We start from the raw sequence: 54732 nt of genomic DNA, 5'->3' as shown, positions 1-54732 counted from the left end.
GCCGGCGTCGAAGCCGCGCGCGCCGGTGATGCCGGCCGCGGTTTTGCCGTCGTCGCCCAGGAAGTCCGCGAACTCGCCCAGCGCTCCGCCAATGCCGCCAAGGAGATCAAGGCGCTGATCAGCGCATCCGCCTCCGAGGTCGAGGGCGGGGTCTCGCTGGTGCGCGCAACCGGCGATGCGCTGGTTGAAATCGAACGGCTGGTGCTGCGCGTCAACGACCACGTCGAAAGCATCGCCACCGCCGCCCGCGAACAATCAACGGCGCTCGCCGAAATCAACACCTCGGTCAACCACATGGACCAGATGACCCAGAAGAACGCCGCCATGGTCGAGGAAACCACGGCCGCAAGCGAAACCCTGGCCGACGAAAGCCGCCAGCTGCAAACCCTGCTCGCCCGCTTCAAACTGGAAGAAACCAGCCGTCCGCAGCCGGCCCAGCACCGCACCCGCTACGCCGCCTGAGACGGCACGGACGGTCAGGTAAGATGCGAAGGGGAGGGCGGCAACGTCCTCCCCTTTTGTTTGGATGGTCGCCCTCGATCGCGAGACTATCGCCTCTGGAATGTGGCCCTTGCCTCGATCTCCCCCTTCTCCCCAGCGGGGAGAAGTGCCGAGCGGATGCGAGGCGATGAGGGGGTGGTTCGGCGCATTCTGAGCACTTGGCCCCCTCATCCGCCCTTCGGGCACCTTCTCCCCGGCGGGGAGAAGAGGGAGGACGCCGACGGCCCGTTTGCGATTTTTCTGCCCGGTGGAGGAGGAGGTGCCTGAGTGATCAACAGACGGGCTAAATCCCATCAGTTCCTCACCTGTCAAAGGCGAGGCAGCATGGCCACACCATTCTCGCGGCCGCTCCCCGATCCGCGAGACTATCGCCTCTGGAACGCGGCCCTTGCCCCGATCTCCCCCTTCTCCCCAGCGGGGAGAAGTGCCGAGCGGATGCGAGGCGATGAGGGGGCGGTTCGGCGCATTCTGAGCGCTTGGCCCCCTCATCCGCCCTTCGGGCACCTTCTCCCCGCCGGGGAGAAGAGGGAGGACGCTGATGGCCCGTGTGCGATTTTTCTGCCCGGTGGGGGAGGAGATGCCTGAGTGATCAACAGACGGGCTAAACCCCATCAGTTCTTGATCTGCAAAGGCGAGGCGGTATGGCCACCCCCATCTCTCGGTCGCTCCCCGATCCGCGAGACTATCGCCTCTGGAACGCGGCCCTTGCCCCGATCTCCCCCTTCTCCCCAGCGGGGAGAAGTGCCGAGCGTATGCGAGGCGATGACGGGGCGGTTCGGCAGGTTTGGAGCGTGTGGCCCCCTCATCCGGCCCTGCGGGCCCCCTTCTCCCCGCCGGGGAGAAGGGAGAGGACGCCCCTGCCGTTTTCCGGCTGGACAATCCGAACGTAACTTTATAACAAACATGACGTAACGTTATTACATAAACATTTGCAGGAGAATCCCATGCCGATCCAATTTGGAAAACCGATGCGGGCTGCCGCTGTGATGGCGCTCACGGCGCTGTCGCCGCTTGCGGCGCTGGCCGATGATCAGGCTGATCAGAAGGAGACGTGGCGGCTGTTTGTTGCGGATCATACGGAGCCTTTGGTGCGCGTGCTGGATGCGGCAAACGGCAGCGAGCTGGGGCGGTTTGATCTCAGCGGCCACGCGGCCCTGTCGCTGAGTGACAGCGGCAGGAGCGTTTTTGCCGTTCAGGGCGATAAGGACCTGGTGCAGATCATCTCGTCCGGCATTGCACTGTCGGATCATGGCGAACATCGCGATATCGAGATATCCGCTCCCCGGCTTTTGCCCGGCAGCATCAGCGGCCAGAAGCCGGGCCATGTGGTCACCCATGGCAATGATGTCGCGGTGTTTTATGATCGGGGCGGCAAGATGGATCTGTTCGGCGAAAGCGCGCTGCTCGACGGCAAGGGCGATGCCGTCAGCCTCGATACGACGGCTGCCCATCACGGCGTCGCCGTACCGATGGGACGGCATATCCTCGTTTCCGTGCCCAATATGGCGGTCGAGGTGAAGCCGGACGAACAGCCGCCACGGTTGGGTTTGCGTGTTGTCGACCGGGAGGGCAAGCAGCTGGGTGATGTCGCCACCTGCACCGGGCTGCATGGCGAGGCGTCTTCGGCGCGGCTGGTCGCCTTCGGTTGCGCCGAAGGGGTTCTGGTTGCCCGGCCGGATGGGCTGAACGGCCCGAAGCTTGAGATGGTCGCCTATGGCGGCGAACTGCCGGAGGGCAAGGTCTCCACCCTGCTCGGTGGCCGCTCGATGCAGTTCTTCCTCGGCAATTACGGTGAGGACAAGGTCGTGCTGATCGATCCGGATGCAAGCGCGCCCTATCGCCTCGTCGAACTGCCGACCCGCCGTGTCGATTTCATCCTGGATCCCGCCAAGGTCCGCAATGCCTATATTCTCACGGAAGACGGCAAGCTGCATGTGCTGGATGTGGTCAGCGGTCAGATCGTCCGCTCCGCCGGCGTCACCGAGCCCTATAGCAAGGACGGCCATTGGCGCGATCCGCGCCCGCGGCTGGCCGTTGCCGGCAATCGCATCGCCGTCACCGATCCCCGCCACAGCCTGGTGCGGATGATCGACAGCGAAACCTTGACGGAAACGGCAACCATCCCGGTCGAGGGCATGCCCTTCGCCATCGTCGCGGCCGGCGGCTCCGGCGCTGTGCACTGAAACCGTGAAAGCCACCGTGCGCACCTGGATAAGGTGCGCACGGCATTCTTGGGTGAGGTCAGCCGCCGCAACGGCTTCCAAAATTCGTCTGGTCGAGCACGCCGCCGTTGAGGGTCAGCACCGAGCCCGGCCCTTGCGTCAGCGAACCGCCAAGGCTGCCGTCCCAGGAGGGATCGACCTTGCAATCGCGCGGCGATCCGGTGACGGTGACGCCGCCCTTCAGATCCAGGGATGGTCCCATGAAGTAGAGCCCGGCGGTCCCTGCCTTGTCGATCGTGACATTGTCGAAGGAAATGTCGCTGATCGGCCCGCCAAGGAAGTCCCATTCGCTCCCGTAGATGAAGGCACCGTAGGTTCCGGCATTGGTGATCGCCACGTTCTTGAAGGCGATGCCGGAAACCGGGTTGAGGAAGATGCCGGCATTGCGCGTGCCGTCGATCGTCAGGCCGTCGACATCGACATTGGTGGTGACCGCCCCCTCCGGCATGCTGCTGGAGGTCACCAGCATCAGGCCATTGATGCCGCCCTTCAGGACCATATCGGTGATCACGACGTCGCGTGTACCCTGCAGCACGACGAGATCCATGTCGCGGTCCTGCATCGAATTGTCGATCGTCACCGTGTCGAGATTGACGTGATCGGCCGCCACGAACAGCAGGCCTTCGCGTCGGGACCGCGAGATCGTCACATGGTCCAGCGTGATGTTGCTGGCGGCATCGGTGATCACAGGCGGCCAGTCGCTTTCGTCGATGGCGCTGCCGGCAAACAGGCCATAGGTGACGTTGTCGATTGCGGTATCGCGGATCGTCAGGTTGTTGGTGCCATGGGCGCTGATGGCGGCATAGGGCGCCCGGTTCGGATCAAACACCGAAAATTCGCAGAGCGTGCTGCTTTCGCAGATGGTGAGGTCGTGAATGCGCGAATTCTGGATGACGGCGCCATCCACGCCGGTCAACCGGATGCCGTCATGGCTGGTGGCGGTAATATCGACATTGTCCACCAGGAGGTTGGATGCGCCGGTAGAACCGATGCCGGCCAGTCCGCCAGTGATCGAGAGCGTGGAGATGGCGCTGTTGGACGCCATGGTCACCACATCCTCAGCCGGATTGTAGCCGGTCAGCGTTGTGGCGGCGCCGCGATTGGCAAACCAGCCTTCGCCGCCGCTGTCAGCGCCGCGCAGGCTGAGAAGCCCGCCGCCACCCAAAAGGAGCTGGCCGTTGTTCAAGCTCAGCGATTGATCAAGCCCGATATTGCCATCGGCAAGGATCAGCGCGTTGTCGCCAGCCGCATCGATCAGGGCGTTGATCGCGGCCGCATCGCCGCTGGCGGCGGAAATGGCGGCGACATTGCCGGCGGTCTGGCCGGTAAGTTCGATCACCGCATTTTCAAGATCGCCCGTCGCGCCCCGATGGGTCTCAATGGCCCGGTTGCGCTCGACGCGCTGCGTCAGCGGATCGAACGGATCGCTCACGGCTGACGAAGAGCCGGTGGCGGATGTGCTGCCGAGCGGTATGCGCAGCCGGGCCATCGCCGCAGCCTTGAAATGGTCCTCGTTGTCATAGGAGCCGGACGCGCCGATCGTCACCGTCGATCCGCCGGGAAGGCCGGGCAGGTTGGCAAAGGACAGTTCGGCGCGCAGCTTGGCACCCAGCTTGTCGTCGAGATTGTCGCCGCCGTAGAAATAGCTGCCGCCAAACACCTTCAGCTGTATCGCATCGCCTGCAGCCGTCAGCGGCACGCGGACACCGGCCTCGATATCGCCGCCGCGGCGGGCACGTTCCATGCCCTGGCGGAACATCAGCCTGCCACCGGCGATCTCGCCGCGGCCCATGCCATCAAGTGCGTGATCGCTGCCGAGCGGCAGATAGATGTTGGCACGCGTTTCAAAGACGGGCCCGAGCGCCTCCACCCCGAAGGACAGCTGGTGGAACGCGTTGTCATAGGCGCTGTTCAGATAGTCGTAATAGCCGTAGACGCCGACGATCCACTGGTCATTGGCGCGCATGCGGTATCCGGCCCCCACCGAACCACGCTGAACGCCACCCTCGATAAAGGCGCCCTGCGTATCGATGAACAGCGCATTGCCGGAATCAAGCAGGATCGGCAGGAAGAAGCCGCCGCTGGTGCTGGATGAACCGCTGCGCCAGGTGCCGTCGATTTCCACTAAAGGACGCCAATCGGCCGCGCGCAAGGGAAGTGGCGCGATACTCGCCGTGGCGAGCGCGTATACAAGAATTCTCTTATTTTTCAAAATAATAACCCCTAGACAGAAATCCGCAAAAGCGGACGTCCGGGCGGCGTATTATACATGACAATAAGAGTCAACTTTAAGAATCAAAACGGTACAATCCGCCGCAGCCGCCCTGTTGAAAAGCGCAGCCAGGCGGCCCGCCTTGCCGTCATCCAACCAGTTTCAGGCCGATCCCCCAGGGGTCGGTAAGCGAAACGGTATCGCCATTGCGCGTCACCGGAATTTCCAGTTCGTCGAGCTTGACGACGGCATTCTTAAGCTTGGCCGGATCGTTGAAATGCACGGTATAGTCCGACAGGCCGGTCATGTTGGCTTGGCGTTTTGGTGCGCCGCGCGAGTTCCAGATATTGGCGCCGACATGGTGATGGTATTTTCCCGAGGCGAAGAAGCTGGCGCCGGGATAGGTGGCCATCAGGTCGAGGCCGAGCACATCGCGGAAGAAGGCGTTGGCCTGCGGAATATCCGAAACCTGCAGATGGATATGGCCGATCGCCGTGCCGCCGGCCATGCCGCCCCAGTTGTCCTTCGGCGCCTCGTCATACAGCGCCTGCAGGTCGAGCGGCAGCGTCGCCATCTTCACCATGCCGTCGTCAAGGTAGTTCCACTCGGCGCGCGGCCGGTCGCGATAGACCTCGATGCCGTTGCCTTCGGGATCGCCGAGATAGATGGCTTCCGACACCAGATGGTCGGATGCCCCCTGAAGCGGCACGTTATTTTCAGCGATATGGGCAAGCCAGCGGCCAAGCTCTTTGCGGTCAGGCACCAGGAAGGCGGTGTGGAACAGGCCGGGCGCATTTTGCGGGGCGGTTGCCGCATTGCCCTGCGTCGTCAGTGTCAAAAGCGGGCGGCCGCCGGCACCCAGCGTCTCGCCGCTTGCGGTCTTTTCGATCGGCTGCAGGCCCATGATGCTCTGGTACCAGGACGACACCATCGGCAGGTCGCGCACGACCAGATGCGAATGATCGACGAAGGCTGGCATGCGGATGGCGTGATCTTCGGTTTGAACGGTCATAGGCGTGCTTCCTGCCCTGGTTGTGGTGAGCGACCCTGCGGTGGCCAATGCGGTGGCCGAAACCGTCATGAACGTGCGCCTGTTGAAGCTGGTCATCGGTCGCGTCCTGTATCATGGCCTGTCTGATGGTCTTGACCGTCACTATGGCGCGCGCGCGGCGTTCACGGAAGAGGCCGGGTTGAGGATGTACTGTTCTCAACCTGTTGACAATCGCCTGCGACCGCATGGCCGATTGTGACTTTGGCCCCGCCACACCTATATTGAATCATCCGCGCGAAGCGGCGGGGATGCCGGCCTGCACGGCGGGCCGTCCTATCCTGCAGCCGGTGCGGCGAACCCGAGGAGACAGTCATGTATTCGAAAATTATCGTGCCGATTGCCATGGACCAGCTGGAGCACGGCGAGAAGGTTTTGACGCGCGCCCAGTCGCTGCTCGATGACGGCGGCGAGATCATCCTGCTCAACGTTGTCGAGGATCTGAATGCCTATGCCCAGGGCTATATGATCGTCGATTTCCCGCTGGAACTGATCGAGGCCTCGCGCGACCACGCGAAAAAGACGCTGACCGGCTTTCTGGAAAAGCATGGCGTCAAAGGCCATGTCGAAATCCGCATCGGCGGTGCCGCCGGCGTCATCAACAGCTTTGCCGAGGAGGCGAAAGCAGACCTGGTGATCATCGCGTCGCACCGGCCGGGACTGATCGATTATTTCATCGGCTCCACCGCCACCCGCGTCGCCAGTCATTGCAAATGCGCCGTGCTGATCGACCGCTGAAGCGCCTGCTGTTGACACATGATCCATCCACCGCGCCCGCAAAGACGCGGCGGATGGTGGTTTGATCCGGATCGCCCGATGTCGGCCTGTCGCAAATGTTGATTTCGTCTGCCGCCATTCGGTCTTTAACAGCCTGTCAAATTGTTATGCTTATCTGGCTTGCCGAAGGCGCCGCTTGACGGCAGACTGCGGTGAACGTCCGGGTTGACGCATCGGCTTCAAAAGCCGGTGGAATATGAATGAAGAAGCCCGGCCGGGATCGGCTGTTGAGAGGCGTGCATGGAAATCAAGGGCATCAAATGGAACTACGATCGCTCTGAGCTGATCGCCGATGGCGTCGTTCATGGCGTCGGGCTTGCCTGTGCCCTGATCGGCGTGACCGCGATGATCTTCTATGCCAGCGTCTGGAGCACATCGGGACAGCTGGTTGCCGCCTGGATCTATGGCGCCGGCCTGGTCGCGACATTGTCGATTTCGTTTCTCTACAATCTCTATCCGGTGTCGCAGACCAAGTGGTTCCTGCGCCGCTTCGATCACTCGTCGATCTACATCCTGATCGCCGCCACCTATACGCCTTTCCTGCAGCGCGGCTGGGACGATCCCTATCTGTTCGGCATGCTGATCGGCATCTGGTCGATCGCCATCGTCGGCGTTTTGATCAAATGCGTCTTTCCCGGCCGCTTCGACAAGCTGGCGATCCTGCTTTACCTCGCCATGGGCTGGAGCGGCGTCTTTGCCGCCGGTCCGCTTCTGTCGCAGCTGACCGAAACCACGCTGATCCTCATCCTGATCGGCGGCATCATCTACTCGCTCGGCGTGATCTTTCACGTCTGGGAAAAGCTGCGCTTCCAGAATGCGATCTGGCACGGCTTCGTCGTCACCGCCGCAGCCGTGCATTATTCCGCGGTTCTCACCTGTATCAGCAGTGCTGCCAGCTGAGCGGGGACAGGGGATGGTTCTGGTGTAGGACCGTCCTGCACACCGTCAGTTCGGCGCCTTCGGCGAAAATGCACCAAACTCAATGTCTTGGCGCCTTCGCTTGATTCAAAAGCTGCACCTTCGCTAGAGCCGCTCTCCCACGCCGGCGTGAAACCGGGCGGCACATCGGCGTGATAACCTCCCGGTTACGACGCTTCAAAGGACAGGGCAACGCCGTTCATGCAATAGCGCAGGCCGGTGGGTGGCGGGCCGTCGGGAAAGACGTGGCCGAGATGCGCATCGCAGTCGGCACAGCGGATTTCCGTCCGGTTCATGCCGTAGGACATGTCGGAATGTTCGGTCACGGCGTCGATGGCGACCGGCTCGAAGAAGCTCGGCCAGCCCGTGCCCGAATCGAATTTCGTCTGCGCGTGAAAGAGCGGCCGGTTGCAGCAGATGCAATGATAGATGCCCGTCCGGCCCGGCGCGAAATCCGGGCTGGAAAATGCCCGTTCGGTGCCGTGCTGCCGGGTGATGCGGTATTGATCCGGGGTCAGCTGTGCCCGCCATTCCGCATCGGTCCTCTCGACTTTCAAGGGTCTTGTCTCGCTCATCCATGCCTCCCGTGACTATAGGACGCAGAAGATAGGACGGACTTGTGCCGTGGCAATTGCCGGGAGGGCGTCGCGGTCAAATTGGTAATGCCGCTGCATGTGTTTTGGGCGCGCCGACGGACGATTGCCCCTGTATATCCACCCATAACCTTGAGTTTCACCATCGCTTGCCGTATTCCCAACCGGTAGAGATCCGTGGCATTTTCCGCTGCCAGTCCGGCTTTGGCCATCCGCTCATGAAAGGAGCCTGCCGACCCATGAATGTCACCAGCCTGACATTTCTGGCCCTCTGCCTGCCTTTTCTGGGTGCGCTTGCAGCGCCCATGCTCACCCGGATGTTCGGCCATGGTGCCGCCTGGGTGCTGGCCCTGATCCCGGCTGCGATCTTCGTGCATTTTTCAGGCTTTGCGGCTGAGGTTGCTCAGGGCAGGGCCGTCGCTGGCGGTTACAGCTGGGTGCCGTCCCTCGATGTCCGGTTGTCCTTTCTGGTCGATGGCCTGTCCCTGACGTTCCTTCTGCTGATCTCGGGCATCGGCGCGCTGATCGTGCTGTATGCGGGTGGTTACCTCAAGGGCCATGCGCATCAGGGCCGCTTCCTCTCGTTCCTCCTGATGTTCATGGGCGCGATGCTTGGCCTGGTCGCCTCCGACAGCTTCCTGATGCTGTTCGTCTTTTGGGAGCTGACCTCGATCACCTCCTTCCTTCTGATCGGTTTTGACCATCAGCGCGAGGAAGCGCGCCGTGCCGCATTCCAGGCGCTGGTCATCACCGGCGGCGGCGGCCTGTTCCTGCTGGCCGGCCTGCTCGTGCTGTGGAGCATCACCGGCGTCACCGAATTTTCGGCCCTGTCATCGCTGGGGCCAATGGTTCAGGCGAGCCCGCTCTATCTGGCAGTTCTTGTCCTGGTGCTGGGCGGCACCTTCACCAAATCGGCGCAGTTTCCGTTCCATTTCTGGCTGCCGAACGCGATGGAGGCCCCGACGCCGGTTTCGGCCTATCTGCATTCGGCCACCATGGTGAAGGCCGGCGTCTATCTGCTGATGCGGCTCAATCCCGTGCTCGGCGGGACGCCCGAATGGCAGCTGATCCTGCCGGTGTTCGGGGGCGTCACTCTCATCATCGGCGCGCTTCTGGCCGTGCGCCAGACCGACCTCAAGCTGATGCTTGCCTATACGACCATGTCGTCGCTCGGCCTTCTTGTCATGCTCACCGGCTTCGGATCGCCCTATGCCATCGAGGCGGCGGTGCTGTATCTGGTGGCCCATTCGCTGTTCAAGGGCGCTCTGTTCATGGTGGCGGGGATTATCGACCACGAGACCGGAACGCGCGACGTCACCCGTCTTGGCGGCCTGCGCACCGCCATGCCGTTGACCTTTGCCATTGCGCTTGCCGCCGCCATCTCGATGGGCGGGCTGCCGCCCTTCTTCGGCTTCCTCGCCAAGGAGGAGGTCTATGCCGCGCTGTCGTCGTCTGATCCGCGTTCGATCCTCTTTGCCATTCTGACTGTCACGGGAAATGGGCTGATGTTTGCCGTCGCCTTCGCCGTGGCGTTGAAGCCGTTTATGGGTAAGCCGGCCGCCACGCCGAAACATGCGCATGAGGCGCCGGTCCTGCTCTGGCTCGGGCCTGCTATTCTGGCGGTCGCGGGCCTCGCCGCCGCGCTGTTTTCAGGCACGGTCCACGCCCTCGTTTCCACGCCGATGGCCTCCGCCATTGCCGGCGGACCGCGCGTCGTCGCCATTTCGCTTGTTCCGCATATCGGCGTGCCGCTGGCCCTGTCGGGGCTGACGGTCGTCCTCGGCATTGCGCTCTATATCGGCCTTGCGCAGGTGCGGGCAGGTGTTGCGTCGGTCCTGGCTACAATCGGCTGGGGGCCGGATCGCGGCTTCGATCAGGCCATCCGCAGCCTGGTGCGCCTGTCCTTCGCCATCACCCGGCGCCTGCAAAACGGCAGGCTGGACAGCTATATGACCGCAACCTTCGTGATGATCGCGCTCGTCCTGCTCGTGCCGCCGTTCCTGTTTGGCGAACTGGCGCGGGCGCCGGTTTTTCCATCCATACCGCTGCACGAACTGGCGATCATGATCATCGCGGTGGCCGGCCTGTTCGCCGTCGTCCTGGCAAAAGACCGGCTGACGGCGATCGTTTCGCTCGGCATCCAGGGTTTTTCCGTCGCCGTCATCTTCCTGCTCTATGGCGCGCCGGATCTGGCCTTTACCCAGTTCATGATCGAAACGCTGGCGGTGGTCATCCTGGCGCTGGTCATGACGCGGCTCAAGCTCTCGGCCTCCGATCACCGGCCGTTCCGCGAGACCCTGCCGGACGCAGCGATCGCCATTGCCTGCGGCCTGGGCGGCGGGCTGCTGCTTCTCAAGGTCACGCAGGTGCCGTTCAACCCGGCGCTGTCGGATTTCTTCGCGCAATATTCCAAAACCATTGCCCATGGCGCCAATATCGTTAACGTCATCATCGTCGATTTCCGCGGCACCGATACGCTGGGCGAGATCGCCGTGGTGATGATCGCAGGCTTGGCGGTTCTGTCGCTGGTGCGGCTGCGGGCGGGGTCCTTGCGCCGTATGGCCGATAATGATCCCGATGCCGGGGAGGCCGGCCGGTGACATCGCTGATCTTTCGCACCATCACCCCCGTCATCGTCAGCGTGACCATGCTGTTTTCGATCTTCGTGCTGTTGCGCGGCCATAACGAGCCCGGCGGCGGCTTCATCGGCGGGCTGATCGCCGTGGCCGCCCTGTCGGTCTATGGCATCGCTTTCGGTGTCGAGACGGTGCGCCGCGCCATCGTCTTTCATCCGCTCTCGATCGCCGGTGCCGGCCTGCTGCTGGCAACCCTGTCCGGCCTTGTGTCGATGCTCTTTCATGTCCCCTTCATGACCGGGCTCTGGGTCTATCCCGTGGTGTTCGGTTACGAAATCCCGCTGTCGAGCGTCATGACGTTCGATATCGGCGTCTATCTGGTCGTGGTCGGCGCGGTAACGTCCATCGCGCTGTCGCTCGAGGAAAGGGGGGAAGACTGATGGAACCCGTTTTCGCCGTCCTGACCGGCATCTTCCTTGCCGTGGCAGTCTACCTGCTCCTGTCGAAATACATCATCCGCATGCTGCTCGGCGTTGCCATTCTCGGCAATGCGGTCAACCTGCTGATCTTTACCAGCGGCCGCATCCTGCGCGAAGTGCCGCCGGTGATCGGCGAGGGGCTCGATGTGCCGGCAGCCGCCACCGCCAATCCGCTGCCGCAGGCGCTGATCCTGACGGCGATCGTGATTTCCTTCTCGTTCTTCGCCTTCCTGCTGGTGCTGTCCTGGCGCGCCTATGTGAGCCTTGGAACGGACAATACCGATGCCATGCGCGTGGCCGAGCCGGATGGCGTTCAGCCGCCGCTGGGATACTGACAGACATGGCCGCTCCCGCATCTCCAGCCGATCTCGCCGCAGCCCTGGTTCTTCAGCCGGTGGCAGCACTCGACTGGCTGGTCGTCCTCCCCGTCGCCTGGTGTATCGCCGTCGGCGCCATCCTGATGATGATCCGCCACAGGAGTGCCGCCCAGCCGCTGATCGCAGTCTTCGGGCTGATCGTGCTGGTGGCGCTCGACGCGGCACTTTTGTGGCATGTCACAGAGAGCGGGCCGGTGACGATGGTGATGGGCCGCTGGCTGCCGCCATTCGGCATCGCCTTCACGGTGGATCTCACCGGCGCCCTGTTTGCACTGACCTCGGCTGTGGTGGCGCTGATGGGCGCCGTCGCCGCCATCGACGATGTCAATGAAAGCGGCAGGCGCTATGGTTTCTATCCGTTTTTGATGCTGTTGATGGCGGGGGTCAGCGGCGCGTTCCTCACCGGCGACGTCTTCAATCTCTATGTCTGGTTCGAGGTGCTGTTGATCTCGTCCTTCGGCCTGCTGGTCCTCGGCTCCGAGCGCGAGCAGATCGACGGAGCGGTCAAATACGGCTTCCTCAATCTCGTCGCCACCACGCTGTTCCTGATCACCACCGGCTATCTCTACGGCATCTTCGGCACGCTCAACATGGCCGATATCGCGGCCAGGGCGCCGGCGTTGCAGATGACGGCGCCGCTGGTGACGCTGACGGCACTCTACGTCCTCGCCTTCTCGATGAAGGCGGCGGCCTTCCCGGTGAATTTCTGGCTGCCCGCCTCCTATCACACGCCGCGCATCGTCGTGTCGGCGCTGTTTGCCGGCCTTTTGACCAAGGTCGGGATCTATGCGCTGATCAGAATCGGCGTCATGCTGTTTCCGGCCGAGCGCGAGCAGTTAAGCCTGGCGCTGGCGGTGGCCGCCGCGCTCACCATGCTGACGGGATCGCTCGGGGCCTTGGCGCAGAGCGACACCCGCCGCCTGCTCGGCTACCTCGTGATCTCCGGCATCGGCGCCATGCTGGCCGGCATCGCCATTGGCGGCGCAGACGCGATCGGCGGCGTGATCGTCTATGCCGTCCATTCAATGCTGGTGATGACGGCGCTCTACCTGGCGATCGGCCTGGCCGCACGCTTGAGCGGCGGCTTCTCGCTGCATGCGGCAGGCGGGCTCTATCACCAGTCGCCGCTGTTTGCGGCGCTGTCGCTGATGCTGTTCTTCTCGGTCTCCGGCCTGCCGCCATTTTCCGGGTTTTGGCCGAAGGTCATGCTGGTCAGGGCAGCGATCGATGGCGGTTTTTCCTGGCTGGCGGCGATCCTGCTCGTCTCTGGCTTCCTCACCATGATTGCCACGGGACGGGTCTTTCTGCTCGCCTATTGGCGTCCGCGCGAGGGCCAGGCCGCTGCCGTGCCTGCTACGCTTACCACCCTGTTGCCACTTATTGCCTTGACGGTGTCAAGCAGCCTCATCGGGCTCTTTCCGGAAACCCTGCTGCATCTGGCGCAACAGGCGGCATCGACGCTGATCGAGCCATCCGCCTATCTCAAGTCCGTCTTTCCGGCGGGAGGTGCGCCATGATCGTGCTTGCCGTCAATCTGGTGCTGACGCTCATCTGGGCTGCCGTCTCCGGCAGTTTCAGCCTGCCCAATCTCGTCTTGGGATTTGCCGCCGGGGCGCTGTCGCTGTGGCTGGTGCGCGAACAGGTGTCTGCCGTCCGTCACGCCGTGCGGCCGGTCAAGCTTCTGCTGCTGATAGGCCTGTTCTTCAAGGAATTGTCGCTGTCGGCGATCAAGGTGGCGATCCTGGTGATGCGGCCCAATATGCGGTTGCGGCCGGGCATCTTTGCGTTCCCGCTGTCCCTGACGCGCGATTTCGAAATCACGCTTCTGGCCAACCTGATCACGCTGACGCCGGGCACGCTGTCGGTCGATGTATCCGCTGACCGCAAGACGCTCTATGTCCATGCGCTGGATTGCCATGATCCGGCCGCCGAGAAACGGGCGATTTCCAGCGGCTTTGAACGCCGCATCCGGGAGGCGTTTCCGCTATGAGTGCTGCCGCCATCCTGTCCTATTCCACGTCATTCGCGCTCGTCGCCCTGTCGCTCGGGCTGTTGCTGACCGTGGTTCAGATCGTGCGCGGCCCGGCCTTGCCTGACCGGGTGCTGGGTCTCGACATGCTGGTGGCAATCGCCATCGGCCTCATCGCGGTCCTTGCCATCAAGAGCGGCTTCACGCTCTATATCGATATCGCCATTGCGCTCAGCCTCGTCGGCTTCCTCGCCACCGTCGCCTTTGCCCGTTTCATTTTGGCACGGGGACTGTCGTCAGAAAGAAACAATCGTGCCGCCGCAGTGCCGCCGGGAGCGCAGAAAAAGGCAAGGCGTGGCAAGCCGGCGCGGCGCAAACAGAAGGGAGCCCGGTAATGGCAGGCGAACTTGATATGGTGACGGCGCTTGCCGTCAGTGCGCTCCTCGTCATCGGGTCGCTGTTCAGCGTGCTGGCGGCGCTGGGCGTGCTGCGCTTTCCCGATCTCTATACCCGCATGCACGCCGCCTCCAAGGCCGGCACGATCGGCTCCGGCCTGCTGCTTCTGGCGGCAGGCATCCATGCGATGGATATCGCTATTTTGTTGCGCGCCCTGGCCGGATTTGCGTTTTTCGTGCTCACGGCGCCGCTCTCGGCCCATCTTCTGGCCAAGGCCGCCCATCAGGCGGGATATCGGCTCACCAATCTGTCCGTGACTGACCAGATGCCGCAATCGCCGCCCGCCGCCCGCAGGCAGTGATCCGTTTGTTTGATTGCCGCGTGCCTTTAATCGAACGCATTCTGCCGCGATGCATGCCTCCACATGATTCTTGATCATATGTCTGCGCGGGGTTTCAGCTACAAAATCTGGCGCGCAGGTCTTGGTATTGCTGGCGACAGTATGATGAATGCCAAGTAAAATTGCCATTACTTGCCAGTGCGCGTAGCCTCTTGCGCAAGATGTATCGTAATGTTTCCGGTTGTGCGGCGATATGCGCTGCCCCTAAAGATCAATAGGCTAAATCTCGCACAAATTATGATTGGACTTTTGCCCGGTTGATGTTAATCGAGTAAAGGCAAAGTGTCCATTTCCGTATTACTTCATTGTGAAATTCCAGCATGGGTTGTGACTATTGATCGTTGCTTTGAGGCGCAGGGTTGTCCCTGCGTTTTGGTAATGGATTCCAATCCCCGGAATTTAGGAGTATTATGCGGTTCCCGTGGTTTTCTGTGGCTGTCAGAAGCAAAAAGCATCTGGGCCGCCGGACATCCGTGTATTCGGACACTTTCTCAAATGGTTTAGCTGTGTTCGCGATAAACCCGTCGCGGGCACGTTTTGAAGTGATTCCGATAGGAGAAAGAAAAAATGACGGATTTACCGCTTGGCTCGGGCCACGACCTCTTGGTTGAACTGACCGCAGAGATTGTCGCTGCCTATGTCAGCAATCATGTCGTACCGGTCGCTGAACTGTCGACGCTGATCGGTGACGTGCATGCCGCGCTGAACAACACCAGCAGCCCGGTTCCTGTCGCCGTTGTCGTCGAAAAGCCGAAGCCTGCCGTTTCGGTCCGCAAGTCGGTCCAGGACGATCAGATCACCTGTTTGGAATGCGGCGGCACGTTCAAATCGCTGAAGCGCCACCTGATGACGCATCACAGCCTGGCACCGGAAGAATATCGCGAGAAGTGGGATCTGCCTGCCGACTACCCGATGGTCGCGCCGGCCTATGCGGAAGCCCGCTCAAGGCTCGCCAAGGAAATGGGCCTCGGCCAGCGCCGCAAGCGCCGCGCCAAGTAAGCGCCGCTCCGATATTGCCTATCAGGAAAGCCGGTCTGTCTCACACAGGCCGGTTTTTTTGCGTGATCGCCATCCTGAAGAAATGGCAACGAGGAAAATATACCTATAATTTTTGAGGAAAAGCCTTAAAACCGTTGGAAAATCAACGAGAGGTTGTGGCAAGGTGCTTTTCTTTATCCCCGCAATCACACTAGGGTGTATGAATTAATTCCTATTAAAGGAGTGAGCCATGCACATTATCAATATTCTCCATCGATCCCTGTCCCGTCAACAGTCCTTGCCCGCGCCACGCGCCCGGGTGGTCAATCCCGCCATTGTGCCTTGGGGCACCGGATCGCTGGAGGATCCGTGGGGGCCGGTTCTGTCGGTGGCCGCCCATCACCGGTGCCGCCTGGTGCGCCAGGTGACGGCGGAGATGGTGATGCTGGTCGGTGAGCGCGTGCCTCTGCGGCGCGACCGGCGCCGCACCAGCTGCCATGTCCGCCAGATTTCCATGTATGTCTGCCATGTCATCCTGCAGATTTCGCTGACCGATATCGGCTATTCCTTCGGGCGCGACCGCACCACCGTCAGCCACGCCTGCAATGTCGTCGAGGACCGGCGCGACGATCAGGCCTTCGATGACTTCATCGCCGCGCTGGAGCGCGTCGTCACCTGCTTCTTCGGTGCACCGGGAGGCCGCGACCATGCGTGAACCAGATGGAAAAGGTGGACCCCTGCTGCAAAAAGAGCTTCTCCGCTTCGTCCGCACGGTTGCCGCTGCCCGCTCACCGCTCCGGCTAAGACAGGCAGACGCTTCGGGGGCGCTCATGCTCGACGGCGATGGCGGGCCGGCCGGCAAGCCGGCGCGCGCGATGTTGCAGGCGACGCTCGATCAGGCCCGGTCGCTGGGGCTGGTGCTGCTCGAGGCGGATACGGTGCGGGCAACGCGTGAGGCGCTGCCGTTCCTGCGCCGCGCTCTTTTAGGTTCGCCGGAGGCATTCCAGGAGCAGCACCGTGCGATGAAAACGCAGACCGTTGCGGTGGAGGGTGTCCGCCAGGCGGTGCGGGTCAATGAGCTGGAATCGCCGCTCGGCGCCTGCGCCCGCCTGAAGGAGAAATCCGGCAAGGCCTTCCTGCCGCCCGAGGCGATCGCCGCCGGCGAAAGATTGCATGCGGATTTTACCCGCGCGCATCTGCAGCCACGGCTGACCATGGCCTACGAGCCGCTTCTGTCGTCAAAGACCAAGGGAGGGGCAGGCGGCGCGGCAGAGATCAGTGATAGCGCCATGTCCGCCCGCTTTCGCGTCGGCAAGGCCATGGAGGCGATCGGGCCGGAACTCTGCGGTGTGGCGCTCGATGTCTGCTGTTTTCAAAAAGGGCTTGAACTCGTCGAACGCGAGCGGCAATGGCCGGCACGCTCGGCCAAGCTGATGCTGCGCACGGCACTCATGGCGCTGTCGCGCCACTATGCGCCGCCCCGCAAGGATACAAGGCGCAGTCACGTCTGGGGCGATGAAGGTTTTCGGCCGCAGGCAGCGGATGCCGGGATCACGAAGCCAGCTGCTGGGCCGCCTCGTCCTTGATCCGCTTGATCATCGAGCGCAGCCCGTTGGCGCGCTGCGCCGTCAGGTACTCGATCAGCCCCATGCGGCCAAACAGGTCGATCGCATCGGTCTTGATGATATCGGAGGCGTGCTGCCCGGAAAAGATCGACAGCACGATGGCGACGAGGCCGCGCACGATATGCGCGTCCGATTCGCCCTCGAAGGTAAGGATCGGGTCGGCCGCCGCCGGGCTCGCATGGGTGACCAGCCAGACCTGGCTTGCGCAGCCCTGCACCTTGTTTTCCGCCGTGCGCTTGTCTTCCGGCATCTCCGGCAGCTTGCGCCCGAGCTCGATGACATAGCTCATCCGGTCCTGCCAATCATCCAGATAGGCGCAATTGTCGATGATTTCGGCAAGCGGGGTGATCGGCGATGTGTGCAACTGGTTCATGCCGTTCATATAGGGGATGGGCGGCAAAATGAGAACTGCAAAAAACAAGAGCCTTAAGGGACGGGCGTTCCTCGCGGCTGCGGTCAAATCGGCAGTTTGGACAGGTATTGAGAGCCGCAGCGGCAAGCCAGTGCGCGTTATTGAACCACGGAGGCCTTCGGGTCGATGCGCTTTTCCGGTACCGGGATCCGGTTGAAGAGTGGTTCGGGCTGGGCAGCGGCCTGTTCGGTGGCGGCGAGATCGGCAGGGGCGTCCGTTATAGGCTGGGCGGCGGCCGTCACCGTGCCGGTCGTGACGGCGTCGCTCGGTTCGGCAAATTGCTGGTCGAGGAACTGATAGGCGATCTTGGCGCCCTCGCGGGCCCGGTGGCCGAGCGCCACGAATGTCTCGGTGCCCTTGACGCAGACATCGGGTTTTTCCACGCAGATGGCGCTGATATAACCGAAGGCTTCGGTGGCAGCCGACACCGTGTCGCCGACATCGACTTTCGGTCCGCGTTCAAGTGTCGAGGTGCTGGCCGGATCGAGAAACGGCAGGAGCACCAGCACCAGCGAAAACCAGAATGTTCCTTTGATCAGAAACCACATTGTCTTGCCCATCCTTTGGTAAGGCACTCACCTTGCGTCCGGTCTCTGCCGGGTTCGCTCCCTTGGCGCCTTGTCATCACACCTTAGGCAGGGATTCGGAATATGCCTTTGCCAAAACCGCTGGCATTTGCACCGTCTTTTCTTAAAATTGGAATTATCGGCTTTTGAATGGCATTTATCACGCATTTTAACGGTCGCTGTTAAGGTTCAAGGCGAAGCTTGCCCTGTCAAGGCTTCAAACGCGGGATCCGGCGCCGCATCGCGCTGCCACACAGGTTAATGCAAAGCCGAAAACCAGCTAAAATCCGGCGCTTACACCCCATTAACCACAAAAGACAAAGCCCCGGCGATTTGTACCGGAATGGGACTTTGGGGGCCTTTCGCGGGATTTGTCGCTGTTTCATTTATCCTTTCATTAAGCCGCCAGTGCGAAATTCGGATGTGCAAAGCGATTATTCGAAAGGCCCGTTTCAGGTCGAATATGAAAAATTGCTTATAAAAGGACGGAACCATGACGGGATCCGGAAAAGAACGAGCGTACAGGGTTAGACGTTGAGAGTATTGCGTAACATGGCTGGCAGGATGGCGTCGCGCATTGACGACGCCGCGCGCCTTTGGCTGCCCCGCCAGCTGGCGGGAGAGCCGGAGGCAAGCCGCGAGTTCGCCGTGATCCGGGCGGTCGCCGCCACGGCCCTGGTTGCCTTTCCCACAGTTCCGCTCGCACTCTCCGTTGCCCTGCCGGTATCGCTGGCGCTGCCGGTCGGTGCCGCCCTGGTCGGCGCTGCAGCCCTTATCGCTGCCGTCGGCGGCATTGCCTATCAGCGCAACCGGACGCTGGTGCGTGCCGTGGCGGCAAGCCGGAATCTGCCGGTTGATGACGGCGCCCGCCATTATGATTGTTTTGCAGGCCTGGTGACGATCCACGATATCCGCGGCTCGGTCACATCGGTTCATGGCCGCGACGCCGAAACCTATCTTGCCTGGATGCGCAATCCCGGCGGCCGCGGTTTCATCGAGCAGATCCATGTGTCCGACCGCATCCTCTTCATGCAGGCCATCGATGCGCTGCGCCAGGGCAATCGCCAGGCGACCATCGATATCCGGCTGGAACATCCCAATGTCTTTACCGGCGGCGAGCAGTTCGTCCACATGCGCTGCGAAATGACGGCGCTGGGCGAGGTCGATGGCGAATTTGCCATTCTCGTGCAGTCGCGCGACGTCTCCGAAGAGGCCAGGCTGCGCGCCGAGGCCATCCACAAGACCGGGCTGGCCGAGACCGCCAATGATGCCAAGACGCGGTTTCTGGCCGCTGTCAGCCATGAATTGCGCACGCCGCTCAATGCCATTCTCGGCTTTTCCGACATTCTATCGGGCGAATATTTCGGCAAGCTCGAAAACGACCGGCAGCGCGAATATGTATCGCTGATCAACCAGTCGGGCGCCCATCTCCTGTCGGTGGTCAACACCATGCTCGACATGAGCAAGATCGAGGCCGGGCGCTACGAGCTGATCCCCGAACCGTTCCGGGTCGCCGATGTCGTCAATGCCTGCGAAGCCATGCTTGGCCTGCAGGCGCGTGAAAAGGGCGTCCAGCTCACCAGCCGGATCATGCGCAGCGTCGGCGAGGTCAATGCCGATCAGCGCGCCATCCAGCAGATCCTCATCAACCTGGTCGGCAATGCCATCAAGTTCACCGATCGCGGCGGGCTGGTGACGATCGACGCTGAAATCAACGGCGGCAATCTCAGCCTGATCGTCAGCGATACCGGCATCGGCATTGCCGAAAACAAGCTCTCGTCGCTCGGCCAGCCCTTCGTGCAGATCCAGAACGACTATACCCGCAAATATGAAGGTACCGGCCTTGGCCTGTCGCTGGTCAAGGGCCTGGTGGCGCTGCATGGCGGGCAGTTCGACATCCGCAGCCGTCCGGGCGAGGGCACGGTGATCACCGTGACGATCGCGCTCGATGGCTCGGGCATTGTCGGCATCGACGAGCAGGAACCTGTGGAACAGACAATGGTGGAGTTTCCGCCGCGCCTGAAGGAGCGTACGCGGATCAAGACGAACGGCCAGACCTATCCGGAAGCGAGCCGGTGGGATGCCGATGGAGTGAACGGGGGTGCAGGTCATGACGGCTCGCAAGCGAAAACAGCCTGAGAAGAAAAAGAAGGCGCAAAGCCGCCCGGGTCTTGCGACCCTTCGGCTGGCGATGCGCGGTCTCACCTTCGCCGGCCGCCTGGCATCGCGCAATCCGCGCGCCTTTGGCGGCTCGCTGGCATTTGCCATCGCTTTCAGCTTCGTTGCGGCCAACGCCATGTGGTACCAGCCCGGCGTCCATCCGTCGCCGCTCATGCGTACGCGCCTGCCGCCGGGCGATCCGCAATCGGCAAGGCTTGGGGCCGATGACGATAGCCTTGCACCGCGCAAGGTGACGACCTTCGTGATCCAGCGCGAGGACGAGGCCGGCGAAGAGACTGCCAGCATCGAACAGCGCAAACCGGAGACGCAGACGCAGACGGAAACTGTGTCTGAGGTTATCCGGTCCGCGCCGGAAGATGCCCATGGCACTGATGCAGCCCTCGTCTCCGGCATCCAGAAGGAACTGGCACGGCGCGGCCTCTATGACGGCCCGGCCGACGGCAAGACCGGCCCGAAAACCTCGGCTGCCATCCTGCGCTTTGAAAAACAGGCGGGCCGCGCCGAAACGGGCGCCGCGAGCGATAGCCTGCTCGCCGCCCTGCAGGCCCCCGCGCTGGCTTCTGGCGGCACGCAGCAGACACGCGCCAAAACGCTTGCTACGGCCAAGCCGGCGCAGCGGCCCTACGAGAATGTCAAGGCCGGCAAGGGTGACCTCGATCCTGTTGCGGCGGCGATCCGCAATGCAGAGATCGATCCGCAATATATCCCCAAGGCCGATATTCCCGCCTCCAGCGAGCTGGTGATGAACATTCAAAAGGGCCTGAGCAACCTGGCCTATACCGATGTCTCGATCGACGGCGTGGCCGGCGAGCAGACACGCTCGGCCATCCGCCATTTCGAAAAGCATTACCGCCTGCCCGAAACCGGCCAGCCGAGCGACAAGGTGCTGCGGAAGATGAAGGAAATCGGCGCGCTCTGATTTTTGTCGCGCCCGATAGCGTTCGCCGCACGATCACCGCGCAACGTTTGACGGAGACAGCGGTTTGCGCCGTCGCTCCGCCCGGTGTATCAGCCATGCATGCGCCTGAAATCCGAAATCTTCGTCTCCGCCCTCGTTCGCCGGGTTTTTGGCCTGGGCAGCTATGCGGCCGTCCTGCGCAAGGGAGCGGGCGAGGCGGGCGCGATCTTCATCCGGCAACGGTCCAGGCTTGGCACCGAAACGCTCTATGGGCCGGCACCGCAGAGTTTTTTCGACGAGCCGGCTCCCGGCCGGCTGTTCGAGATCCGGCTGGAGAATGCCGAAGCCGAAGCGGTCGATGCGGCCCTTGCCCGCGAAATCCGGTTCGATCCGGATTGCTGGGTGGTGGAGATCGAGGTGGATGCGCGCGGCGATCTGTTCGACGTGACGGCGTAAAAAACCGGACTGAACGGCGCAAAGCTCAGCGGCCGCGAAGACTTCGTTTCGACTGGGGATCGGCAACGGTGCGGGTTGCGTCGGGGCGCGATGCCGTCTGGCGCGGATCGTTGACCCGGTCCGGCGACAGGTAGGCCTGATGCCCGGCTGCGGTTCCATCCTTCTGGTCCGACTGCAGCCAGGCCTGGACGCGGATGCGGCAGGTTTCGGCCGTGAGCGACGCAAGCAGCGCTTCGCCGCGTGTCGCCCCGCCAAGACGCTCGCTCAAGTCAGGATAGAAGGCGCAAAGCACGAACAGGCTGTCATCGGCGTGCATGTCGAGCGCGATCAAGGTGGTGGCGAGCTGCTGGCCGGATATGTCGAGCACGATCCGCTCGCCGAGGTCCGGGCTCGAGCGCAGCGCTGCTGCAAGACTTGCGGCAAACAGATTGGCCTCGCCGGAGCGGGCGAACCGGACGAGCAGGGCCTCGTGCAGCACGTCCAAAGGCTCGATCACCGGCATCGCCGGTGCGGCCTTCTGGGGGATGCGGGCGAGCGATTTCAGGTCGCCGCGCAGTTTTTCCTCGCGCAGCAGCTTTGCCGTCGTCATGTCGTCAGCACGCGCCTGCGGCGGGCGCTCGAGCGGCACGTCACCGGAGCGTGCCATGGTGGATTGTGCCACAGGGGCTTTTTCTGCGGAAGCAGCGTTTGCCAGGTGCGACGGCGTGGGCGCGGCCGTCATTGCGGGTGCGGCGACGGCGGCTGCCGGGGCGTTGGACGTCACTGCCGGGGGCGTGACGGTCACAGCGGGGGCGGTGGCTGTCTGGCGGCGCTCGACAAGGGCATCGACCACATGAACGGAGAGATTGTCGCGGCGGGCAATGGCGGTGGCATGCGCCTGGCCCTGGGCGCGGATCACCTTGAGCAGCGTCGTATCGTCGATCGAGCTTGAACGGGTGAGGAAGATCGCGGCAATGGAAATCGGCGCATTGCCGATCTGCAGCGCCACCGACGGCGGCACATGCGGGCATTGGGAGAGGGCGGCTGCAGCCTGGCGGCGGGCCTCGTCGCTGGAGGCGGAAAACAGCGGATCGAACAATTCGGAAAATTGCTTGAGGTCGGTGCGGCGGGGATGACGCAGTCCTTCAAAACCCGTCACGGTCGCCATCAGGACCACGTCCTTCAGCCGCCCTGTCTGCGGTCTTTCCAACTCCCGAAACCGGTCCGCCACGGATACACCCACTCACACGCAAAATACACTGTCCCAATTGTGGACATGCACGCTGTGCAGATGTCCGCAAGGGTGGCGAAAGTTCAGACATGGACGGAAGAGGCGTCTTTAAACGCCGCTGACGTGACCCGTATGATCGACGCTAAGGCGCTGAAAACATGACTAGCGGCACAAGCGATGCCGACCCTGCCGATCATGGCTGAATGATGCTGTGAGAGTAGAACGACGTGGTTAATATTCCGTTTAACCAAGAAGAAACGCGCCGCTTGCGGGCATGCTCAGGCGCTTTTGCACAGGTTCATCCAGGATGTCGGTCATCGGATCGGCATGGCCGCCGACTGTCGTCATCGCCGTTCCGGTAAGATCGGCCAGCTGCTGATCGGCCGCATCGGCAATCGCAATCAACACCTCTTCGCGGCTCCATCCGGCCATCTGGGCTTTGTCCACAATGAGGGCAATGGCGGGGGAAAGACTGCGCACACATTGTTTGCGGCGGCCTTCGCTGGTGCTGTGCTGTTGAGGACTTTGAAACATGCTGTTCTCCCGTCTATGGAGAACAACCCCTGCGCGATGATTTTGTTCCGTGATGGCGACTATCGCGTGCTTTATCGCGCCGGAGCAGTGGCGAAGAGCATCGGGCTGTTTATCGGGTGCTGCCCCCGCCTCCCTCATGCCCGCCCGTGTTGTAAAGCCCGGAGACATCCCTGACAGGTGTTCGGAGACATGCTTTACACATTTGGCTGGGCATTGAGGTCGATGGTCGCGATCTGGGTGGCGCCGAAACAGACGCTGTAACGTCCGTCTCTTGCGCGCGGCCTGAGTGCGACGGTCTCGCCGAGGAAGGCCGAAGGCACGGGCCAGAGGCGGTCCTTGAAGGATATGTAAGCTTTCGTGGTGCCAACCCGGCGCAGGATTTCGCCCGCCGCATAGTCCGGCTGCGGCAGGGTTTTTGGAAAGCTGCGCGCCGAGGGCGTGTAGCGGCTGGCCGGGACCTTGAAGTCGAGGGCCTGATGGGGACGCTCGCGATTATAGACATGCCGCCAGCGATCCAGCGCCTGTTGTGCCTGGTCAAGGCCATGAAGGGTTGCCAGCGAGAACACTTCGGCCTTCAGCGTCCTGTGGAATCGCTCGTTCTTGCCGCGCGCCTGCGGATGATATGGGCGGGCGTGCAGGGTGTGGATGCCCAGCTTGAGCAGCCAGACGGTCAGGCATGTCCATCGCCCGGGGACGGCACAGCCCCAGGGCGAACCGTTGTCGACATAGATCGCGCAGGGCAAGCCATTGTGCCGGAATGCTTTTTCCAGCCGCGCCTGGACAGTGTCAGCGCGTTCGTCGCCACAGGCTTCCAGCGCCACGGCAAAGCGGGAATGATCGTCGATAACCGTCAGCGTGTGGCACCAGCGGCCGCAGGAAAGCTTCAGCCGGCCCTTGAAGTCCATCTGCCACAACAGGTTTGGCACCTCCTTCTCGAAGCGCTCATAGGCCTTGCCCGGACCGGCATCGGGGGCAATGCGCCCGTGCCGCTTGAGCACGGCATGCACGGTGGATGCCGCCGGTACGCCAGACATTCCGGCCTGGCGCAAGCAGGCCCAGATCTTGCGCGCGCCCCAGGCGGGATGCGCATCACGCACCGAAAGCACGGCCGTTTCGATCTCAAAGGGCGAACGGCGCGGACTTGTGAGAGGCCGCCGGGACCGGTCCGCCAGCGCCTCCAGACCGGAAAACCGCCTCAGCCAGAGGTAACCGGTCTGCCGGCTGATATCAAAGCGCCGGCAAAGCTCGGCCACATTGGCCCCCTCACAGGACGCAAGCATCACAAAGTCCTGCCGCTGATCCACAATCGACACATCCCGCCAAACCATCCGCCCGACCTCCTTTGCCAAACGGCAAAAGTGTCAGGGATGTCTCCGAACACATGTCAACTATGTCTCAAGGCCATACACGTGTGGCGAGGATCCAGTGACCCGACGTCCGTCGGGTCAAAAGACTCTTTTAGCTCAAGGACTTGAGCTGGCTGGATCCCCACCACAAGGGCGGGGATGAGGGGAATTTGGCAACCCGCTGAATTTCAAAAGCCGGCTGCGGAGTTGTTCGACAATAGCCTTGCCACCAGTCTGAGCGGGCGGCTTTTGCCGCCCGTTTCTTCTGTCGATCGAGTGCTGCAACTGCCTCAGTTGCAGTTGCTGCCGTCAGCCAGGCAACGGGGACGGATGTCACGGGCGCGGTCGTTGTTGCGGCCGGCGTCCTGGCGGTTGTTATCGCGTCTGTCGAACTGGCCGTCATTGCTGCGCTCGCGGTTGCGGGTACGGTCAAACTGCTGCCCGGTGCTGTCGTTGCGGCGTTCGATCCGCTCGCGGTCGCGGTCGCGGCGGTTGTTCTGGTCGTTATCGAATTGGCGGGCATTGTCGTCGCGGCGCCGCTCGATACGTTCCCTGTCGCGATCACGATCCCGGCCGGGGCGCTCGATGACGATGCCGTCATTGTTGTTGTAGCGCGGGCGCTCATAGGTGTTGTAATCACGCCGTGGGCGGTTCTGATTGTAGCGGTCCCGGTCGCGGTCTCTGTCGCGGCGGTAATAATCCCGTTCCCGGTAGAAGTCGCGGTTGCGATAGTTGCGGTCCCAATAGTTTCCAAGCTCAAAGGTGACCAGCGGAATTCCGAGCGAACCGTAATAGTCGGGTTCGACATAGACGCGGCGCTGCTGGTACTGGGCCTGGACATAACGGCCAGCCACCCAGCCACGGCCATTGTAGAACGACACGTCGCACCAGGGCGTATCGGCAAGGCAGCCGTGGATTTCCAGCGAGGTGCCGACGGGAATGACCGTCACGGCGGGGTAACGGGTGCTGGGGCCTGAGCGCATATTGACATTGGCTGTCGAGAAGCCTTGTGCGGCCTGAGCAACGGCCGGCAGCAGGACAGCAGCGACTGTTGCGCCGATTGCCATCAATGCGGATTTCCATGAGTAGTGTCGCGATGTCGTCATCGGTTTTCCATCCCTATCCAATCCGGCTCATCACATCGCGCAGGGCTTGGGCGGATGTCAGGCGCGGTTTCCTTCAAACACCGTTGTTTTTGTGTCTTTTTTGAGGTGCGGTTGTGCCGTTTTACCTGCGGTAACGCGAAGATGAGCGGCATCGTTCCACTGTCTCGCAGCATTATGAATGGCGGCGGAACAGGATGGGTGATTAACAGATTTAAATGATCCTGATGACCGGTAAAAAACCAGAAGGCCAGCGGGATCGACGTCGGTTTTTTAAGGAACCAAATTGGCATTGGGGCGTTGAGGCAGCATTCAAACAGGAGCCCTGACCATGGTCGAAAACAAATTCTCAGCTGTGCCGAGCGATGCCAACGTCGCCGAGATCGAAGCAAGCACTGCAAAGGCCGATCTCGAAAACCAGCTCGCGGAACTGCGCGCCGAGATTTCCCGCCTGACCGACTCCGTATCCGCAATCGGCAGCAGTGCCAAGGCGGTTGCGGCCTCCGAGGTCGAGGTGCTGACGGAGCGGCTGCGCGACCGCATTCGCGACGAACCGGTTTCGACATTGGTGGCGATTGCCGGTGTTTCCTTCGTGATCGGCCTGCTCGCACGGCGTTAAGCCATCGGGGAAGTTCCCTTCGTTACATCCGGGCGCTCGCGCTCTTCTATAGTGGTTCCTGCAAAGCCGGGAACAAATGTCTGGCGCTCTGCGCCGGACATGTTGTGTTTGGGGATTTACTTCTCATATCTCGGCCATTTTTGGGTTTTACTATTAAAATGACTGATTTTACGTAAGTTCACGCTTTGACCGTTAAGGAGCTGTTAACTATCGTATGGCTCAATCGGGCTGACTTGCATGGCAGCATGCAGCGTGACTGGCAGGACATCCGGAATTCCCGGAAGAAGGAGCAACGAGAACGGCGCAGATGCCAAGGCCGGATGGCCAGGGACGCGCCAGCCCGCTGAGCGGGCAGGGTGAAATCAGTACGGTAGTTCATCCGTCTCAAGCATTTTTGGAGACGAGCATGGCAGAAGTGATCAGACTGGAGGACCGCCTCGTGCGGGCGCCGCCGAAACCGTCGATGGGGCCGATTGCCCCCAGCAAGGCGGTCATCCTGTTGTTTACCGGCATCCGCTACGAGCGGCTGGACGGTCATCCGGGTGACGTGCCTGCGAAACCAGCTCCGGGCAGGGCAAAGAAGCATTGATATTTGTTCAGCGCCCGATTGCGGCGCTCGGCGCTTGAGTGGCCTGTCTTGACCAGACGGCACTTGAAGATATCGCGCGTTGAAATTTATTTTTTTTGAATTGGAAGCTTCCGCTATTCGGCAGCAACTGCCACCAGACTTCGCTAGGATGACAGCCTAGTATTCATTCGCTTGTATCGAGTAACGAATGTTCGGTATTGAGGATGAGTTAAAGCGGAAGCAGAGAGAAGTTGGCGAGCATATTGAACGCCTGATGGCAGAGGCAACACGAAACCGCTACCGCCGCTCTGGTTCAGAGATCAACGCGGTTTTTGACCGTTGATCTCCTCAATCAAATGCAAGCGTGGACGAGTGCGAGGCGTGAGCGTGTCATAAATTTCGGATATCGCGAGAGAAGCGCCGATCTCCGGCATGTCGATCGCGCTTTCAAGGTCATCGTACTTCTCGGATCCCCACGCTCCTTCGCTGTCGCGTCTGTAGAGCTTGACGAGGACACTGCTCGGCTCGACGAACATGATGAGCCGGACCGCCGGATGTTCCCGGTATTCGTCGAGCTTGTCGGTGGTGTCCACTGAACTCGTGCCTGGGGACGAAACTTCCACCACAAGTGTGGGGCTTTCGGCAACCATCGCGTCCGGGTCGGGAGGACCGCAGTCCACGACGATGTCGGGGTACCGAATGGTGCTCGCCAGCGTCTGGACGGCTGTGTCGCTTGAAGTCGTTCGGCAGCCGCCAGGCTTCGATTGCGGCCCCAGTGAGGAAACGATGTTCGAAACGACGACGTTGTGGCTCTGCTTTGCACCAGCCATCATCTCGATGACATAACCATCAACTAGCTCGTATCGGCCCGCTTGGCTGAGAACCCACTCGAGGAAATCCTCCGCCGAGACACGATCGTGTTCCATAGCTTGCATGTCGCGCTCCCTTCTTTATCTCATTATAGCATATCGTTGCCGTCATGTCGTGACTACGCCTCTCGGCTCAGTTGGTGGCACCTTCTACCTAATTCCGGAAACCTCTTACTCGCGGCCAATTTTGCTGGCCGCTACCGCCTGTCAAAACTATCGCCGAAATGGTTCGCAGCTGGATTCGGCCAGGAAGTTTCGCACGGTTTCCTCATAGCTATCGGTGGGTGCCAGCGCGCGAAGGACGGCGTAGCCTTCCTCGTCCGGCATCGATACCAGGATCGACTGGGCAAGGCTTGCGGGGGGTGTCTTTCGCAGATCGATAAGCTGGATCGGCGTCGCCATGACCAGATCGAGATTGCCGTTGACGGCCGTATGGTCGTTCATGGAGAAAATCTCGTTGGAATTGGCATCGTAGATGGCGACCGACCAGAAGGGCACGGAGCCTTTCGCGATAAAGCGGGCCGGCCCGCCATCGACCGAAAATCCGCAGACGGCAACCCGCAGGAACGGATCGTCATTGGCAAGCCCCGTCGCTCCCGGCTCGGTTGAGAGCGGAAAGAAGCTGTCCATCTCGTAGAGGCCAAGCACCCGGCTATAGGCATCCCTGCCGGTAAAATTCGGCAGAGCGAGAATGATGACGATATGCAGCAGGGCTGCCCCGACAAGGCCTACCAGGATGGCAAAAAGCGCACTACGCATCGGTGCACCCCGTCCTGACGATCTTCGGCATGGTCAGATCGATCAACCCGGACGAGCCGGCCGTCGGGGTATCGAGCAGCGTCAAAACCAGCTTGAAGGCGCCGACGCGGCGGATGGCCAGCCAGTTGCCGGGCTGGGCCACCGGCGAGACATGGATGACGAAGGAACTGTCGGGCTTGCGCAGCACCGTCCAGGCATTGGTTGCCGCCGGCAGTTCCGCCCCGGTCTTCATCGGCTGATCATTGGCATGGGTCGCGTAAAGCGTCCAGAAGCGGGCAGGCGGCGTGATGCCGTCAATATCATAGGTGCAATCGGAAGACAGTTTTTGCCCGTTGCTGTCGATGGCTGCGGTGAATTGCAGGCCTTCGGCGCCGCCATAAAGCAGCTTGCCGGCGCGCGCCCGGTGCGCCTTGGCGTAAGGGTCGGTATTTTCCGTCTGCGCCTCGGGAAAGGCAACCCAGGGCCCAAGCGCAATTGCCCCGAAGCCGACCGTGGCTTTCAAGGCGGAGACGCTCGACGCAATACCGGCGCCAAAGGCGACCGCAAGGGCAAGGGCGACGAGGAGGGGGATGCGGAACAAGGGCTTTACCGGGACTGCTGGGGGAATGAAGGGACGGGATGCGAAGGGTTCTGGGTTGAGTACCCCCCTCTGTCACTCCGTGACATCTCCCCCGCAAGGGGGGAGATTGCCATGCGCTTTGTTGCCCGCCTTACGGATGATGGGATGCGGAAGGTTCGGCTGATCTCCCCCCTTGAGGGGGAGATGTCCCGGAGGGACAGAGGGGGGCGACTGGGCAGGAGAGTGGCCATCGCCGTGGCAACGGAAGCATCACCGCCGTGCATCGCGGCCTCCCTTGACGATGTCGCCGGTGGGTTGCGGGTCGATTTCGGCGAGTTTGCCGGGGGCTTCCGGTGGAATTTTGAGGGCGGGGGCGGTGTCGAAGGTTTCGCCGATCGATTTCAACAGGCGGGTGACGTCCGAAGAGAGCGAACGCGGGCGCACCAGGGGCGGCAGCGTATTGTCGTCGGCGGTTTTTGCGGCGGCCGTTTCGGGTTGCTTCTTCTTTGTGTCGGGGCCCGGCAGCGGATTGTCGATGCCGGGGATGGCGCGGTGGTCGATGCCCTGTTCGGCATAGTCCATCAGGCGCTTGAACGTCATGGCGGGCAGCGAGCCGCCGGTCATGTTGTTGGTCGAGGTATAGTCGTCATTACCGAACCAGACGGCGGTGGTGTAATCGCCGGTGAAGCCGACGAACCAGGCATCGCGATAGGCCTGCGTCGTGCCGGTCTTGCCGCCGGCGACAATGCCGTTGTCGAGCGCTGCCTTGCGCGCCGTGCCGATGATCGGGATCTGGGTCAGCATGTAGTTCATCGAGGCATTGGCCTGTTCGCTGACGACGCGCTGGGCAGGCGGTTCGTCGCGATTGAAATCATAGAGAATATCGCCGTCATAATTGAGGATCTGGCTGATCCCGTGGCGGCGCGATTGCAGGCCGCCGGCCGGGAAGACGGCATAGGCGGTGGCCTGGTCCATGACCGTGACCTCGGATGTGCCCAGGGGCATGGTCTTGTCGGTGCGGATCGGGGTTTCGACGCCCATCTTTTTGGCTGTTTCGGCGATGAGTTCCGTGCCGAGCGTATCCTTGGCCAGGCGCACCGGCACGGTGTTGATCGACTTGGCAATCGCCGTCAAAAGGGTGACGCGGCCGGAATAGCTGCCCTTGGAATAGTTCTGCGGCGACCAGCCGCGCCAGGTGATCGGCGCATCGCTGATGGTCGATTGCGGCTTCAGGCCCTTCTCCATGGCCGCCGTATAGGTATAGACCTTGAAAGAGGAGCCCGGCTGGCGCAGCGCCTTGGTGGCGCGGTTGAACTGGCTTTCGCCATAATCGCGGCCGCCGACCATGGCGCGCACCGGACCGCCATTTTCGATCATCACCATGGCGCCCTGCTTGACCTTGTAGGTCTCGCCATATTGCCGCAGGCTCGATTCCACCGATTCTTCCGCTGCCTGCTGCAGGCCCATGTCGATGGTGGTGCGCACAATCAGCGAATGCTGGGCAAAGGGGGTGGCGATGCGCCGGGTTTCATCGAAGGCCCAGTCGAGGAAGAAATCGGGGGCGCTGACTTCGGCACGGTCGATGACCGTGGCCGGGTTGAGGCGCGCGGCGATCACCTGTCCCTCGGTCATCAGGCCGCTTTGAACGAGGTTGGTCAGGACCTCGTTGGCGCGGGCGCGCGCGGCGGGAAGATTGACATGCGGCGCATAGCGGGCCGGCGCCTTGAACAGGCCGGCGAGCATGGCGCTTTCCGCCAGGTTGATATCGGTGATGTTCTTGCCGAAATAGAATTGCGACGCCGCCGCCGCCCCGAAGGTGCCGCCGCCCATATAAGCGCGGTCGAGGTAAAGCCGCAGGATTTCTTTTTTCGACAGGTTGCATTCCAGCCAGACGGCAAGAAATGCTTCCTTGATCTTGCGCTCGATGGTGCGCTCGTTCGACAGGAACAGGTTTTTCGCCAGCTGCTGGGTGAGCGTCGAGCCGCCCTGGACGACGCCGCCGGCGCGCGCATTGATGGTCATGGCGCGGGTAAGGCCTAGGAAATCGATGCCGTAATGATCGAAGAAGCGGCGGTCTTCCGTTGCCAGTACCGCCTTGACCAGCGTATCCGGCAGCTCGTCGATCGGCACGGAATCCTCGTGAATGATGCCGCGATGGCCGATCTCGTTGCCGTAACGATCCAGGAACGTGACCGCGAAATCGCTCTGCGCCCGCCAGTTTCCCTTGGTGTCTTCAAAGGCGGGAAGGGCAAGCGCCAGCATCAGCACGGCACCGGCCGTGCCCCAGGTCATGCCTTCGCCGAGCACCTCGAAAACCGCCCCTTTCCACCCGCGTACGCGAAAGCGGCGGAAGAAGATGGTGATATCCTCCCACCAGACGCCGAGCCGGAAACCGGCATTCCAGACGGTGGAATCGATCCACGAATCGATGCGCAACAGGATATGGCGCTTTCTCGGACTGATGTCCGCAGGCGCGCCGTTTTCCGGGTTCGGGCTGTCGTTCTGGCTTGGATCCTGCAACGCGATCGCATCCTGGTGGCTTCAAGTTCTACAGCGCCATGCATCCTACGGCGCAGTGAGGTTCGCTGCAGCGTTTTATACCGGCTGCATGATTTTATCCTTAAGCCGGTTTCGGTTTCAGGATTTATGCAGGGCCGATATTTGCATGGGCCGGGTTTCTATTCTACGCCGATATCGATAATGAGCCTTAAAAAACCGGCAATGTTTTGTAAAATTGTCGCTGAAATCCAACAGATGGAAGAATAAAGCGCATGGGCGAACAGCCCTTCTGGAAGACAAAAACGCTGGCCGAGATGTCGGGCGCCGAGTGGGAAAGCCTCTGCGACGGTTGCGGGCTCTGTTGTCTCAACAAGCTGGAAGACTGGGACACGGGCGAAATCGCCTGGACCAATGTCGGCTGCACGCTGCTCGACGGCGAGAGCTGCCGCTGCCGGGACTATCCCAACCGGCAGGCGACGGTGCCGGACTGTATCCAGCTGACGCCGGACGAGGTGGCGACGCTCAGCTGGCTGCCGCCGACCTGCGGCTACCGGCTGGTGCGCGACGGGATCGACCTCTACTGGTGGCATCCGCTGGTCTCGGGCGATCCGGAGACCGTGCACCAGGCGGGGATTTCGGTGCGTGGACGCACGGTATCGGAAGACGATGTGGATGTGGAAGAGCTGGAGGATTATCTGGTGACCTGGCCGCTGACGGTGGGGATTGATTCATCGTTCAACTCAAAGTAGATAGTTGCGATCTTCCTTATGGCTCGAGTTGGATGATTGCATGCCTAGAACAGAAACCGTGCTCCGAATTTTTGTTGCTTCGCCCGGCGATGTTGCTGATGAAAGGCAAAAGCTTGAGGAGGTAGTTCTAGAGGTCAACCAAATTGTTGGGTCGATTTATTCTATTCGTCTGGAGCTTGTAAGGTGGGAAACAAGCACTTCACCAGCAATGGGAATAGAGCCGCAAGATGTAATCAATCGTCAGATCGATGATGACTATGATATTTTTGTGGGAATTATGTGGTCTAGATTTGGGACGGCTACCAATGGCTACGATTCAGGCACAGAAGAGGAGTTTTATAGAGCTAAGGAGCGCCATGATATTGATTCCTCTGTCGATATAATGTTCTACTTTAAAGACGAGCCGATTGCACCATCAAGAGTTGATCCAGATCAACTTAAAAAAATCAATAATTTTAAGGAAAAAACTGGAGGACTTGGGCTTTATTATTGGATTTTTAAAGATATTGACGATTTTGAGCGTACGTTTAGACGTCATATATCAGACAGAATCACCAAATTTGCGAAGTCTTCAGTACAAAAATCTCCAAACAATATTCATAAATTTGCTGAAAAAATAAAGAACGTTGAAGAAGATGTTGGTCTACTGGATTTATTGGCGAATTTAGAGGCAGAGTCGCCAAAATTTTTAACGCTGATGGAGAGGCTTTCAGAGAAGACTGATTGGATCAATGAGCGAGTGAACGCTCATACAGCATCTGTAGGTAAGTTGAACTCGGAAACTTTTGGAGCTGCACCTAGAGAGTTTTTAACAAAAATAATAAATAGTTCCGCTGATGATATGGAAGAATACGCAAGTTATATTGATTCTATCAAAAGTTTATTTAGTGAGTACACTAACAAATTCTTTAAGATGGTTGTTGAAGTTGGTTCTATTTACAAAGAAAGCTTCGATCGAGAATCAGATGAAATTAGGGAGTTCTTTACCAACGTTAAAAATATTGACGATAACGTTAACGCCGCAAAGATAGCGATGGAGGAATTTCGCACCGCCATTTCGAGTCTGCCGCGTATGACAAGCAAGATTACGAAAGCAAAACGACACCTACTAGCCTCAATGAACGATATAATCTCTGAAATGAATCAGATTAACTCTTTGCTTCACGACACCTTAAATTAGGATTGACTACAACTTTTCGGTGCGACATTGCGCCAGGCGGTATCCATCACATGGCAGACGATATCGTCATCGGCGTCCATGAAATAGACCGAGGTCCAGCCTTTTGCGCCCCAGCCGCCGGGGACGGCGGCACAGAGGCCAGGTTCGGTTTCCAGGAAGAGTTTCTGCTGGTCCGGCGTGAACTTGACGACGGCGCGGCCGGCTTCCGGAAGCGACATGAAGATGCGATTGCCGACGCGAAAATCGCGCTTGCCGAAATGGGCGCTCTCAACGGCGCCGGGCAGGCCCAAAGCCCGCTTTTCCAGGTCCTCGGTTCTCATTTCGAAAGTGTAACACGCATCCTGGATAGCGCAAATTCGGGAAAATAATCCTAGTAGGAAAATAATCCTTGACGGCGTGACGGTCGTTTGTTAGGGTTATGGCACAGTCGGAAAACTGGGTGAAGCGGGATGCTTCGGTGAGGTTTTCCGGGGGATTCTGGGCGTGTGGCCCCCTCATCCGCCCTTCGGGCACCTTCTCCCCGTGGGGGAGAAGAGGGAGGCAGGCTGTTGGTTTTGCTGCTTCAGCGGTGAGATTTGTTTTGTGGGGTCACCCCACCCCGGAGCGTTGCTCCGACCCTCCCCCTCAAGGGGAGGGTTCGTTTCAAGGACATGGTTATGGCGTTTGAGCTGGATTTCGATCCGGGGCTGTTTGGCCTGTGGCCGAAGGCGCCGGTTTATTGTGGGGGCGTTGAGGAGGATGCGGAGCTTGAGGATATTGCCCGGCGGGTGATCCTGGAGACCAAGGCGCAGGCCGTGTCGCCGCTCGATGCGCTGCAGGACATGCTGAACGCCATGACGCAGGAGCTGCGCGAGCAGATGCTGCAGTTTCAAAGGCTGCGGCAGATCTCCGAGGAGAGGGCGCAGGCTCCCGGCGAGGAGATCGACCGCAAGCTGATCCAGGCGGACGCCAAGGTGAGCATCGAGGCGATGTCGGTGATCGTGCGGACGCTGGAAAAGATCGACAGCCTGCAAAGGACGATTGCGCATGACCGGCAGACACTGGCAGAGACCACCTTCGACGAGGCCAGCTATAACGCGTTCGTTGCGGAAGTCGATCAGCGCGTTGAACGGCGGGCACGGGAGCTCTTCGCCAAATATATTGCCAGCGGCGGGCCCGGCGGCCCTGCTGCTTGTGGCGCAGGAGCCACGAGCGACGGTACAGCCCCGCGCGGATCGCCAAGCGGCGAAGGCTGTTCTGCGCCAGATGGAAAAGAGAACGCTCAAGCGCGATCTCTGTCTGGACCGCGTGAATGCGCTGCGAGCGAAGAACGCGAAGGCGACCAGCATCTTGATGGATGAAACGGGCAGTGCTGCGGATGCCGGGAAACAGGAGGCGCTGGAGGCCAGGGATTTTGCTCCACCAGCCCTAGCTGTGCAGGGATCTGTGGACGATGCGAACGCACCCGTTGGCGGAGCGGCGATACCAGATGGGGCTGGGCCGGCTGGAGCTGGGCCGGATGGGGCTGGAGAGACGTCCAGTGCGGATTTCCGGTCCGGCAGCGGCGGCGACGGTTTGGACGGGGAGCTTTCCGCTGCGGCCGGGGCGACCCGCAGCGCGCGGTTTTTCATGCTTGCGGCCTATATCCGCGACTGGAACACGACTGGCCGGGACGAACAAAGGCCACCAAATGGCGATTGGCGGGTCTGGCTTTTGATGGGCGGGCGCGGTTCCGGCAAGACGCGGGCGGGCTCGGAATGGGTGCAGGGCCTGGCGGCCGGCAAGGCGGCGCGGCCGGGATTGCGGATCGCGCTGGTGGCCGAGACGCTCGGGGATGCGCGCGAGGTGATGATCGACGGCGTGTCCGGCATCTGCCGGATTGCCCGCAGCAACCGGCCGGATTTCGAGGCTTCGCGGCGGCGGCTGGTCTGGCCGAACGGCACGGTGGCGCAGATCTTTTCCTCCGAAGACCCCGAAAGCTTGCGCGGGCCGCAATTCGACTATGCCTGGTGCGACGAGCTGGGCAAATGGAAACACGGGCAGGAAACCTTCGACATGCTGCAATTTGCGCTGCGGCTCGGACATCATCCGCGCGCGCTGGTGACGACGACGCCACGGCCGGTGCCGGTTCTCAAGGCGCTGATCGCCGATCCCGGCACAAGGACATGCCGGATCAGAACCAGCGACAATGCCGGCAACCTGGCGCCGGGATTTCTCGCCGCCATGGCCGGACGCTACGGCGGCACGCGGCTGGGGCGCCAGGAACTTGACGGCGAGATGATCGAGGACCGCGAGGACGCGCTCTGGTCGCGTGCCGCCATCGAGGCTTTGAAACTGCGCGATACCGGACCGCTTAACCGCATCGTCGTGGCGGTCGATCCGCCGGCCGGCATGGGGCAGGGCTCCTGTTGCGGCATCATCGTGGCGGGGCTGGACCGGAGCGGGCGCGGCGTCGTGCTTTCCGATTGCTCGGTCGAGGGCGCAAGTCCGGCGGGATGGGCGGGTGCTGTTGTTCGCGCCTATAGGCGGTTCGATGCAGACCGGATTGTCGCCGAGGTCAACCAGGGCGGCGACATGGTGTCGGCGGTGCTGCGCGGCATTGATGCGCAACTGCCGGTGACGCAGGTCAGGGCATCGCGGGGCAAATGGCTGCGGGCAGAACCGGTGGCCGCGCTCTACGAACAAGGCCGGGTGGTGCATGCCGGGTCGTTTCCGGCACTCGAGGACCAGATGTGTGATTTCGGGCCGGACGGATTGTCGTCGGGCCGTTCGCCGGACCGGCTGGATGCGCTGGTCTGGGCGCTGACGGCGCTGATGCTGGACGGTGGCGGCGAGCCGCGGGTGCGGGGGATATGAGGGAGATGCTGCGAGGTTTTTTTGGGGGGGGCATGTGGGCTTTTGGGCGGGGCCACGAGTGTTGGATGGAACCAAGAATTCTGGGCTGTCACCCCACCCCGGAGCTTTGCTCCGACCCTCCCCCTCAAGGGGAGGGTGTTGACCGAGCCGTGAGGTAACTATGGATCTCCCTCTTCTCCCCGGCGGGGAGAAGTGCCGAGCGGAAGCGAGGCGATGAGGGGGCTTTCCGCAGGCTCTGAGCGCGCCGCCCCCTCATCCGGCCCTTCGGGCCACCTTCTCCCCGCTGGGGAGAAGAGAGAGCGCCGATGGCGCTCTGCGATGGTTGCTGTGCCGGGCGACGTGGTCTCTTCCCTGTGCGATGGGGTCCGGCAGGGGCTGTCGAAATGGATTATTTGCCTGCGGTGGACGGGGACGGCTTTGGGGCGGTGGTTTCGCGGATCTGGCGCCATTAGTTTTCGAGGCGGTCGAACTGGGCCTGGGAGATTGGCTGGGCCGGCATGGGGGATCCTTTCACTGATGTGTGCACCTAGTATGTATGCAACGGGCGAAAACGCAGATGGGGCCGGAAGGTTCCACCCAGGGTTTGGGATGGCGGATAAAAAGTCCCGGATGTGATCAAAGGACCTGATCAGAGTTTATCGTCGTCGCCCGATGCGGATTTCGGCGCGGGGGACGCGTTGGCGCGCATCTGCTGCCAGGCATTTTCGAACCGGTCGAGGATGTGCTGCGGCACGGTCGAGCGGGTGGTGTCGGCCTGTATCTTGCTCTGAGCGTTCATAGGATCCTCCTCGATCACGGCACTATCATCGTGCTGGATTTCAGATTCCATATCTTAAAGACAAAGTAAATCACGGCATTAAACAGTTTAAACGATTTAAATTGGTTAAATCGATTTAGAAGCACGACATTTTTGCAGGTCTTGTGACCGGAAACGGAGAATGAATGCCGATTGCGCGAAAAAGCTTCTTCGATGCGGTGCGCGTTTCGCTGTTTGGTGGCGTGTTGGAACAGGACCAGGTAACGGGACTGACGGCGATCCTGGATCGCGGCACGATCGGTGATGCGATCGACGACCGGTGGCTCGCCTATATGCTGGCGACGGCGCATCACGAGACCGGACGAACAATGCAGCCGGTGCGCGAAACTTTTGCCGCAAGCGATGCAAAGGCCGTTGCCCTTCTCGACGACGCTTTCAGGCGGGGACGGCTTGGGTCGGTTTCCACGCCCTATTGGCGCCGCGATGCCGACGGCAAGAGCTGGCTGGGGCGCGGGCTGGTGCAGCTGACGCATAAGGTCAATTACGAAAAGATGTCGGTTATGACCGGGATCGATCTCGTCTCGCGGCCAGAGCGGGCGATGGAAATGGATGTGGCCGTCGCTATCCTGTTCATCGGCATGCAGACCGGCGCCTTTACCGGACGAAAGCTCGGGCAGTATTTTTCAGCCGGCAAAGAGGACTGGACCGGCGCCCGGCGGATCATCAATGGCCGCGACCGGGCAGAGCTGGTGGCGGGATACGGCAGGCAATATCTGGCTGCGATCCTAAAGGCGCGTGCGCAGTAAAAAAACAGGCGGTACCGGTTCCCGATTCAGGCCGCGCCGATGCGGCAATCAAGGATATCTCCCATGAAAAATCCATTCCGCCTGCCGTTGCGCCGCCCGGCAGAGAGCGCGCGTGAAACCAAGGCGGCGACAGGCTTCGTGGCCATCGCGCAGGAGGGGCGGGCGCACTGGACGGGGCGAACCTACGGCGCGCTTGCCCGCGAAGGGTTCATGCGCAATCCGGTGGCGCACCGGGCGGTCAGGCTGATTTCGGAAGCGGCGGCGAACGTGCCGCTGCTGGTCTACGAGGGCGTGCAGGAGCGCAGCGCGCATCCGGCGATGGCGTTGCTGGCGCGGCCGAACGGGCGCATGGGCGGACATGATTTTCTCGAAACGCTCTATGGCCATCTGCTTTTGTCCGGCAATGCCTATGTCGATGCCGCCGAGATCGGTGGCACGCTGCGCGAACTGCATCTGCTGCGGCCGGACCGGGTGCGCATTCTCGAAGGGCGCGACGGCTGGCCGGAGGGCTACGAATACCGGGTGGGCGGCCTGGTCAGGCGGATTCCGGCCGGTGAGGAGGGGTTGCTGCATCTCAGGCTGTTTCATCCGCTCGACGATCACCTGGGCTTTCCGCCATTGGCGGCAGCCCAGATGGCGCTCGATCTCTCCAACGCGGCAGCGACCTGGAACAAGGCACTGCTCGACAATTCTGCCAGACCTTCCGGCGCTCTGGTCTACCAGCCGAAAGAGGGCGGCAATCTTTCGGCCGACCAGTATGACCGGCTGAAGAGCGAGCTGGAGGAAGGCTATTCCGGCCCGATCCGCGCCGGCCGGCCGCTGCTGCTGGAAGGCGGGCTCGACTGGAAGGCAATGGGGCTTTCGCCGAAGGACATGGATTTCGTCGAGGCGAAAAACGGGGCGGCACGCGACATCGCGCTCGCCTTCGGCGTGCCGCCGATGCTGCTCGGCATTCCCGGCGACAATACCTATGCCAATTACCAGGAGGCCAACCGGGCACTCTACCGGCTGACCATCCTGCCGATGGTTTTCCGCACCGCTGCGGCTTTGTCCGGCTGGCTGTCCGGGCGGATGGGCGAGACGCTGAAACTGGTGCCCGATCTCGACCAGGTGACCGGGCTGACCGGGGAACGCAGCGAGGTCTGGGCGCGGATGAAGGACGCGGACTTTCTCACCGACGAGGAGAAGCGCCAGGCGGTGGGCTATTGAGAGACACTTGCATTGCTGGTATTTTGTTATACGCCGTATAACAAATGGAGCCGATCATGGCCAAGCCCGTTCTCTCCGATCCGATCGCGCTGCGTCTGCCGGTCGATGTGCTGAAGGATATCGAGATCATCGCAGCCGCCTCCGAGCGATCCCGCAGCTGGGTGATGGTCCGGGCGATGCGGTATTATCTTCTCAACGAGGGTGCAGATATTCTCGAGATTGCACAAGGCCTCAAGGACGTGGAGGAGGGCAGGGTCCACGATCTCGACGCGGTTTTGAGCGAACTCGACCGGCTGGCTGAGGATGATGCGGCCTGATGAAGGTCCGGTTTTCTGCACGGGCTCTGGCCTATCTGAAGGCGGAGCAAGCCTATCTCGGCCGTTTCGACAAACGGGCTGCGAGAGCCACAGTACGCCAGATCCGCAAAGCTGCAGACATTCTGGGCGAGCATCCGCAGGCCGGGCAGGCAGTTGCTATCGTTCCAGGCGTCCGGCGCTATGTGTCGGCGCCGTATATTCTTGACTATATCGAAACCGGCGGCGCCATCGTTATCCTGGCCATCCGGCACGGACGGCAAAACCCGCGTGTTCCGGAAGAAAATGACGAGCTTCCCGACCAGTTCGAAACTTGAAAATATAATCCCATCATAGGCTTGAGACCTGGTTCCTGTCGCGAATAGGGGCGCGGCTGATTCAACGTGCGAAGTTGCGGATTCAAACTCTCAATACGAGGCCGCAATCGATTCAAAAGATTCAGGGAATCTCGGCGCTAACGCAGCGTCAGGCCGCGCATCACCTTGCGTCAGCTGGCTGCGGCGGGGTGAGGATTTGTGATTCCGATCATAGCATCAAGGACTTAACAAATGGCTGATTTTGGCAATGACCCCGGCCTTTGGGCTGCCAAGGGGATCGGTGCTGCAGCCGGGGCTGCGGTGTCGTTGATCTACATGCTGCCCAAGAGCAAGCGCGAGGCGGCCTCTCGCTTCTTCACCGGCCTGTCCTGCGGCCTGATTTTCGGCGGGCCGGCGGGGCTGTGGATTGTTGCCGAGCTCGATATTGCCGGCAGTCTTTCGGGCGCGGAGGTGATGCTGACGGGTTCGGCGGCGTCGAGCCTCGTGGCCTGGTGGGTGCTGGGGGTTGCGGTGCGGTTGGCGGAGAGGTGGAAGTAGTTGGTAGTTGGTAGTGGGTAGTGGGTAGGCGAATAGCGAATAGCGAATAGGGGAAGAGCTTGGCTGCCTTCTGTTGGCGTCTTGCCGCTCGCGACCGACTACCAACTACCAACTACCAACTATTCGCTACTCCCTATTCGCTATTCGCCCCCCTTTTCAAACTTGGAGAAAGACCATGACGACCGACAGGATGCCTGTCTGGCGAACGCAGAAGTTTGCCAATCTGACTTTGTCCGGGGTGACCGGGGAGGGGCGGTTTTCGGGGTATGCGAGCATTTTCGGCGAGGTCGATCTCGGCAAGGATGCAATTGCGCCCGGCGCTTTCCAGCAATCGCTGGCGCGGCGCGGCGCGTCCGGCGTGCGGATGCTGTTTCAGCATGATCCGGCTGAGCCGCTGGGGGCCTGGAAGACCATTCGCGAGGATGCGCGCGGGCTCTATGTCGAGGGGTTTTTGTCGCCGGGGGTCGCGCGCGCCCAGGAAGTGCACATGCTGATGAAGGCGGGTGCGCTCGATGGTCTGTCGATCGGCTTCCAGACCGTCAAGGCAAGGACCGACGGCAAGACCGGCGTGCGCCGCATTCTGGAGGCCGATCTCTGGGAAATCTCGATCGTTACCTTTCCGATGCTGCCATCGGCGCGGGTTTCGAACGTCAAGAATGCGCGGTTCTTCCGCGATACCGAAACGGAGCTCGTGCGCACGATGCGGCGGGCGGCCCGGATGATGAAGCTCTCTGACAAAAGGATATGAGGGATGACTGAGATGATCAGCGTGGCACCCGAAATCAAGACTGCGCCGGACACCATGACGGCGGCATTCGAGGATTTCATGGGCGCTTTCGAGGCATTCAAAGAAACCAACGACCGGCGGCTGGGGGAGCTGGAAAGCAAGCTGACGGCCGATGTCGTGACCCGCGACAAGATGGACCGCATCGCGCGCACGATGGACGAGCAGAAGCGCGTCATCGACCAGCTGGCGCTGAAGAAGGCGCGCCCGGCGCTGGGACGCAGCGGCGAAGCAAGCCTGGAGACGATGGAGCACAAGGCGGCATTCGAAAGCTATATCCGCCGCGGCGACGAGCAGGCGCTGCGCGAACTGGAGGCCAAGGCGTTTTCGATCGGTTCGGCGAGCGACGGCGGCTATCTGGTGCCCAACGAGACCGACACGGAAATCGGCCGCAGGCTGTCTGTGGTGTCGCCGATCCGCGCGATGGCAACGGTCCGGCAGGTGTCCGGGGCGGTCCTGAAGAAGCCGTTTGCGCTGTCGGGCATGGCGACGGGCTGGGTCTCGGAAACCGCCGCGCGGCCGCAGACCACAACGCCGCAGCTGGCCGAGCTCTCCTTTCCGACCATGGAACTCTATGCCATGCCGGCGGCGACGGCCGCCCTGCTCGACGACGCGGCCGTCGATATCGAGAACTGGATCGCCTCCGAGGTGGATATCGCTTTTGGCGAGCAGGAAGGTACGGCCTTCGTTTCCGGCGACGGCACCAACAAGCCGAAGGGCTTCTTAAGCTATACCAATGTCGATGAAGCGAGCTGGAGCTGGGGCAATATCGGCTATATCGCCACCGGTGCCGCCGGTGCGTTCCAGACGAGCGGGCCATCCGACACGCTGATCGACGCGATTTATGCGCTGAAGGCCGGCCACCGGCAGAACGCCGCCTTCTTGATGAACCGCAGGACGCAGGCCGAGATCCGCAAGTTCAAGGATGCCGACGGCAACTATCTGTGGCGCCCGCCGGTGGCGGCAGGGGAGCAGGCCTCGCTGATGGGCTTTCCGATTGCCGAGGCTGAGGACATGCCGGATATCGGCGCAAACAGCACCGCAATCGCCTTCGGCAATTTTGCCGCCGGCTATCTCGTCGTCGACCGCACCGGCGTGCGGGTGCTGCGCGATCCCTATTCTGCCAAGCCCTATGTGCTGTTCTACACCACCAAGCGGGTGGGCGGGGGCGTTCAAAATTTCGAGGCTATCAAGCTGATTAAATTCGCTGCATCTTGAATGTAGCGCCAAGCCGCCCTTTTTTGAAAGGACGGCACCCATTCGCGCCGCGGTCTTCCCTGCCGCAGTCGCGCGAGGGTGGACGCAGCTCCCCTCCCGCTGCGTCCACCCAATCCAATTGCCTTGTGCTTATCGCGCTCACCGCATATCATCGGAGAATTCCATGACCATCACCGAAACGGCGCCGCCGCTTGGCGAGCCGCTGACGCTTGCCGAGACGAAGGCGCATCTGCGCGTCGAAACAAATGCCGAGGATGCGCTGATAACAGCGCTGATCCGCACCGTGCGCGAGCATCTGGAGCGCCAGACCGGACTTTCACTTTTGACGCGAAGCTTCCGGCTCTATCTCGACGACTGGCCGCCGGCGCGGGTGATTCAGATTGGCAGGGGGCCGGTGCAAACAATTGAAGCCGTTACGGTTTATGATGCCGGCGGGACGCCTGCTGATATCGATAGCGCCGGTTTCGTGCTGGACGGACAGGCGCGTCCGGCGCGGCTGATCCTGCCGCAGCATCCGCAGCCGGGACAGGCGATCAACGGCATCGAGATCGATTTTACGGCTGGTTTCGGAACAACGGGTGCGGATGTGCCGGATACGCTGAAACGGGCGATGCTGTTGCATGCGGCACTGCTCTACGAATTTCGCGGCGCGGTCTCGCCCGGTGACCAGCCGGCGGCGGTGCCTGCCGGTTACGACCGGCTGATCGCACCCTTTTGCCGGCGGGGGCTTTGAGCATGGCTGCGGTCGATCCCGGACAGCTTTCGCACCGGCTGGACCTGGAGATGCGCGACGACGCCAGCGACGGCCAGGGCGGCATTGTTGCAGGTTTTGCGCTGGTGACCTCGCTCTGGGCGCGGATCGAGCCTGTTTCGGTCACACACGAAGAGCAGGCGGATGCGGCGGTCTTTACCGTCACGCATCGGATTTCTATCCGGTTTCGCGCGGATCTGCAGGCTGGTATGCGGTTTTGCAAGGGGGCACGGGTTTTCACGATCCAGGCCTTTCATGATCCCGACGAAACGCGCCGCTACCTGGTCTGCCGTTGCACGGAGGAGGGGCGATGAGTGCTGCAAGCGCTCTACAGAAGGCGATTTTCCTCAAGCTTTCCGGTGATGCGGCTCTGACGTCCTTGATCGGGCCGGGCGGTGTTCACGATCACCTGCAGGCACGATCGCACCGGCCATGTATCTCCATTGCCGGGATCGAAAGCCTGGATGCATCGACGGCAAGCGAGGCGGGCGAAGAGCATCTGATCACGCTGAACGTGCTGACCGGCGAAGGTGGAGGCCGCACGGCGGAACAGATTGCCGCGCGGGTCCGGGCTTTGTTGGACGATGCGCCGCTCGTTTTGAACGGGGTTGCGCTGGTCAGCATCCTGCATCGGCGCACGAAGATCAGCCGCGATGCCAAGGCCAAAGGGCATGTGGCGGAAATGGTGTTCCGGGCTGTTACGGAGTGAGGTTTCGCGAAAGCGGAAGATGATTTTGCCGGCGTCCTTCCGGGCGCCTTTTTGTTGTGCGGAAGGATGAAGGCATGGTGGCGCAGAAGGGGAAGGATCTTCTTTTGAAGATCGACAATGGCGACTCTTATCTGACGGTGGCGGGGTTGCGCTCGAAACGGCTGGCGTTCAACGCCGCGACGGTGGACGCGACAGACGCGGAATCGGCGGGGCGATGGCGAGAGCTGCTTGGCGGCGCGGGCGTGCAGCGGGCATCGGTCTCGGGTGCCGGGATCTTCAAGGATCAGAATTCGGATGCGCTGGTGCGGGCGGCGTTCTTTAACGGCGCCATCTTGAACTGGCAGATCGTCATTCCCGATTTCGGCACGCTGACGGGTCCGTTTCAGGTGACGGCGCTCGAATATTCCGGCCAGTATAATGGCGAAATCCTGTTCGAGACGGCACTGGAATCGGCCGGTGCTCTGACTTTTGCGGCGCTGTGATGAGCGCGCTGGGCATCAGCGGCCGGGCGAACCGGCACCGGGGCGAGGTGGAGGCGGTCATCGGCGGCGAGCGGCGCATTCTTTGTCTGACGCTCGGCAGCCTGGCCGAACTGGAGACGGCGTTTGCGGCCGACAATCTGATGGAGCTGGCGGCGCGCTTTTCGGCCGGGCGGCTGAAGGCTGATGATATGATCCGGATCTTGAGCGCCGGCCTTCGCGGCGGCGGCAACCTGGTATCGGACGAGGATGTCGCCGTCATGAGCATCGATGGTGGACTTGCCGGGCTGGCGCGGCTGACCGGCGAGCTGTTGGCGGTGACTTTCGGCGGCGCGGAGGATGCCGCAAACCCTTGAACGCCGCAGCGGGCAACGGACTGCCGTCGCCGTTTCCCTGGGAAGCGGTGATGCATGCCGGGCTTTGCCTGCTGCGGCTTCCGGCGGCCGTCTTCTGGTCGATGACACCGCGTGAGATGCAGGCGGCGTTGGGCGGTTTGAAGCCTGCTGCGCCGGTTCCTGGCCGCTCGGGACTGGAGATGCTGATGGCGGCGTTTCCGGACTGAGACTGCGGATATTTTTTTCAAGGAGATGATGATGGACGGTGATGGGATCGGGTTCTCGGGGGCGGCCGAGGATGCGGATGCGCTGAAGGATGTGCTCGACGATCTGGAGCGGCGCTCGCACGCGTTCGGCGCGGCACTGACGGGGGCTCTTGCTTCGGCGACGCGCGGCGGCAAGGGGCTGGAGGATGTGTTGCGCGGCGCCGGATTGCGGCTGACGGAGATCGCACTTTCGGCGGGGTTGAAGCCGCTGGAAGGGTTGCTCGGATCGGTGATTTCGGGGCTTGCGGGAAGCCTGAGTGGGGCAACTGCCTTTGCCAATGGCGGCGTGCCGGGCCGGGTGACGCCGTTTGCCGCCGGCGGTATCGTCTCCGCGCCGACCTATTTTCCGATGGATGGACAGATGGGGCTGATGGGCGAGGCCGGGTCGGAGGCGATCCTGCCCTTGAAGCGCGGCTCCGACGGCTCGCTGGGCGTGGCATCTTCCGGCGGCGGTGCGGCGATGAATGTCGTCTTCAACGTGACGGCGCCGGATGCGCAGAGCTTTCGAAAGTCGGAGGGACAGATTGCGGCAATGCTGACGCGCACGGTGGGGCGCGGGCGGCGGGGGATGTGAGGTCGGTCTTCTTTTTGTATTTATTCCGAATTTGAGGCCGCGCAAAAAAATGCGGTCGTTGAAAATTCATCACAAGAACATGTGTTTAAAAATTTTAATCACAAGATTTGTGCGCAACTGATGCAACACGATTGCGAATATTTTCGCAAATTCATAGTTGTATGTGAATCACCTGATTTTCTCGGTATAGGTGAGCGTGTCCAACGTGCAACAGTTGACGAGAGCGGTGAGGCGTCTTGATTAACGTGTTGTCAAATATTAAGTCTTAACTTAATGATTGTGGCCAGAGCGCATGGATGACTTGATCGAAGTATGCGCAGGAAAGCGTTACAAGATTGCCATGGAAAGGCATGTCGCCAAGCAGTTCAAGAAGGCTGACATCAAGGAACAGGCCCGTTGTCTCAAATGGATGAAATTTTTTGCAGATGACGGTTTCGACTTTCTCGACAATGAGAAATTGAAATCGGAGGGCAGATTTGCGACTGGAAACAAAGCTGGAACGAGGGTGACCGTATGGGCATTCAAGGCATGGCAACTGAGGGTCTATGGTGGCCTTGTCGGCGACATATTTGTCGCGACCGGGATTGATACCAGCAAGAAGCAGAACGCAGCTGATCGCAGCGCATTAGAAAGCGCTGCGCGAAGGCTTGACGACTATGCTCAAGGGAGAAAATGAATGAAATTCGGCCCCACTGATGCAAAAGAAGCTATTATCTTCGCAACTGAAGAGCTGCGTGCCGATATTCAATATGAAATCATGCGCGGCATGAAGGCTGCAGGCGTGTCGAGGGCGGAGCTGGCCAAGCGCATTGGCGTGTCTGCTGCCTGGGTGTCTCAAATCCTGTCTGACGACGCGAACCTGACCATTGAAAGCATTGCGAAAGTGTTTTTGGCTTTGGGCTGCCAGCCGAAAATGTTGTGCACGCAGGCTGCGGCGCATTTCGAGGATGTTGTCGTTGAAAACGGCGCGTGGGCGGGAAGTTGGCACAAAATGATGACAACCGACTATGTTGCGAGTGGCGCGACAAAGGCTTCATCGAATGACACCGCCAAAGCCCTCATTCAGATTATTACGGAAAGGCCCGTATCACCCCGGCCCGTGCAACGATCGAATGACAACTACGGTGGGGATCGGCAAGCGCGGAGATCAGCTCTGGTATGAGCGATGAACTTTCAAAAAACGGTTCTGCCGAAAAAGCGGCCGCTGTGGCTGCATATGACAAGATTGTCGAAAGCGTCGAATTGGTCGATGTGAGGATGATGGATGTCAAGTTTTCAGTTAAGCCCAAATACTACTCCGCCTTGGAGGCGGAGCGGAAAGGTAAGGGACAACTCATCCGTGGTTACGATGGTGGCGTAGTCAATGTTACTTACGACGCGGAGCTTTTGGTTGCGAGCGCGCGCATCGATTGGCATACGGAAGTTACAAAAGGCAAATCCAAGCTGCTGAATGTAGAAGCTACCTATTACATCATGTACCGGCATGTACCGGATGTCGGCGAAACGCATATTAACGCATATCTATCAAAGGTCGGTCGATTTGCGACCTATCCGTATTTTCGTGGACTTGTTGCGCATTTGTCTTGGGAGTCGTCAGCAGACCTTCCTGTGATGCCGGTTCTGAAATGATTTTATAGTCTGGCATTATCCGGACTTGTCACGTTTCCGGGGACGCGGCTGCTTAACGATTACGTCTGGCGTCTTGAAAACACCATTGTAGACGGTTCTACATCGAAAAAGGCCCGCGATCTCAGCGGGCCTCGTTACATTCGGTTGGCTTTGGCGGCCTATTTGTGGATGGCTGTCATGGCCTTTTGCATGGAGGCCATGCATTCGTCCATTTTGCCGGCCTGCATGGCCATGCTGGCGTCGCCGATGGCGGCCATGACTTCGGTTCTGTGTTCCTGCTTGACGGTTTCGGCTTCGGATTTGAGTTTTGTCATGCCGGCGTCGTCGCATGTCACAGTCATATTCTGTGCGTAGGCGGAGGTCGAAAGGGCCACAATGGTGGCGCCTGCGATAAGAACGGAGCGGATCATCGGGATTTCCTCACTTTGAGTTTATTTTTGCTGTTTGCACGTCTTCAACCAGCTCGATGTGCTCAAGTTCCGTCATTTTGAAAAAAATGATTTCCGGCGCAAAAGGCTGGAATATTGAGTGATGGGACGGCTGGAGCTCACGGCCATGTCCGCAAACCCGGTTTGGTCTGCGCCTATGGCGGTGCCTGTGGAGCTTGCGTCTCCAATTTTCTCCGGAAGCGGCCTGCCGTCCTTTGCCACATGTGCGCAGAGGCGACTGGATGGTGCTTCAAAGAGCACGGTTTCTGGGTCGAAGACAGGCTCCGGAATTAACGGTTTCATTCCGTCCCTTGCGGGCGATAATGGCGGTGCGGTGGATAAGCATCTGACGGCATAGAGCGATCTCTGAAGATCCGCTGCCAACCGATTCAACAAACAACGGAAAATATCATGGCAACAGGATTTCACGAGGTCCGGTTTCCTTTGCGTCTGGCATTGGGGACGAGTGGGGGGCCGGTGCGGCGCACGGATATTGTCAGTCTTTCGAACGGGCGGGAAAACCGCAACCGGCGCTGGCGCGATGCGCGCAGGCACTATGATGCGGGCTCGGGGATCAAGTCGATCGGCGATCTCTATGCGGTGCTGGAATTTTTCGAGGCGCGGGCGGGGCAGCTTTATGGCTTCCGGTTTCGCGATCCGCTGGATTTCAAATCCTGCGTGCCGGGTGGTGCGGTCTCAGGGCATGACCAGGTGATCGGTGCCGGTGATGGCGTGAGCGCAGTTTTTCAGTTGGTGAAGACCTATGGCGATGCCGGTGGTGTGACTGTGCGCGAGATCGCCAAGCCGGTTTTGGGGACGGTTTTGGTGTCGGTCGGCGGTGTTTTGGCAGCGCCTGCCGATTTTACGGTGGATGCGGCGAGCGGCCGGGTGACGTTTCTGGCTTCGAAAATTCCGGCTGATGGGGCTGCGGTGAAGGCCGGGTTCGAATTCGATGTGCCGGTGCGGTTCGATACCGACCGGATCGATGTGGATCTGGGGCAGTTTCAGGCCGGGCGCATTCCGACCATTCCTCTGGTGGAGATCAAGCCATGAGAACGCTTTCTGCAGCGCTTGCCGGACATCTGAGCGGCGACGCGACGACCATGTGCCATTGCTGGCGGGTGACGCGGCGCGACGGGACGGTGCTCGGCTTTACCGAGCACGATCATGATCTCACCTTCGACGGTACCGGTTTTTCGGCGGCGAGCGGTTTCCAGGCGGCCGACAGCGAGGTGGCCAGCGGGCTTTCCGTCGAGGCGGGCGAGATCGCCGGCGGTTTTTCCAGCATTGCGATCAGCGAGGCGGATGTGATCGCCGGACGGTATGACGGCGCCAAGGTCGAGGTGTTCCAGGTGAACTGGCAGGCGCCGGACCAGCGCATTCTGCTGCGGGTGCAGGAGATCGGCGATGTCGTGGCGGCAGGCGGCGCCTTTCGCGCCGAGCTGCGGCGGCTGACACATCGGCTGGATCAAGTACAGGGGCGGATTTACGGGCGGCGCTGCGACGCCGTATTCGGTGACCGGCGATGCAAGGTGGATGTCAGCAATCCGGCGTACCGGGGCAGCGGTACGATCGCAGCTGTTTTGGACGGGACGCGGATACGGGTGAGCGGGCTCGATGCGGCGGTGGCGGGTTTTTTCCGGTACGGCATGGTCACATTCGTTGCCGGTGCCAATGCCGGGCATGTTGCCGATATCGAGGATCACCGCAGGGATGCTGACGGGATGACGCTGTCGCTCTGGCTGCCGCCGCCTTTGCCGCTTTCGGCGGGAGATAGGTTTGCGGTGACGGCGGGATGCGACAAGAGTTTTGCCACCTGTGGGACGGTGTTTGCGAACGCTGTGAATTTCCAGGGATTTCCGCATATGCCGGGGACGGATTTTGCCTTTGGCTATGCGGATGGCGATGCGGTGCATGATGGGCGGGTGTTGTATGAGTGAGCGGGGTGTGAGCGGGTGTGTGGATGGTTCGGAGCGTGTGGGGCCCCTCATCCGGCCCTTCGGGCCCCCTTCTCCCCGTGGGGGAGAAGGGGAAGACGGGGCTGCCCGTGGGGAAGAAGAGGGAGACCGGGGGAATGCTTTTACAAGCCGGATCGTATCGGTGGCGCGGAGTTGGATTGGGACGCCGTATCGGCATCAGGCGAGCCTGAAGGGGGTCGGTTGCGATTGTCTGGGGCTGGTGCGCGGGGTGTGGCGGGAGATCCATGGCGCGGAGCCTGAACTGCCGCCGGCCTATCAGCCGGACTGGGCGGAGAGGAGCGGCGAGGACCGGTTGCGCGAAGCGGCGCTGCGGTATTTCGGCGTGGAGCTGGCGGTGGCGCAGATGCGGCCGGGGGACTTGCTTTTGTTTTGCTGGCGGCCGGATCTGCCGGCCAAACATGCAGGGATTGTCGCAACCGGCGACCGGTTCATCCATGCCTATGAGCAGGCGGCGGTGATCGAATCGGCGCTGGTGCCCTCCTGGCGGCGGCGGATCGCCGGTGTGTTCCGTTTTCCGCAAAAGGTCTGACGATCATGGCAACTATTGTTCTGCAGGCGGCCGGCGCAGCGCTTGGCAGCGTATTCGGACCGGTCGGCGCTGTGCTTGGCCGGGCGGCTGGCGCGCTGGCGGGTTCTGTCATCGACCGCTCGATCATCAACGGCACGCAAACGGTCTCCGGCGCCCGGCTGGGCGACGCACGTATTCCAGGCGCCGAGGACGGCACGGCGATCACCCGCGCCTATGGCACGGTGCGCATCGGCGGCACGCTCATCTGGGCGACGCGGTTCGAGGAGGAGGTGCGGGTCGAGCGGCAGGGCGGCAAGGCGAGCGGGCCGCGCGTCGAGACGTTCCGCTACTATGCCAATTTTGCGCTGGGGATCTGCGAGGGCGAAATTGCCTGCGTGCGCCGCGTCTGGGCGGATGGGCGCGAGCTGGATCTGACCGGGATCGAGATGCGGATCTATCGCGGCACGGGCAGTCAATTGCCCGATCCGCTCATCGAGGCGAAGCAGGGCGCGGGCAAGGCGCCGGCCTATCGCGGGCTCGCCTATGCCGTGTTCGAGCGGCTGCCGCTGGATAGCTACGGCAACCGGATACCGGTGATCCAGTTCGAGGTGCTGCGGCCGGTTGGCACGCTGGAAAAGCAGATCCGGGCGATCACGATCATTCCGGGTTCCAGCGAGCATGGCTATGATCCCCGCGTGGTGACCGAAGAGACAGGGGCCGGTTCGCGCCGGTTGATCAACCGTAATATTTTTCACGCCGGGTCCGACTGGCATGCCTCGATCGACGAATTGCAGGCCCTGTGCCCGAACCTTGAACGGGTGGCGCTGGTCGTCTCGTGGTTCGGAACGGATCTGCGGGCCGGCCAGTGCCGGATCATGCCGGGGGTGGAAACGGCGGTGCGGCGGGGCGAAAGCCGGCCCTGGTCGGTGTCGGGATTTTCACGCGGCGATGCGAGACTGGTGAGCCGCAACGAGGGTGGCCCGGCCTATGGCGGCACGCCGGATGATGCCAGCGTGACCATGGCGATCGCCGATCTGAGAGCGCGCGGGCTGAAGGTCTATCTCTATCCCTTCGTGATGATGGACATTGCAGCCGGGAATACGCTCCCCAATCCCTATGGCGGCACGGGGCAACCCGTCTATCCCTGGCGGGGGCGCATTACCGCGCATCCGGCACCGGGCCGTCCCGGCAGTGCCGACAGGACGACGGCGGCGCGCACGCAAGTGGCGGCGTTTTGCGGCGATGCCACAGAAGGCGATTTTTGGGTTTCGGGGACGTCGGTAAGATCCCTCACCGAAGATGAGGGATATCGCCGGCTGGTACTTCACTACGCGCTGCTGGCGAAGGCAGCGGGCGGGGTGGAGGGGTTTATCATCGGTTCCGAATTGCGCGGACTGACGCAGTTGCGCGATGGGACGGGCGCTTTTCCCTTCGTCGAAAAGCTGATCGGCCTTGCGGCCGATGTGCGGGGGATATTGGGAGGGACCACCAAGCTCACCTATGGAGCCGACTGGAGCGAATATTTCGGCTACCATCCGCCGGATGGATCGGGCGACGTGTTCTATAATCTCGATCCGCTCTGGGCTTCGCCCGATATCGATGCGGTCGGGATCGACAATTACATGCCGCTCTCCGACTGGCGCGACGGCGACCTGACGCTCGGCAATCCCGACGGCTTCCGGCTGGCGGAGGATGCGGAGGCGATGCAGGCGATGATTTCAGCGGGCGAGGGCTACGACTGGTACTATGCCAGCCCCGAGGATCGCCGCGACCGGATCCGCACGCCGATCACCGACGGCATGGCGGGAAAGCCGTGGGTCTACCGCTACAAGGATATTGCCAATTGGTGGGGGCAGAGGCATCGCAACCGGATCGGCGGCGCCGAGCAGGCCGTTCCGACCGCCTGGACTGCGGGCGCCAAGCCCATCTGGTTTACCGAACTGGGTTGCCCGGCAATCGACAAGGGGGCGAACCAGCCGAACGTCTTTACCGACCCGAAATCATCCGAATCGGCGGCGCCCTATGCGTCGAACGGTGCTCGCTGCGATGCCATGCAGCGCCGGTTCCTGCAGGCGCAGCACCGGTTCTGGCAGGGGGACGGTGCGCCCGGATGCGTCGATGCGGATCACATGTTCGTCTGGACCTGGGATGCGCGGCCGATGCCGGCCTTTCCGGAAAATACCGGGCTCTGGTCCGATAGTGCCAATTGGCAGACCGGGCACTGGGTGAATGGGCGGCTGGGCTCTGCGACAGCCGCCGAAGTGATTGCGGCGGTGCTTGCGGATCACGGGTTTGAAGGCGGCGATGTCAGCGGCGTCAGCGGCGATCTCACCGGTTATGTGCAGTCGGAGCAGGCTTCGGCGCGCGATGTGCTGGAACCGCTGATGGCGGCTCTGCAGATCGATGCGGTGGAGGACGGCGGGACGCTACGGTTTCGCTCGCGGATGAAGCAGGCGTCGCAGCCGGATGTGATTTCGGTGCTGGCGGATATCGACGGGCAGGCGCTGTTTGAGGAGACGCGCGGGCATGACAGCGATTTCGGCAGCGAGGCCATTCTCGACCGGTTCGATCCGGAAAACGCGTTTGAGCGGACGACGGCGCGGTCGCGCCGGGTATCGCCAGGCAATGAACGGGTGCTGCGGCTGTCGCTGCCGGGGGTGATGCATGATGGCGCGGCGGCAAGCGCTGTCGAGGATGCACTGCGCGATCATCAGGTCTCGCGCCGCAGCGTTCGCTTTTCGCTGTCGCCGGCAGCACTTGAGTTCGAGCCGGGCGATGTGGTGTCGTTTGAAGAGGGGCCTGCGGGTCCGTTTGTCATCAGCCGGATCGAGGACGGTGCCGCGCGCACGCTCGAGGCGCGGGCGTTTGTGGCGTCGGGTGGCGGGCGTGCGGTCCAGCCGTTAAAGCCGGTCAGCGCGCCGCGTGCTCCATCCGACGGGTTTTCGCCCGTCGTGCACCTGATGGATTTGCCGCAATACGAGACGGGCAATGCCAGCAGTTTTGCGCGGGCGGCTGTTTTTGCGCGGCCGTGGCGCGCGGTGACGTTGCTGTCATCGGCAGTGGCGGAGGATTATCAGACGCGGGTGCGGCTCGGGCAGCCGGGGCAGACGGGGGTGCTTGCAGAACCGCTCGTAGCCGGCGTGACCGGCCGGTTTGATGCCGCGCGCGCGTTGACGCTGGACCTGCATTTCGGCGGATTGTCGTCTGTGGGGCGTTTGTCCGTTCTCAACGGGCGCAACCGCATCGCGGTGCTGTCGCTGGACGGTATCTGGGAAATCATCGGTTTTGAAAATGCGCAGGAAATTTCCGCCGGGCGCTGGCGGCTGACGAAACTGCTGCGCGGACTCAACGGGACGACGGACGCGATGCTGGCCGGGGCGGCTGCTGGCACTGCAGTGGTGGTTTTGAACGCGGCGGTTCGGCCGCTTGGGCTGAGCGCCGACGAGGCGGGGCGCGTGATCAACTGGATTGCCGAGGCCGCTGGACAGGCCGTTACACCGACCGGCCCCTTTGCCTTTGCCGGGGGCTTGAGGGCGGAGACGCCGGTGGCGCCGGTCCATCTGCGCGGGCGGCGTCTGGAAGGCGGCGCTATCCGAATCACCTGGATTCGCTGCGCCCGCCGCGACGCCGACCACTGGCTGGACGGCGACATCGCGCTCGATGAACCCGAGGAGAGATATCGCGTCGATATCTTCGACGGCGCCGTCATCAAGCGGTCCTTCGATGTGTCCGCACCGGTGCTGGACTACGGCGCCGGTTTGGAGATCGAGGATTTCGGGGTACCGCAGGCAGCGCTGTCGGTACGCATCCGGCAGCGCGGGCAGAAGGTTGCATTCGGCGTTCCGGCGCAGGCTTCGCTTGAGCTTTAAATTGCAATTTCCCTTTCAAATCACACGCAAATCAAGCCCCCGGACAAGGAGCGTAAAATGAACGATGTGAAGACCTGGTACATGTCGAAGACCATCTGGGGTGGTGTGGTTGCAATCCTAGCATCCTGCGCCAATCTTTTGGGACTGGAGATCGCGCCCGAGGACAAAACCGGCGTTGTGGATGGGCTGACCGCGCTTTCGGCAGCTGTGGGTGGCCTGATTGCCATCTGGGGCCGGATTTCCGCCCGGTCTCGTTTGCGCTAGACATCGGGCAAAACCCGCTGTTGCCGGGACATTCATTTGCCATTCAGACTGTATCGGTTATTAAAACTGCAACGATGCTTCCCAAGCCGTCCATCTTGTTTTCAATCCGAAAGTGCGTTCATGTCCTCACCCTTGATCATAGCAACGCTTGCAGCGGGCCTTTCCGGATTCGCGCCGCCGGCGATTGATGTGCCATCGATGGTTGTTGCCGTGGATGGCGATTGCGGCCAGGCGGCGGCCGAGGTGGTGGCCAAGACCGGCGGCGAGCTCCTGTCGGCGCAGCCGACGGGCGATGGAAAATGTGTCGTCACGGTGCTTATCCCCGGGAATGGCGGCCGCCCGAAAAAGGTGACGATGCGGGTGCCGATGTAGCTGCACAATGCTTGCCGTAAACATTCTCGAAACGGATGAAATAAGGTAAGTAGAACTCTCGTGTTGCAACGCGACGGCATATTTTTTGGGAAATGCTGGCGCGCAAGGGAAGAAAGTCTGTTCATGCGCATTCTGGTGGTCGAAGACGACGTCAACCTCAACCGTCAATTGACGGACACGCTGAAGGAAGCCGGATATGTCGTCGATCAGGCC

Annotated in this window: 63 protein-coding genes and 1 pseudogene (2 of these 64 only partly in view); 48 read left to right on the top strand and 16 right to left on the bottom strand. The window is 61.4% G+C overall.

From position 1 onward, the window contains the following. Positions 1-462: the end of a methyl-accepting chemotaxis protein gene (locus tag PYR65_RS16970; protein ID WP_276118815.1), read on the top strand. Its footprint begins 1452 nt before the window's first position; 462 of the gene's 1914 nt are visible here — the last part of the coding sequence; the start codon falls outside the window, past its left edge; it ends in the stop codon at positions 460-462. 983 nt (positions 463-1445) lie between these two features. Continuing rightward, entirely contained in the window at positions 1446-2684 is a 1239-nt protein-coding gene (gene aztD / locus PYR65_RS16965; protein ID WP_407951245.1) for a zinc metallochaperone AztD, read from the top strand. 58 nt (positions 2685-2742) lie between these two features. Here aztD and PYR65_RS16960 read toward each other — a convergent pair whose 3' ends face one another. Beyond that, positions 2743-4848, bottom strand: a complete 2106-nt coding sequence (locus PYR65_RS16960; RefSeq protein WP_276118814.1) for a right-handed parallel beta-helix repeat-containing protein — start codon at positions 4846-4848, stop codon at positions 2743-2745. Between the two features lie 235 nt (positions 4849-5083). Further along, the gene (locus tag PYR65_RS16955; protein WP_276118813.1) at positions 5084-5947 is read right to left on the bottom strand and encodes a VOC family protein; all 864 of its coding nucleotides are present in this window, start codon (positions 5945-5947) and stop codon (positions 5084-5086) included. Positions 5948-5951: 4 nt separating this feature from the next. On the opposite strand from PYR65_RS16955, the gene PYR65_RS16950 reads away from it, so the two are divergent. The 3 genes from PYR65_RS16950 to trhA all read left to right on the top strand — a co-directional run bounded on the left by PYR65_RS16950 (position 5952) and on the right by trhA (position 7660). Beyond that, on the top strand, positions 5952-6185 hold the full coding sequence (locus tag PYR65_RS16950; RefSeq protein WP_276118812.1) for a hypothetical protein: 234 nt from the start codon (positions 5952-5954) through the stop codon (positions 6183-6185). Between the two features lie 113 nt (positions 6186-6298). Continuing rightward, a complete protein-coding gene (locus PYR65_RS16945) occupies positions 6299-6721 on the top strand; it encodes a universal stress protein (RefSeq protein WP_276118811.1) in 423 nt (140 codons plus the stop codon). A gap of 279 nt (positions 6722-7000) precedes the next feature. After that, on the top strand, positions 7001-7660 hold the full coding sequence (gene trhA / locus PYR65_RS16940; protein WP_060639950.1) for a PAQR family membrane homeostasis protein TrhA: 660 nt from the start codon (positions 7001-7003) through the stop codon (positions 7658-7660). Between the two features lie 185 nt (positions 7661-7845). Here trhA and msrB read toward each other — a convergent pair whose 3' ends face one another. Then, complete coding sequence (gene msrB / locus PYR65_RS16935; protein WP_060639949.1) at positions 7846-8253, bottom strand: peptide-methionine (R)-S-oxide reductase MsrB; 408 nt, start codon at positions 8251-8253, stop codon at positions 7846-7848. A gap of 257 nt (positions 8254-8510) precedes the next feature. Between msrB and PYR65_RS16930 the strand changes: the two genes are divergently transcribed. The 10 genes from PYR65_RS16930 to PYR65_RS16885 all read left to right on the top strand — a co-directional run bounded on the left by PYR65_RS16930 (position 8511) and on the right by PYR65_RS16885 (position 17032). Then, entirely contained in the window at positions 8511-10871 is a 2361-nt protein-coding gene (locus PYR65_RS16930; protein WP_276118810.1) for a putative monovalent cation/H+ antiporter subunit A, read from the top strand. Then, positions 10868-11287 carry a Na(+)/H(+) antiporter subunit B gene (locus PYR65_RS16925; protein ID WP_276118809.1) on the top strand — a complete coding sequence of 140 codons (420 nt, stop codon included), beginning with the start codon at positions 10868-10870 and terminating at the stop codon, positions 11285-11287. The genes PYR65_RS16930 and PYR65_RS16925 overlap by 4 nt, the downstream gene beginning before the upstream one ends. Then, positions 11287-11661: a Na+/H+ antiporter subunit C gene (locus PYR65_RS16920; RefSeq protein WP_060639946.1), complete on the top strand. Its 375-nt coding sequence runs from the start codon at positions 11287-11289 to the stop codon at positions 11659-11661. Before PYR65_RS16925 ends, PYR65_RS16920 begins: the two co-directional genes overlap by 1 nt. A 5-nt stretch (positions 11662-11666) precedes the next feature. Continuing rightward, positions 11667-13220, top strand: a complete 1554-nt coding sequence (locus tag PYR65_RS16915) for a Na+/H+ antiporter subunit D (RefSeq protein WP_276118808.1) — start codon at positions 11667-11669, stop codon at positions 13218-13220. Beyond that, positions 13217-13693: a Na+/H+ antiporter subunit E gene (locus PYR65_RS16910; protein WP_276118807.1), complete on the top strand. Its 477-nt coding sequence runs from the start codon at positions 13217-13219 to the stop codon at positions 13691-13693. Before PYR65_RS16915 ends, PYR65_RS16910 begins: the two co-directional genes overlap by 4 nt. Further along, positions 13690-14067, top strand: a complete 378-nt coding sequence (locus PYR65_RS16905) for a cation:proton antiporter (RefSeq protein ID WP_276118806.1) — start codon at positions 13690-13692, stop codon at positions 14065-14067. Before PYR65_RS16910 ends, PYR65_RS16905 begins: the two co-directional genes overlap by 4 nt. Then, positions 14067-14429: a monovalent cation/H(+) antiporter subunit G gene (gene mnhG / locus PYR65_RS16900; protein WP_276118805.1), complete on the top strand. Its 363-nt coding sequence runs from the start codon at positions 14067-14069 to the stop codon at positions 14427-14429. Before PYR65_RS16905 ends, mnhG begins: the two co-directional genes overlap by 1 nt. Positions 14430-15035: 606 nt before the next feature. Further along, positions 15036-15467: a MucR family transcriptional regulator gene (locus PYR65_RS16895; protein ID WP_060639941.1), complete on the top strand. Its 432-nt coding sequence runs from the start codon at positions 15036-15038 to the stop codon at positions 15465-15467. Between the two features lie 229 nt (positions 15468-15696). Next, entirely contained in the window at positions 15697-16161 is a 465-nt protein-coding gene (locus tag PYR65_RS30480; protein ID WP_328518491.1) for a helix-turn-helix domain-containing protein, read from the top strand. Continuing rightward, positions 16154-17032 carry a DUF6456 domain-containing protein gene (locus tag PYR65_RS16885; protein WP_276118804.1) on the top strand — a complete coding sequence of 293 codons (879 nt, stop codon included), beginning with the start codon at positions 16154-16156 and terminating at the stop codon, positions 17030-17032. Before PYR65_RS30480 ends, PYR65_RS16885 begins: the two co-directional genes overlap by 8 nt. Here PYR65_RS16885 and PYR65_RS16880 read toward each other — a convergent pair. Beyond that, positions 16998-17420: a SufE family protein gene (locus PYR65_RS16880; protein WP_276121087.1), complete on the bottom strand. Its 423-nt coding sequence runs from the start codon at positions 17418-17420 to the stop codon at positions 16998-17000. The genes PYR65_RS16885 and PYR65_RS16880 overlap by 35 nt on opposite strands. 161 nt (positions 17421-17581) lie before the next feature. Then, complete coding sequence (locus PYR65_RS16875; protein ID WP_276118803.1) at positions 17582-18031, bottom strand: DUF5330 domain-containing protein; 450 nt, start codon at positions 18029-18031, stop codon at positions 17582-17584. 570 nt (positions 18032-18601) lie between these two features. On the opposite strand from PYR65_RS16875, the gene PYR65_RS16870 reads away from it, so the two are divergent. The 3 genes from PYR65_RS16870 to PYR65_RS16860 all read left to right on the top strand — a co-directional run bounded on the left by PYR65_RS16870 (position 18602) and on the right by PYR65_RS16860 (position 21584). Then, on the top strand, positions 18602-20188 hold the full coding sequence (locus tag PYR65_RS16870) for a sensor histidine kinase (protein ID WP_276118802.1): 1587 nt from the start codon (positions 18602-18604) through the stop codon (positions 20186-20188). Beyond that, positions 20160-21149, top strand: coding sequence for a peptidoglycan-binding domain-containing protein (locus PYR65_RS16865; protein ID WP_276118801.1), 990 nt, complete (start codon positions 20160-20162; stop codon positions 21147-21149). The genes PYR65_RS16870 and PYR65_RS16865 overlap by 29 nt, the downstream gene beginning before the upstream one ends. Before the next feature lie 99 nt (positions 21150-21248). After that, positions 21249-21584, top strand: coding sequence for a DUF1491 family protein (locus PYR65_RS16860; protein WP_276118800.1), 336 nt, complete (start codon positions 21249-21251; stop codon positions 21582-21584). Between the two features lie 25 nt (positions 21585-21609). Here the strand turns inward: PYR65_RS16860 and PYR65_RS16855 are convergent, their stop codons facing one another. The 4 genes and pseudogenes from PYR65_RS16855 to PYR65_RS16840 form a co-directional block, all read right to left on the bottom strand. Further along, positions 21610-22731 (bottom strand): DUF2336 domain-containing protein, encoded by a 1122-nt coding sequence (locus PYR65_RS16855; RefSeq protein ID WP_276118799.1) that lies wholly within the window; start codon positions 22729-22731, stop codon positions 21610-21612. 306 nt (positions 22732-23037) lie between these two features. Beyond that, complete coding sequence (locus tag PYR65_RS16850; RefSeq protein ID WP_060639936.1) at positions 23038-23328, bottom strand: hypothetical protein; 291 nt, start codon at positions 23326-23328, stop codon at positions 23038-23040. A gap of 156 nt (positions 23329-23484) precedes the next feature. Continuing rightward, positions 23485-24656, bottom strand: a pseudogene (locus tag PYR65_RS16845) (IS481 family transposase); the annotation flags it as partial. A gap of 308 nt (positions 24657-24964) precedes the next feature. Beyond that, positions 24965-25741, bottom strand: coding sequence for an SH3 domain-containing protein (locus tag PYR65_RS16840; RefSeq protein ID WP_276118798.1), 777 nt, complete (start codon positions 25739-25741; stop codon positions 24965-24967). Between the two features lie 367 nt (positions 25742-26108). Here PYR65_RS16840 and PYR65_RS16835 point away from each other — a divergent pair, with 367 nt between their 5' ends. Together PYR65_RS16835 and PYR65_RS16830 are read left to right on the top strand one after the other, a co-directional pair. Next, positions 26109-26396, top strand: a complete 288-nt coding sequence (locus PYR65_RS16835) for a hypothetical protein (RefSeq protein ID WP_276118797.1) — start codon at positions 26109-26111, stop codon at positions 26394-26396. Between the two features lie 406 nt (positions 26397-26802). Then, positions 26803-26985, top strand: a complete 183-nt coding sequence (locus PYR65_RS16830; RefSeq protein WP_276118796.1) for a hypothetical protein — start codon at positions 26803-26805, stop codon at positions 26983-26985. 299 nt (positions 26986-27284) lie between these two features. On the opposite strand, the gene PYR65_RS16825 is transcribed toward PYR65_RS16830, so the two are convergent. The 4 genes from PYR65_RS16825 to PYR65_RS16810 form a co-directional block, all read right to left on the bottom strand. After that, entirely contained in the window at positions 27285-27899 is a 615-nt protein-coding gene (locus PYR65_RS16825) for a Uma2 family endonuclease (RefSeq protein WP_276118795.1), read from the bottom strand. Positions 27900-28046: 147 nt separating this feature from the next. Then, positions 28047-28592, bottom strand: coding sequence for a DUF1254 domain-containing protein (locus PYR65_RS16820; RefSeq protein WP_276118794.1), 546 nt, complete (start codon positions 28590-28592; stop codon positions 28047-28049). Further along, a complete protein-coding gene (locus tag PYR65_RS16815; RefSeq protein WP_276118793.1) occupies positions 28585-29172 on the bottom strand; it encodes a DUF1214 domain-containing protein in 588 nt (195 codons plus the stop codon). The genes PYR65_RS16820 and PYR65_RS16815 overlap by 8 nt, the downstream gene beginning before the upstream one ends. 249 nt (positions 29173-29421) lie before the next feature. Next, the gene (locus tag PYR65_RS16810; RefSeq protein WP_407951244.1) at positions 29422-31671 is read right to left on the bottom strand and encodes a transglycosylase domain-containing protein; all 2250 of its coding nucleotides are present in this window, start codon (positions 31669-31671) and stop codon (positions 29422-29424) included. Positions 31672-31922: 251 nt separating this feature from the next. On the opposite strand from PYR65_RS16810, the gene PYR65_RS16805 reads away from it, so the two are divergent. Beyond that, the gene (locus tag PYR65_RS16805) at positions 31923-32399 is read left to right on the top strand and encodes a YcgN family cysteine cluster protein (RefSeq protein ID WP_276118792.1); all 477 of its coding nucleotides are present in this window, start codon (positions 31923-31925) and stop codon (positions 32397-32399) included. Between the two features lie 40 nt (positions 32400-32439). Next, positions 32440-33579, top strand: coding sequence for a DUF4062 domain-containing protein (locus tag PYR65_RS16800; protein ID WP_276118791.1), 1140 nt, complete (start codon positions 32440-32442; stop codon positions 33577-33579). On the opposite strand, the gene PYR65_RS16795 is transcribed toward PYR65_RS16800, so the two are convergent. Then, entirely contained in the window at positions 33576-33899 is a 324-nt protein-coding gene (locus PYR65_RS16795; protein ID WP_276118790.1) for an MmcQ/YjbR family DNA-binding protein, read from the bottom strand. The genes PYR65_RS16800 and PYR65_RS16795 overlap by 4 nt on opposite strands. Before the next feature lie 336 nt (positions 33900-34235). Between PYR65_RS16795 and PYR65_RS16790 the strand changes: the two genes are divergently transcribed. Together PYR65_RS16790 and PYR65_RS16785 are read left to right on the top strand one after the other, a co-directional pair. Continuing rightward, positions 34236-34919 carry a hypothetical protein gene (locus PYR65_RS16790; RefSeq protein ID WP_276118789.1) on the top strand — a complete coding sequence of 228 codons (684 nt, stop codon included), beginning with the start codon at positions 34236-34238 and terminating at the stop codon, positions 34917-34919. 268 nt (positions 34920-35187) lie between these two features. Beyond that, on the top strand, positions 35188-36414 hold the full coding sequence (locus tag PYR65_RS16785) for a DNA-packaging protein (RefSeq protein WP_060639954.1): 1227 nt from the start codon (positions 35188-35190) through the stop codon (positions 36412-36414). A 628-nt stretch (positions 36415-37042) separates the two neighbouring features. On the opposite strand, the gene PYR65_RS16780 is transcribed toward PYR65_RS16785, so the two are convergent. Beyond that, on the bottom strand, positions 37043-37192 hold the full coding sequence (locus PYR65_RS16780; protein WP_156383271.1) for a hypothetical protein: 150 nt from the start codon (positions 37190-37192) through the stop codon (positions 37043-37045). 164 nt (positions 37193-37356) lie between these two features. On the opposite strand from PYR65_RS16780, the gene PYR65_RS16775 reads away from it, so the two are divergent. The 17 genes from PYR65_RS16775 to PYR65_RS16695 all read left to right on the top strand — a co-directional run bounded on the left by PYR65_RS16775 (position 37357) and on the right by PYR65_RS16695 (position 47099). After that, complete coding sequence (locus PYR65_RS16775) at positions 37357-37977, top strand: hypothetical protein (RefSeq protein ID WP_276118788.1); 621 nt, start codon at positions 37357-37359, stop codon at positions 37975-37977. Between the two features lie 63 nt (positions 37978-38040). Next, positions 38041-39186, top strand: coding sequence for a phage portal protein (locus PYR65_RS16770; RefSeq protein WP_276118787.1), 1146 nt, complete (start codon positions 38041-38043; stop codon positions 39184-39186). Positions 39187-39242: 56 nt separating this feature from the next. After that, positions 39243-39503 (top strand): CopG family ribbon-helix-helix protein, encoded by a 261-nt coding sequence (locus tag PYR65_RS16765; protein ID WP_276118786.1) that lies wholly within the window; start codon positions 39243-39245, stop codon positions 39501-39503. After that, the gene (locus tag PYR65_RS16760) at positions 39503-39817 is read left to right on the top strand and encodes a type II toxin-antitoxin system RelE/ParE family toxin (protein WP_276118785.1); all 315 of its coding nucleotides are present in this window, start codon (positions 39503-39505) and stop codon (positions 39815-39817) included. Before PYR65_RS16765 ends, PYR65_RS16760 begins: the two co-directional genes overlap by 1 nt. A gap of 231 nt (positions 39818-40048) precedes the next feature. Continuing rightward, on the top strand, positions 40049-40354 hold the full coding sequence (locus PYR65_RS16755) for a DUF6107 family protein (RefSeq protein ID WP_276118784.1): 306 nt from the start codon (positions 40049-40051) through the stop codon (positions 40352-40354). Between the two features lie 175 nt (positions 40355-40529). Next, positions 40530-41102: an HK97 family phage prohead protease gene (locus tag PYR65_RS16750; protein WP_276118783.1), complete on the top strand. Its 573-nt coding sequence runs from the start codon at positions 40530-40532 to the stop codon at positions 41100-41102. Between the two features lie 3 nt (positions 41103-41105). Beyond that, positions 41106-42356 (top strand): phage major capsid protein, encoded by a 1251-nt coding sequence (locus PYR65_RS16745; protein WP_276118782.1) that lies wholly within the window; start codon positions 41106-41108, stop codon positions 42354-42356. A 163-nt stretch (positions 42357-42519) separates the two neighbouring features. Beyond that, a complete protein-coding gene (locus tag PYR65_RS16740) occupies positions 42520-43089 on the top strand; it encodes a head-tail connector protein (RefSeq protein ID WP_276118781.1) in 570 nt (189 codons plus the stop codon). 2 nt (positions 43090-43091) lie between these two features. Further along, complete coding sequence (locus PYR65_RS16735; protein ID WP_328518490.1) at positions 43092-43421, top strand: phage head closure protein; 330 nt, start codon at positions 43092-43094, stop codon at positions 43419-43421. Further along, entirely contained in the window at positions 43418-43816 is a 399-nt protein-coding gene (locus tag PYR65_RS16730; RefSeq protein WP_276118779.1) for a DUF3168 domain-containing protein, read from the top strand. Before PYR65_RS16735 ends, PYR65_RS16730 begins: the two co-directional genes overlap by 4 nt. 74 nt (positions 43817-43890) lie before the next feature. Beyond that, on the top strand, positions 43891-44298 hold the full coding sequence (locus tag PYR65_RS16725; RefSeq protein WP_276118778.1) for a phage major tail protein, TP901-1 family: 408 nt from the start codon (positions 43891-43893) through the stop codon (positions 44296-44298). Beyond that, positions 44298-44651, top strand: coding sequence for a gene transfer agent family protein (locus PYR65_RS16720; protein WP_276118777.1), 354 nt, complete (start codon positions 44298-44300; stop codon positions 44649-44651). The genes PYR65_RS16725 and PYR65_RS16720 overlap by 1 nt, the downstream gene beginning before the upstream one ends. Continuing rightward, the gene (locus tag PYR65_RS16715; protein ID WP_276118776.1) at positions 44648-44857 is read left to right on the top strand and encodes a rcc01693 family protein; all 210 of its coding nucleotides are present in this window, start codon (positions 44648-44650) and stop codon (positions 44855-44857) included. Before PYR65_RS16720 ends, PYR65_RS16715 begins: the two co-directional genes overlap by 4 nt. A 31-nt stretch (positions 44858-44888) precedes the next feature. Then, complete coding sequence (locus tag PYR65_RS16710) at positions 44889-45470, top strand: phage tail tape measure protein (protein ID WP_276118775.1); 582 nt, start codon at positions 44889-44891, stop codon at positions 45468-45470. Between the two features lie 292 nt (positions 45471-45762). Next, positions 45763-46146: a hypothetical protein gene (locus tag PYR65_RS16705; RefSeq protein ID WP_276118774.1), complete on the top strand. Its 384-nt coding sequence runs from the start codon at positions 45763-45765 to the stop codon at positions 46144-46146. Further along, complete coding sequence (locus PYR65_RS16700; RefSeq protein ID WP_276118773.1) at positions 46147-46632, top strand: helix-turn-helix domain-containing protein; 486 nt, start codon at positions 46147-46149, stop codon at positions 46630-46632. Continuing rightward, a complete protein-coding gene (locus PYR65_RS16695; protein ID WP_276118772.1) occupies positions 46629-47099 on the top strand; it encodes a hypothetical protein in 471 nt (156 codons plus the stop codon). The genes PYR65_RS16700 and PYR65_RS16695 overlap by 4 nt, the downstream gene beginning before the upstream one ends. Positions 47100-47257: 158 nt before the next feature. Here the strand turns inward: PYR65_RS16695 and PYR65_RS16690 are convergent, their stop codons facing one another. Continuing rightward, the gene (locus PYR65_RS16690) at positions 47258-47509 is read right to left on the bottom strand and encodes a hypothetical protein (RefSeq protein WP_060640020.1); all 252 of its coding nucleotides are present in this window, start codon (positions 47507-47509) and stop codon (positions 47258-47260) included. 429 nt (positions 47510-47938) lie between these two features. Here PYR65_RS16690 and PYR65_RS16685 point away from each other — a divergent pair, with 429 nt between their 5' ends. The 7 genes from PYR65_RS16685 to PYR65_RS16655 form a co-directional block, all read left to right on the top strand. Beyond that, entirely contained in the window at positions 47939-48580 is a 642-nt protein-coding gene (locus PYR65_RS16685; protein WP_276118771.1) for a DUF2460 domain-containing protein, read from the top strand. Continuing rightward, positions 48577-49467 (top strand): DUF2163 domain-containing protein, encoded by an 891-nt coding sequence (locus PYR65_RS16680; RefSeq protein WP_276118770.1) that lies wholly within the window; start codon positions 48577-48579, stop codon positions 49465-49467. The genes PYR65_RS16685 and PYR65_RS16680 overlap by 4 nt, the downstream gene beginning before the upstream one ends. A gap of 151 nt (positions 49468-49618) precedes the next feature. After that, positions 49619-50035, top strand: a complete 417-nt coding sequence (locus PYR65_RS16675) for an NlpC/P60 family protein (RefSeq protein WP_276121085.1) — start codon at positions 49619-49621, stop codon at positions 50033-50035. Positions 50036-50040: 5 nt separating this feature from the next. Next, positions 50041-53883 carry a baseplate multidomain protein megatron gene (locus PYR65_RS16670; protein WP_276118769.1) on the top strand — a complete coding sequence of 1281 codons (3843 nt, stop codon included), beginning with the start codon at positions 50041-50043 and terminating at the stop codon, positions 53881-53883. 57 nt (positions 53884-53940) lie between these two features. Continuing rightward, a complete protein-coding gene (locus tag PYR65_RS16665) occupies positions 53941-54147 on the top strand; it encodes a hypothetical protein (RefSeq protein ID WP_276118768.1) in 207 nt (68 codons plus the stop codon). A gap of 120 nt (positions 54148-54267) precedes the next feature. Beyond that, complete coding sequence (locus tag PYR65_RS16660) at positions 54268-54519, top strand: hypothetical protein (RefSeq protein ID WP_060503652.1); 252 nt, start codon at positions 54268-54270, stop codon at positions 54517-54519. A gap of 123 nt (positions 54520-54642) precedes the next feature. Beyond that, a protein-coding gene (locus PYR65_RS16655; protein WP_113246111.1) for a response regulator transcription factor crosses the window boundary here: on the top strand, positions 54643-54732 show its start. It continues 597 nt past the right edge of the window; only the first 90 of its 687 coding nucleotides appear in the window; the start codon lies at positions 54643-54645; its stop codon lies beyond the right edge, outside the window.

This window comes from Pararhizobium qamdonense (assembly GCF_029277445.1).
Taxonomy (GTDB): Bacteria; Pseudomonadota; Alphaproteobacteria; order Rhizobiales; family Rhizobiaceae; genus Pararhizobium; species Pararhizobium qamdonense.
This window is presented reverse-complemented; position numbering and strand designations above follow the sequence as displayed.

Bases quoted from the DNA above. Each gene is read 5' to 3' on its own strand.
- msrB (WP_060639949.1), bottom strand. From the start codon at position 8,253: ATGAGCGAGACAAGACCCTTGAAAGTCGAGAGGACCGATGCGGAATGG.
- PYR65_RS16955 (WP_276118813.1), bottom strand. From the start codon at position 5,947: ATGACCGTTCAAACCGAAGATCACGCCATCCGCATGCCAGCCTTCGTC.
- PYR65_RS16705 (WP_276118774.1), top strand. From the start codon at position 45,763: ATGGATGACTTGATCGAAGTATGCGCAGGAAAGCGTTACAAGATTGCC.
- PYR65_RS16920 (WP_060639946.1), top strand. From the start codon at position 11,287: ATGGAACCCGTTTTCGCCGTCCTGACCGGCATCTTCCTTGCCGTGGCA.
- PYR65_RS16690 (WP_060640020.1), bottom strand. From the start codon at position 47,509: ATGATCCGCTCCGTTCTTATCGCAGGCGCCACCATTGTGGCCCTTTCG.
- PYR65_RS16660 (WP_060503652.1), top strand. From the start codon at position 54,268: ATGTCCTCACCCTTGATCATAGCAACGCTTGCAGCGGGCCTTTCCGGA.
- PYR65_RS16895 (WP_060639941.1), top strand. From the start codon at position 15,036: ATGACGGATTTACCGCTTGGCTCGGGCCACGACCTCTTGGTTGAACTG.
- mnhG (WP_276118805.1), top strand. From the start codon at position 14,067: ATGGCAGGCGAACTTGATATGGTGACGGCGCTTGCCGTCAGTGCGCTC.
- PYR65_RS16945 (WP_276118811.1), top strand. From the start codon at position 6,299: ATGTATTCGAAAATTATCGTGCCGATTGCCATGGACCAGCTGGAGCAC.
- PYR65_RS16860 (WP_276118800.1), top strand. From the start codon at position 21,249: ATGCGCCTGAAATCCGAAATCTTCGTCTCCGCCCTCGTTCGCCGGGTT.
- PYR65_RS16800 (WP_276118791.1), top strand. From the start codon at position 32,440: ATGCCTAGAACAGAAACCGTGCTCCGAATTTTTGTTGCTTCGCCCGGC.
- PYR65_RS16755 (WP_276118784.1), top strand. From the start codon at position 40,049: ATGGCTGATTTTGGCAATGACCCCGGCCTTTGGGCTGCCAAGGGGATC.
- PYR65_RS16725 (WP_276118778.1), top strand. From the start codon at position 43,891: ATGGTGGCGCAGAAGGGGAAGGATCTTCTTTTGAAGATCGACAATGGC.
- PYR65_RS16850 (WP_060639936.1), bottom strand. From the start codon at position 23,328: ATGTTTCAAAGTCCTCAACAGCACAGCACCAGCGAAGGCCGCCGCAAA.
- PYR65_RS16770 (WP_276118787.1), top strand. From the start codon at position 38,041: ATGAAAAATCCATTCCGCCTGCCGTTGCGCCGCCCGGCAGAGAGCGCG.
- PYR65_RS16875 (WP_276118803.1), bottom strand. From the start codon at position 18,031: ATGTGGTTTCTGATCAAAGGAACATTCTGGTTTTCGCTGGTGCTGGTG.
- PYR65_RS16870 (WP_276118802.1), top strand. From the start codon at position 18,602: ATGGCTGGCAGGATGGCGTCGCGCATTGACGACGCCGCGCGCCTTTGG.
- trhA (WP_060639950.1), top strand. From the start codon at position 7,001: ATGGAAATCAAGGGCATCAAATGGAACTACGATCGCTCTGAGCTGATC.
- aztD (WP_407951245.1), top strand. From the start codon at position 1,446: ATGCCGATCCAATTTGGAAAACCGATGCGGGCTGCCGCTGTGATGGCG.
- PYR65_RS16905 (WP_276118806.1), top strand. From the start codon at position 13,690: ATGAGTGCTGCCGCCATCCTGTCCTATTCCACGTCATTCGCGCTCGTC.
- PYR65_RS16835 (WP_276118797.1), top strand. From the start codon at position 26,109: ATGGTCGAAAACAAATTCTCAGCTGTGCCGAGCGATGCCAACGTCGCC.
- PYR65_RS16720 (WP_276118777.1), top strand. From the start codon at position 44,298: ATGAGCGCGCTGGGCATCAGCGGCCGGGCGAACCGGCACCGGGGCGAG.
- PYR65_RS16825 (WP_276118795.1), bottom strand. From the start codon at position 27,899: ATGCAAGCTATGGAACACGATCGTGTCTCGGCGGAGGATTTCCTCGAG.
- PYR65_RS16670 (WP_276118769.1), top strand. From the start codon at position 50,041: ATGGCAACTATTGTTCTGCAGGCGGCCGGCGCAGCGCTTGGCAGCGTA.
- PYR65_RS16820 (WP_276118794.1), bottom strand. From the start codon at position 28,592: ATGCGTAGTGCGCTTTTTGCCATCCTGGTAGGCCTTGTCGGGGCAGCC.
- PYR65_RS16735 (WP_328518490.1), top strand. From the start codon at position 43,092: ATGGCTGCGGTCGATCCCGGACAGCTTTCGCACCGGCTGGACCTGGAG.
- PYR65_RS16685 (WP_276118771.1), top strand. From the start codon at position 47,939: ATGGCAACAGGATTTCACGAGGTCCGGTTTCCTTTGCGTCTGGCATTG.
- PYR65_RS16855 (WP_276118799.1), bottom strand. From the start codon at position 22,731: ATGGCGACCGTGACGGGTTTTGAAGGACTGCGTCATCCCCGCCGCACC.
- PYR65_RS16830 (WP_276118796.1), top strand. From the start codon at position 26,803: ATGGCAGAAGTGATCAGACTGGAGGACCGCCTCGTGCGGGCGCCGCCG.
- PYR65_RS16780 (WP_156383271.1), bottom strand. From the start codon at position 37,192: ATGAACGCTCAGAGCAAGATACAGGCCGACACCACCCGCTCGACCGTG.
- PYR65_RS16710 (WP_276118775.1), top strand. From the start codon at position 44,889: ATGGACGGTGATGGGATCGGGTTCTCGGGGGCGGCCGAGGATGCGGAT.
- PYR65_RS16790 (WP_276118789.1), top strand. From the start codon at position 34,236: ATGGCGTTTGAGCTGGATTTCGATCCGGGGCTGTTTGGCCTGTGGCCG.
- PYR65_RS16765 (WP_276118786.1), top strand. From the start codon at position 39,243: ATGGCCAAGCCCGTTCTCTCCGATCCGATCGCGCTGCGTCTGCCGGTC.
- PYR65_RS16885 (WP_276118804.1), top strand. From the start codon at position 16,154: ATGCGTGAACCAGATGGAAAAGGTGGACCCCTGCTGCAAAAAGAGCTT.
- PYR65_RS16805 (WP_276118792.1), top strand. From the start codon at position 31,923: ATGGGCGAACAGCCCTTCTGGAAGACAAAAACGCTGGCCGAGATGTCG.
- PYR65_RS16930 (WP_276118810.1), top strand. From the start codon at position 8,511: ATGAATGTCACCAGCCTGACATTTCTGGCCCTCTGCCTGCCTTTTCTG.
- PYR65_RS16915 (WP_276118808.1), top strand. From the start codon at position 11,667: ATGGCCGCTCCCGCATCTCCAGCCGATCTCGCCGCAGCCCTGGTTCTT.
- PYR65_RS16865 (WP_276118801.1), top strand. From the start codon at position 20,160: ATGACGGCTCGCAAGCGAAAACAGCCTGAGAAGAAAAAGAAGGCGCAA.
- PYR65_RS16700 (WP_276118773.1), top strand. From the start codon at position 46,147: ATGAAATTCGGCCCCACTGATGCAAAAGAAGCTATTATCTTCGCAACT.
- PYR65_RS16730 (WP_276118779.1), top strand. From the start codon at position 43,418: ATGAGTGCTGCAAGCGCTCTACAGAAGGCGATTTTCCTCAAGCTTTCC.
- PYR65_RS16750 (WP_276118783.1), top strand. From the start codon at position 40,530: ATGACGACCGACAGGATGCCTGTCTGGCGAACGCAGAAGTTTGCCAAT.
- PYR65_RS16740 (WP_276118781.1), top strand. From the start codon at position 42,520: ATGACCATCACCGAAACGGCGCCGCCGCTTGGCGAGCCGCTGACGCTT.
- PYR65_RS16795 (WP_276118790.1), bottom strand. From the start codon at position 33,899: ATGAGAACCGAGGACCTGGAAAAGCGGGCTTTGGGCCTGCCCGGCGCC.
- PYR65_RS16760 (WP_276118785.1), top strand. From the start codon at position 39,503: ATGAAGGTCCGGTTTTCTGCACGGGCTCTGGCCTATCTGAAGGCGGAG.
- PYR65_RS16840 (WP_276118798.1), bottom strand. From the start codon at position 25,741: ATGGCAATCGGCGCAACAGTCGCTGCTGTCCTGCTGCCGGCCGTTGCT.
- PYR65_RS16785 (WP_060639954.1), top strand. From the start codon at position 35,188: ATGCTTGCGGCCTATATCCGCGACTGGAACACGACTGGCCGGGACGAA.
- PYR65_RS16745 (WP_276118782.1), top strand. From the start codon at position 41,106: ATGACTGAGATGATCAGCGTGGCACCCGAAATCAAGACTGCGCCGGAC.
- PYR65_RS30480 (WP_328518491.1), top strand. From the start codon at position 15,697: ATGCACATTATCAATATTCTCCATCGATCCCTGTCCCGTCAACAGTCC.
- PYR65_RS16910 (WP_276118807.1), top strand. From the start codon at position 13,217: ATGATCGTGCTTGCCGTCAATCTGGTGCTGACGCTCATCTGGGCTGCC.
- PYR65_RS16695 (WP_276118772.1), top strand. From the start codon at position 46,629: ATGAGCGATGAACTTTCAAAAAACGGTTCTGCCGAAAAAGCGGCCGCT.
- PYR65_RS16775 (WP_276118788.1), top strand. From the start codon at position 37,357: ATGCCGATTGCGCGAAAAAGCTTCTTCGATGCGGTGCGCGTTTCGCTG.
- PYR65_RS16680 (WP_276118770.1), top strand. From the start codon at position 48,577: ATGAGAACGCTTTCTGCAGCGCTTGCCGGACATCTGAGCGGCGACGCG.
- PYR65_RS16665 (WP_276118768.1), top strand. From the start codon at position 53,941: ATGAACGATGTGAAGACCTGGTACATGTCGAAGACCATCTGGGGTGGT.